Below are 49,742 nucleotides of genomic sequence, written 5' to 3'. Positions count from 1 at the left end.
GCCGCTCCATCGCGCTCTTATCGACGCCGGTCACGTCCTGCACGGCGCGCGGCGTCGCGAACTCAAAGTTGGTGATGTCGTTCTTGATCGCCCGCACACTGCCAGCCGAGTCGTCCACGCTCAGCGTGGACCAGCCGAGACCCGATTCCTTCGCCATGGCCTACTGCCCTCCCTCTTCAGCTTTCTTGATCTGCACTTGGACCCCACCGAGCGCCGTCACGACCGACAGCAGGTCCCGGTCTGAACTGGCGAACTTCTCGGTGTAGATCACCGGAATGTGATCGGCCTGGATGTCGATCACCACGCGTTTGGTGTCCTCGTCGTACAGTCCCGCCGCTCTGAGAGCGTCGAGCAGGCTCGTGCTGAACCCAACACTGCGGGCCACGCCCATCACCCCTTCTCGATCGCCCGGTTCAGCCGGTCCTGGTGTTCTGCGAAGTCCTCGACCCAGTCACCGCCGCGCCGGTGCTGGCGCGGCGGCGTGCCGAGGGGGTTGCCGCGGAAGTCGCCGCCCTTCACGAAGTAGAGCGGCGGCCGCTCCAACGGCACCTCGTGCTGGCCAAAGCACTTCTGGCCGGGCTCGAACACGAACGCGGTCAGCCCCTCCACGTGCTTGTCCTCGCGGAACCGGCGGCCGGACAGCTTGCGGATGTAGTGCGCCTGCTGCTGGCCGCGCTCGGTCGTCTCGTCGATCAGCGTCTTCCAGCCGCGCTCATACGCGCCACACGCGGCCTCCTCGCAGGTGGCGGGCCGCCAGTGCGTCGAGCGGGGCGAGACGACCTGGTACGTCTTGTAGGCCTGCGCAGGCACGACCGGGATGATCCGGTTGAGACGCCTCATGGCCGCTCCCTCTCTCGCGGTCGCCCGCCCTCCACCTGGGCAGGGCGAGGGCCAACCCGGTCCGGCTGCCGAACACGCCGATCAGGTCGCGGCACCTCCACCCACGCCGCCTCCAGCCGCACGAACCCCGGCAGCGAATCCGCGCGCACGAGCACCGCCTCGCCTGCCACGTACGGGGCGCCGGTCTCGTCCCACGCCTCCACAGCGAGGGCCAGGCGCTGCTCGTCGTCGAGCACCTTGTAGAGCGCGATGGCGCCCGTGGTGCAGGGGATGAAGGCCACTAGAACAGCACCTCCGTGTCGTTCCTGCTCGCCGCGACGACGAACGTCAGCGACGAGAACCCGCCCGTGGTGGTGGTGACGACGCGCAGGTAGCGCTCTACGGTCTGGTTGCGTGCGGTCTGGATCCGCTCCGACGTCGGCCCAGCGGTGACCTGAGTGAAGGCGCCGCCGACCACATCGGCCCACGCGTCGCCCGCGCCGTTGTCGCTGGACTGCTGCAGCTTGATCGTGGCGTCCGTCCCGGTGAACGCGGTCACGTGAAGGAATGCCTGGAGCCCGAACAAGGTGGAGCCGGTGCCGAAATCGACGCTGGACCCGTTGGTCGCGCCCGTGTCGGTCCGCTCGCCCGCGGTGAGCTGGCGGCCCCAGTCGATGCCATAGCCGTTGGCGAGCGTCTGCACGGCGAGAGTCAACGACCCGTCGTTGCCGCGCGTCGGGTTGTAGTCGATCTGCTTACCGACCAGCGACGCGGCCGGCGAGCCGAGTGCGGCGCCCCGGCCGTACGTGAGGATCTGATCCGTCGTCGGCAGCAGGGACAGCCGATCGTGCGCCCGGTCAAGGGCCGTGTTCCAGAACGCCACGTACTCGAACGAGCCGTCCCGCGCGAGGCCGACCCGCTCGAACGCCGACTTGTCGATGCCGGTCACATCCTGCGTGCCGGCCAGGCCGCCACCGATCCGGCCAAGAGAGCCGATGTCACCGGAGAGGTTGTAGCCCGAGACCCACAGCCGGTCGCCGAGCCCGCTTTGCTTTGCCATCAGGGCACCTGCTCCCAAACGTCGTTAACGATCACTGGCAGGACGACGTCCATCACGCGGAAGGCGAAGCCGTCTTGCTGCAGGTATCCGGCCCGTGCCGACAGCGCGGCCCCGCTCTGGCCGAGCAGGTCGACATTGCGGACGGCACCGCCGAGGGTGAAGTCGCCCGAGTAGGCGGTCATCAGCTGGTCGACGGCGGCCATGATGTTCGGGTCGATCATGTCCCTGGGCTGCGCGTCAGCGTTCCCGCGGATCCTGAGCGTCCACACGATCCGCGCGCTGGTGGCGGCAAGGCCCGACATCGCGGGGAGCGGCGCGATCGAGTCCGCCCACACCTCGGCGTGCAGGCCGTGGCCGGGCGCGTTGGCCGCCTCGTGGGCGTTGACGGACTCGAAGACGCCCAGGCTCATGGCGTGGGAGACGATGCCGTCGAGGATCGCAGTCGCGTTCAGGCTCACTGCATCCTCCTGATGTAGCGCCGGAGGGTCCGCTCAGCGATGGCGGGTGCCTTGCGCTTGAGGCCCTGCGTCACACGCCGGAACGTCCAGTAGCCCTCGAACCGGGTCTTGGGTGCGTTGCGGGAGCCGGTGCCCTCCAGCCAGTGGCCGTAGATGATGCGGTTGTCGTAGAGGACCCGGCCGCCAGCGAACGCCCTGTTGCGGATGTTGCTCTGGTAGTGGCCGGTGGGGTGCTTCAGGACGCGGACGAGGGTGAAGTGGATGTCGCGGAATCCCTGATCGGCCACGTCGTCCACGACCGCGTCAGCGAAGTCATGGGCGGCCTCGACGGCGCGGCCGTCGAACAGCGGCCCGTGGACGTCGACCCGCGCATGCACCTCCAGCATCAGACCCCCCTCGTCCGGGCCTTGCGGCCGTACGCGGCGTAGGCGTCGGCCAGGACGTCGCCCACCCCGCGCCCGACCTCCTGAGTGCGCTGCCTGCTCGCGCTGACCGACCCCGACGGGGCGCTCCTGGTCTCGGGCCGCGCGTACCCGGACTGCTCGCCGAGCAGCTGCGCGATAGCCAGCGCGATGGCGGTGTCTCGGATGAGGCCGGGCACCAGATGCCGCACGATGGCCGCGCCGTTGGAGTGCGTGGCGGCCGTGGTGCCGAGCGCGCCCCGCTGCACAGTGAGCGTGCGCGGTGCGTAGATGTCGGCGCCGGCGGTGTGCGCGGCCAGCGTGCTGCCGTCCCACGCGCGCTTGACCGTGAGGTTGTTGCCGGCGATGTCCACCACGAGCATCCGCTCGGAGTCGATGAGGATGACCTCGTCGGCCGCATACGCCGACCCGGTGGTGACGGCCACGGTGACGGACGACGCCTGCGCCGTGAGGTTGCCGCCGAGGTTTTGGCCGGTGTCGAGCATGCCCTTGCCGGTGACGATCATCAACTCGTCGCCGGCCTTGATGATGTCGCCCACCCCGATCGCCGCTGAGTCGGAGACGTTGACGCTGGTGGCGCTCGTTGTGGCGATGGCGGCGGCCAGTGTGCCCGCCGGCGCCTCTTCGGCGGAGTGGCCATACACGGCGGTGAGCTCGATGGACTGCTGGTGTGTGGCGCCCGAGCCGAAGGCGGCCGAGCTGCCGAGGTTGATCTCGATGCGGGTGTACGGGGGCCCATCCGTGGGGTACAGCACGTAGCCGCTCGGCGAGATCGTGACGCCGCCGGAGACGAGGTCGATGACGGAAACGACCTCGTTGGCGTCGAGCCATAGCCGCCACGGCCGGGCGCGCTGCGAGTTCGGCCAGTCGAAAGAGCGGGTGTCCACCTGCGGATAGAACTTGCGGTGCAAGCGGCCCTCGATCGTCCGCGACGCGGACTCGATCGCCCGGTCTACCTGCCGGTTCGAGCGCGCGGTCTCAGCGACGTCCAGCGCCCGCTTGACGTCCTCACGCGTGCAGTACCAAACCGCCACCATGCCGCGCCCTCCTCTCAGGCGTAGACGAACCTGACCTCGACGAACCCGGCCCCGCCGGTGCCGCCCGCCCCGCTGTTGTTGCCGTTGAGGGAGGCGCCCCCGCCGCCTCCGCCACCGCCGTACGCTGCGCCCGTCGCGCCCGCCTGCGCCGCCCCGGTGACGGATGCAGCGCCGCCGCCACCACCCGCACCGGGCAGGCCTGCGCCGAGCGCGGCCGGCGTGGTCGGACTCGCGCCGCCGACCACGCCGCCCGTGCCGCCTCCCGATGAGCTCCACGAGGACGTCGCCCCGCCAGCCCCGCCGGCGCCCGCGGCGTCGGCTGCGGTGATGCCGCCGCCGGATCCGCCGCCGGCCGCCCCCGCGCTGAAGTTGAACCCGCCGAGCGCGCCGGCGCCGCCTGTCGCTGACGCTGTGCCGCCGTCCGCGCCTGCTGGTGCGCCGCCGCTTCCGCCTGCGCCGCCTGCGCCCTGCTGGCCGCCGCCCGCCGCGGTGCCCGAGGTGGGCCCGATCGTCAGTGACCCGGTGGCCACCGACGAGGAGCCGCCCGCCGAGCCGGATGCGCCGTTGGTGTCGTTGGCCGAGACCGCCGCACCGCCGGCCCCGCCCGCGCCCACGGTGACGCTGTACGTCGCGCCCCAGCTCGCTGCTGGAACCCACACGTCTCGCAGCGACGGGCCCGACCCGCCTCCGCCACCGCCGACCCTGGCCGTACCAGCCGCGCCCCGCCTGCCTGACCCGCCGCCCCCGCCGCCGTTGATGACGGTCACGAACGCGCCCGCGATCCCCGCCGGCGTGCTCACCCCTGCCTGCGACGAGGTGTAGGCGCGCACCTCCTGCCGCGCCGGAACCAGCTCGATCCCGGCCATCAGCGCCACGCCACCTGGAGCACATGCAGCACGGTGCTGCCCGAAGCCGTGACCGCGTACAGGCCGCTGTCGGCCGCCAGGTCCACGCTCAGCGCGTCGCCAGGCGCAAGCTCGAACCCCGCGCCCGCGGCAACGTCCGAGGCGCCGACGTCGGCGGCCACCTGGCCGCGGTTACGCACCAGCAGCGACACACGCTGAGCAGCGGCCGGAACCTGGATGTCCAGCCGGTCGGCGCTGGTGTTGACCGTGACGCGGTAGCCGCCGGGGATCGCGGAGCGTGGCAGGGTGCTCATGGTCAGGCGTCCTCAGAGCCTGTGGCCGGTCCAGATCCATCCGTCGAATCGGCAGTGGAGCTCGCCGTTTGGCCCCGCTTGGAGCGGCTCCCCGTCTTGGGGGCACGCTTCGGGAGGGGCGGATTGCTCGGCTCGTCGCTGCTCGGCGGCTTCTCTGGCGATGTCGAGGAGTTGCTGCCAGCTGATACGTCCTCGCCTCCCTCAACCTCGTCGAGGTCGGGCCATGCGTCGGTGTCGGTGCCATCGGACCAGACGCCGCCGACGATCTGAGCGCCCGCGATGCTCGGCCCACCGTGTCGGGTGATCTTCGGCATTGCGCCGTCCTCCTCGTATTCCGTCGATCGGCAGTGCGGGCATGCCGGGAGGCCGACCGCGTAGGCCGTGGTGCACTCCCGGCATCGCCACAACGCCATGGCTACGCCGCCGCCACGGACGCGCCGCCGTCCAGCGGGATGTAGGTGAGCTCCCACTTCACGCTGCCGGTGTTGGAGGCCGCGCAGTCGAGCAGGATCGAGCCCGGCTTGAGTACCAGCGGCTGAGCCAGGACCTTGTTGCTCGGCAGGAAGTTCAGCGCGTCCTGCATCGCGGTGCCCGGCGTGCCAGTGATCGAGTACATGGTTCCGACCGCGTCGGCGGTGATGTCGAGCACCGCGCACAGGTCCTGCGTCGCGCCAGCATCGACCGGGTCGAACGTGAGCTTGGTGTTGTCGGCCTGCGTCTGGATGACGGTGGTCACCTCACCGACGAGGCTGGTGACCAGCACCTTGCCGCCGGTGATGGTGAACAGCGCGCCCGCCGCGGTCTGCGGGAGTGCGGCTGTCGCTCGCGCGACACGGATGCCGCGCAGCAGCGCACGAAGCTGATCGCCCTGGATGAGAGTGGACATTCAGGACCCTCCTCAGACCACGTTGCGCGGCAGGTTGGCGGGCTTACGCTGCTGCGTCAGATCGTGGACAACGGCGATGAGAATGCCGCCGTCGACGGTGACCTCGACGCAGTTGAAGCCGTCGGACAGCTGCGAGGCGTCGACGGTGAAGCACATCGCGTCGTTGGTGGTGTCGCCTCCCAGCGCCAGCGTGTCGTCCTGCTCGGCCATGGCCGTCCAGGTGCCGCCGACGCCCGGCGCCTTGTGCGGGTAGACGTCGCAGTCGAGTGCCTGCTCCGAGGCGCCGTCGATCGACTCCTTGATGGTGGCGATCGTCGTACCGTCGTCCTCGAACGTCACGAACGACACAGCGGCGGCGTTGGTGAGCGGAATGTGCACGCCCGACGCGGCCGGAATGACGTTGAAGACCCTCCCGAGTCCTCTCATGGTGCGCCCTCCTTGAGGGGGTTGACTGCCTCTACGGATGTGGCCCCGGCCAGGGCGTTACTGCTGGCCGGGGCTGGCGGATCAGGCCCGGTTCGCGATCTTCACGAACGGGGACAGGGTGTTGGAGCCGCTCTTCGGGGTGATCGCCGACTTGATCCACGGCGTGCCGTCCACGCGCTCGATCACGCGCATCGCCGTCTTGTCGTTACCGAACTTGAAGTGCGCCGACGTCTCCGCCTGCATCACCTGGCGGTCACCGATCAGGTAGTAGCCGAAGTCGACCAGGTTGATGTCGCCGGCGTCACCGACGGTGGGCACCTTCTCGGTGAAGATGACCGGCCGGCCCAAGATGCGCATCGGGGGTGCGGCCTCGCCGCCGCCGTCGCCGATCCACACCGCCGAGCCGCCGGTACCGACGGACAGGGCCATGGTGGCGAGCTCGGGGAAGGTGTCGTTGTTGGCCACCCACACCGCGCGGCTCATCGAGCTCGGCAGCATGCGGGCGTACATCTTGACCAGGTTCTCCCACAGGATCGTGTCGGCGGTCTGGCCGCTCTCCTTGGCGACGCTTACGGCGGCCGGGGCGTTGAGGTAGCCCAGCGGCTGGCCGACGCCGTTCCCGCTCGTGAAGGCGACGTCCTCGAACCAGGCGAGCGCCTCAGGGTAGGACTCGCTCATGAACTGGACGAGCGAGATGATGCTGTCCTGGAACAGCTCGTTGGGGACCTCGCTGTACAGGGTGAGCTTCTTGGCCACCAGCTCGATCCGGCCGAACGTCGGCGAGCTGTCGGTGAGGGTGCCGCCCTCCTCGGTCCAGTAGCCGGTGATGCCGCCGTAGACCGAGCTCGCGTTACTCGTCGAGTCGATCATCGGGTAGGGGACGGTGAGCGACTCCATCGGCACCACGCGCGCCCGCGACCGGACCACGGCCATCTCCAGCGCCACCCGCAGCAGCTCGCTTCGCAGGAACTCCGGGATCAGGAAGCCGCCGTCCGACGGGACGCTCGACCCGAACGAGTTCTGGATGCGGGCGATCGTGTCCTGCGCGGCCATCGCGGTCGCGCCCTTGGCCCCGTCCCACGTGGCGGTGAGGTAGTTCCCCCAGTCGGAGAACTCCTTGTCGAGCTTCGCGCCGGGCGCCTTCGGGTTGTAGTGGCGGGAGCGGGCGACCGGCGGGCCGTCCGGGGACAGGTTGAGCCGGTTGATGCCGTCGATCTGGTCACCGCGCAGGATGTCGGCGAACGCACGCTGCGTCTCGGCACGGACCTGCTCGGCGATGCCCGGGTCGGCTGCCTGCTGGGCCTTGGCGTACGCCTTGATGAACTCCTGCAGCGACTCAGTCGAAGCGAGGATGCCGCGGTATCGCCCCGGATCGCCGAACATCTCGGCCAGTTCATCGCTGTTGCGCGGCACGGGGATGTCCTTCGGCAGGACAGGTGTGGTCACAGCAGTGCCTCCCTCAGGCTCTCCCACTCGTCCTCGGTGGACGGCGGTGTGATCAGGTGGGCGGTTGTGTCCGCCCAGTCATCCGTCACCGGCTCGTCCACCGGGTCGGGGGGTTCGTTGTCGCCAGGCGAGACGGGGGTCTCGTCGACCTCGGCCACGGGCGAGGGCGTGGGGGCGGGGGTGGGGCTGGCAGGCACTGGCTCCTGCTGCTCTGCAATGGGGGGCAGAGCGGCCGCCACGGGGAGGGACGGCGCAGTAGGGGCCGGTGCCTGGTCAGGGGCAGGAGCAGCGACGGTGGCGACCGCCGTCGGCTCCTGGTCGCGGGAGGGGTGCGGCACCAGCTCGTCGGCGAGCCCCGCCTCGACCGCGGCCTCGGCGGTGTACCACGTCTCATCCCGCATGTAGGTCCGCCACGTGTCGATGTCGCCGCCAGCGCGGGCGGCGTAGATGCTGGCGAGCGTGGTGGACACCTGATCGAGGAGGGCGGCCATGGCCTTCATGTCGGCGGCATTGCCCCAGCACAGGCCGGACGCGTCGTGGATCATCGCCTGCGATCCGCGGTTCATGACCACGCGGTCGCCGGCCATGGCGATGAACGAAGCTGCGGAGGCTGCGAGGCCGTCGACTGTGACGGTGACCTGGCCGGGGTAGTCGATCAGCATGTTGTAGATCGCGAGCCCGTCGAACACGTCCCCACCGGGGCTGTTGATGCGGACATGCAGGTCTCCGCTGATGCTGGCGAGGGCGGCGGCGACGTCGGTGGCGCACACGCCCCAGTAGGAGATCTCGTCGTAGATCATCAGCTCTGCGCCGCCGCCCTCAGTGGCGGTGACCTTCGCCTGCGGCCGTACGAACCCGTTCGGCAGCGCCCTCGCGTCACGCTGGGCAAGGAACGCCTGGACCCTGGTGACGAGCGCCGGGTCGAGGGGGCGCAGGGTCTTGTTCATGATTCACCCCAATGCGGTTCGATCGTGCCGCGGCAGCGGATGGTCCCGAGGCACCCGAAATAGCCGCCATGCGGATAGCTCTCCCTCGCATCGCGGAGGGTGTCGAACCGTTCGCCGTTGACGTCGGCACACTGGACGCAGACGTTGCGGTCGCGCTCCTCGACGGCCTCGTACCAGGTCGGACCCTTGCCGTCGGTCTCGGATTGCTCGAGCGTCGCGTACCGGCCTTCGGCCTCGGCTGCCCAGATCGCGCCGCCGAGCTCGGCGCGCAGGCTCGCGTCGGACAGGCTCTCCATGTGCTCGCGCACCCGGGCGGCAACCTCGCGCCCGGTCATGCCGGGCGCCCACACGCGCAGTGCCTCACGGCCGGCGGCGAGCGCCAGGCCCGCGGCGAGCATGGCAGCGGTCGCAGCGGCCGAGGCCGCCAGCGCAGCAGCCAGCGCGCCGGCAACCGCCGCGGCGGCGATGGTGACGCCCTGCTCCTGCGCAGTCTCCACCATGCGCTCGCCGGCGGCTTCGGCCTGGGCTTGCATGACGGCCTCCAGCAGCGTCACCCCAACGTCGCTGGAGGCCGTCAGCGCGGACAGCCCCGCCCGGTCGTCCGCATCCACGAGAGCCTGTATCTGGGTGATGAGCTCGGTGATCTGGTCGTCGGTGACGCTGGCCCAGTCGGCGAGCAGCTCGTCGAGGCGTTCCTGCCAGTCCTCGCGCGTCTCCTCGGTCTCGGCCTGGGCGCGCAACCGGTGCAGCAGCGCGTCAGCGGACGGCGCCGGCCCAGGCGCGGGGAGCGCGGCCGGTGCGGGCTGAGCGGGAGGCTCGCGCCAGACGAGCGATTCCGGCAGCTCCAGCGCCTCGACCACGGATTCGCCGGTGAACCCGGCATCGACGTACAGCTTGGCCGCCTCGGCCTTGCTGGTGCGCTCGCGGTCGCGGACCTCGGCATCCGGCGGCACAGGGTCGGTGTAATCGAACTCCAAGTCCTTCGCCGTGTCGCCGAACAGCGGGAGGAAGTCGTTGTTCAACGCCGCCTTGAACCGCTCCAGCCTCGGCACGATGAGCATCTCCGCGAACCACGCCTTCGACGCCTCGGCAGTCGCCCGGTTGACGTCGTCGACATCGCCGACCGCGAACTTCGGCATGCCGAACGCCTCGCGGATCACGTCCCGGGCGACGCCGCGCAGCTCGGCGAACTGCATGTCCCGCATCGTGAACTTGCGGTCCACCCACCGGCCGTGCTCCAGGATCGCGACGCGGTGGGCGTTGGCGACACCGCGGTGCTGCTCGTTCCACCGCTCCCGAAGCTCGTCGAACTCGTTGTCGCCGAGCCTCTCGGGCACCTCGATGATGCCGCCGGGCTCGGCGGAGTTGAGGAAAAAGTTCCTGTTCCACTCGGCCGAGTACTTCGTCGAGTCGAGGTCGGTCAGGATGCTCTGGACTGGGCCCATGCCGCGGTACGGGTCGAGCGGGTTGGGCATGCGGAGCTGGATGACCTCGTCACGCTCCAGCGGTACTTGCTCGCCGTCCGGGCCGAGGTAGACGTATCCGCTGATGAACTCGGTCGGGTGCGGTACTGGGTAGATCCGGTCGGGGCGGACGGGCCACAGCTCCAGCGGGATTGAGCGGGCGCGCGGGTTACGGGCGATGACCCACCAGCCTTCGCCGGTCAGGTCGACGTGCTGCTGCTCGGTCTCGACGAACTCCTGGCGGGGCATGAACGGGTTCGGCCGGTTCCAGATGTCGAGGGCCAGGTGGCTGGTGACGGCGACGCGGTCTTCGTCGCGGCCCGTCTTGGCCTTGCGCCACAGCCCCCATTCGACCTGGCTGGTGGCGTTGCTGGTGCGGTGGACGATCGAGAACAGCGTGCCCACGCTGCCCATCGCCTGCATCTGCGCCGTGGAGTCGTTACGGCTCATGAACGGCATGGCCCAGCTCGCCGAGCGGCCGACGTACGGCACAGGTGCCTGGTTGCGCAGGCTGCGGACGAGGGCGCCGAGCGGGGATCTCATCTCCGGTCGCCGCCGCTCAGGGCCTCCAGGATCAGCAGGGAGACGCCTGCGACGGCCAGGCCGGCGGCGAGGTGCAGCGTCCATGCGGCGGCGGTCAGCAGGCCGAGGCCGGCGACGGACAGGACCAGCGTGCGAATGGCGGCCCAGCGGGGGAGGAGGCGTGCGGCGGCGCGGGCGGCGCGCACGGTGAGGGGGACTCGGGGACGGCGAGGTTTCGCTGCGGCTGTTGCGCGCTCAGCGGTGAACGCGTCCATGAACGTCGTCACGGGTGCGTCCGAAATGTCGCCATACAGCGGATGGTACAGCTATCAGGAGAATTTCCGGCAGATGTGACTTTTGGCAGGAAATATTTCTGCTATATCCATCTGATGCGCGGCCGCGCGCCGAGATCCTTCTGCGCGACCATGTACCGGAGAGCGTCCATCGCGTGATCGTTCTCCTTCACCGGGACCTCCTTCGGCGGCTTGCCCTCGGTCTGATCCCACACGTAGCCGCCGACCTCCTCCAGCGTGCACGTCGGCTTCTTCGCCTCCACCAGCCCGCGGTCCCGCTCCACCAGGCCGTCGCGCATCACGAACAGCCGCGGCCGGCCGTCACCCGCAGTGCGTAGCCTCGCCTGGACGGCTTGGATCCCGTCCGAGACGCCCTTGCGCGCCGCGATGGTGGACATGCCGAGATGCCGCTCCAGCGTGGCCCGGTCCTCGGCGTCGTGGTCGCAGATGACCGCACGCGGGCGCGGCCCATCCCACTTCCCCTCGGGGGCGACCAGGCGCAGGATCTGCTTGGCGTGGTCCTCCACGAGCGTCTTGGTCTTGTAGATCTCCCGCACCAGGTACAGGCGGCCGTCGGGGTCCTCGGCCCAGTCCTGCCACACGAACGGGTTGGTGAATCCGAAGTCGATCGTCCACCATCGCGTCCACGAGTCGGGGATCGGGCGCCGGTCGATGAGGTGGACCGACTCGTCCCACTGCTCGTAGATCATGCCTTCGGACGCCACCCACTTGCCCCACCGCATCCGCTCGTACCGGACTCCGACCAGGGAGTCGAGGCGGGCCAGGTACTCGCTGCCGTACTGGGTCCACTCCCCGTTCTGGTGCATGCGGGGGTTGTCCTCGTGCCGGCTGTAGAGCATCACGCAGCGGCCGGAGTCGGCGCGCTGCTTGAGGTGGTGCGTGGGGGCGCCGGGGTTCGTCGCCATGATCAGCTGCTGGCGGGACAGCTTCCCGTGCCGTAGCCGAGTGACGATCGTGTCGAGGTCCTCCGCGGTGACCTCCACAGCTTCGTCGACGAACGCCAGGTCGAACTCCGTCGAGAGCAGACGGCTTGCCCGGTCGAGGCCGCCCACGACGATCGTGGACCCGTTGGCGTACCGGAAGCTGGCCGGCTCCTGCGGGGAGCCGCCGAAGAACTTCACCGCGCCGGCGGCGAGCGCTTCGGCGGCGACCATCTGCCGGAACGTGACGAGCGTGGACGCGGTCAGGGAGGCGTGCGTCTTACGGACGATCAACGCGCGCACGCCCGGCGTGGCCAGACACGACAGGTGGAGCTTCATGAGCGCGGCCACGCTCTTGCCGGTGCCAGCCGCGCCCGACAAGCAGATCTCGCGGTCGGTGCGTTGGAAAAGCTCCAGCGCGGCGCCGCGGGGCTCGAACCGTACGACAGTGGGGGCGGACACGGTGGTCAGGTGAGGTCGTTGGGGTCGATGCCGACGACCTCGTAGCGGACGCCGCCGTTGACGTCGATCTGCTGCTTGACGGGGGTGTCCAGGCCGTCCAGCTTGCGGAGCGACTCCTGGATCTTCAGGAGTCTGTCGACGGCCGCGAGGATGGGCCCGTGGTCGACGAGCGGCATGCCGTCCCATACGACGACGCCGCGATTGTCGACGACGTAGTGGGTGGCGTCGGCGACCGCGCGGGCCCGCCGCGCGAGTTCGTCGAGCTGCATCCGCATGAGCTGGCGGACCTCGTCGGCCGGCTCTTGGACGGTGGCTTTGAGGGCACGTTGTACGGCGTCGTGGGCGCTGCTCTTGGAGGCGTAGCCGAGCCGGTCCGCGATGTCCTGGTAGCTGAGGTTCTGGGCGCGGAGGCGGCACGCCTCGGCGTCACGTGCGGCGGTGTCGGGGCTGCGGGTGAACTGGCCGTCGCCGCCTCGGGGTTTGGTCACGGGGCCTCCCTTCCTGATCTCAGGGTACGGAGGCCGCGCGCGATCCCGATGGTTCGAGTAGGTGTTCGAGTGGGTAGGGTTCGCGGGTGGCCGATCCTCCTCGCGTCTGGCACGACGGTCTCCGTCGCGAGCTGCTCGCGTGGGAGCGCCGCGCGGATGGGTGGTGGGCGCATCTGTGTCACGTCGCGATGCGCCCGCGACCCCTGCGGATGGAGGACGTCTTCGAGACCGTGGAGGACTGGCAGCCCGCCGCCGCTGTGCAGCAGATCGACGGCGAGGACTACAGCCAGGTCCCGCGCAAGCTCGCCGCTGATTGAGCGCCCGGGAGGCTGGTCACACGGCCGAATTCCAGACCTCAACCTGGACAGTCGCGGAGCTGTACCAGCTTCGCCCAGGGACACTCACATGCAGGCCCGGTCTTGCCTCCGCTTCGGACAGCCACTGCACGGTGCTGCCGCTGACGTGGTACGGGTGGTTGACGATGACCGCTGGGACGCCGTCCTTCGCCCAGCCGCTCATGTGATCGAGATAGAACGCCGTGTGGCCCCTTGGCGCGTCGCAGCCGTTGCACCGGCCTTTCTCCAGCCACGTCAGGCAGAGCGGAGCCGTCGACCGGGCCGGCCTGAGCCCGTGGCGTTTCGCCCAAGCCACCATGGCGACTCGGGACCGGAGATCGATGTTGGGCCCGTATGGCCAGGTGTCGCGCTTCATGCCGACGAGCTGTGCGTCCTCGGCCGAGTACGTCGCCTCGGGCAGCCACCACCACCGCGACCATTTCGTGCCGGGGGCAAGGGTTGCGGCGTCAACACCGAGGCGTGCCCCGGCCTGCCGGAGATCGGCATCGGCATGTCCTGCCTTGCTGCCCTCCTTCAGCAGGGACTCCTCCGTAGCCATGCCGTCCCTGCCTGCCAGGTATCCCCGTAGCCACTGCTCGGCGGCGTCCAGTTTGTCCACGCTGCTCTCCTCGGTGCTCATCGGTGGTCCGTGCGTTGGCGATGGTGGTGGCCGTGACCGTTGATCGGTAGCGGTTTGGTGAACCTGCCTGGTGCCAGGTCGGGGGCGCCAGGTCACGGGCGGCTCGCGCCTCGCCCGCGGAAGTCACGCAGCTGCATCCGGTCGAGCACCTCCCGGGCTCGCTCCACCCCGACGGCGGTCATCCGGTAGTAGTGCCGGGGTGGCCTGCCGTGGGCGTGGGCGCCGGCGTCTTCCCAGCGGGAGGTGAGCCAGCCGTGCGCTTCGAGCCGCTTGAGGATCACGTAGAGGGTGCCAGGCACGAGGCCGGTGGCGTCCATGAGTGCGCGGCCGTACGTCTCCTGCTCGGGGTTGGCGAGGAGCTCGCGCAGGACGAGCTTGGTCGGGGTGGTGAGGCGGACGACAGCATCAGCCACGGGGTTCCTCCTGGCGGTAGTCGAGCACGGCGTCGATGGCCGCGATGGCGGACTGCCATCCCCGGATGTAGGCGCGTCCGAGCTCGTCGGGGTTGGGCTCGAAGGGTTCGCGAGGGACGGCTCGGACGCGGGCGAGAGCGGCCACCGCGTCACGGAGCTCGGCGCGCAGGCGCAGGATCTCGGCGCGCTCCGCGTCGCGGGCGAGGGCCTGGACGAGACGCTTCCAGAAGTCAGCCATCGCTGTTCCTCACGGCCGAGGCAGCTTCGCCGTGCTGCGGGCATTCCGGGTGCGGGTAGGCCACAGGGTCGCCGACAGTGGGGACGCCTACATCGGACGCGTGGAGGCAGAGCCCATCGCATCTGGCGTCAGGGGTGCCGGCAGGGGTCGTCTGGGTGTGGTCTCTGATCTCAGCCACGGCTGGCCTCCGCTCTGAGGAAGTCGTTCAGGCCGTCCTCGTAGTAGGCGTTGAACACGCTGGTGAGGCTGTCGTAGACGGCGCGTGTGACTTCGTGGTCGAGGCCCTGCTCGCTTGCGCTGGTGGGCGAGAGACGCCCGAACGCTTTGGTGATCATCGCAGCCTCTCGGATGGTCAATTTGGCGGTGACCAGCCTGGGCATCTCGTTGTCGTCGAAGTGGATCGACTGGATCTTCACGGGTTGGGCCTCCTCAGGCGTCGTTGGAACGGGATGACCTCGCGCGTGCCGTCGGGCCGCTGGACGAGGACGTTGCGGGGTCCGCCGCCGGGCCCCCACCCGACGAGGACGGTCACTGGCTCGGGTGGGGTGCGGTGGCCTGACAGGCGGTCGCCTGGGTCGAGGTAGGTGCGGCCGATCATCGAGTTGGCCACGGGTCAGCCCTGCTCTGACACGGGGATGGTGCGGAGCGATGACCACCACGACGGCCCCGAGGTGAACCCGTTGGCGTCGTGGTAGATCAGGTACTCCCACGAGCCGTCGTGCATAGGGCCCTCGACAGCGGCGACGTTGCCCGTCCCGTTGGCTCGGGCGCTCTGGTACTGCTGGCCGTGGTGACGAACACGGGCACCAACGGGCAGGCGCTCCTCGGTAAGGCCGGCGGTTTTCAGGTCCTCGGCGCACGCGGCCGCCCGCTCGTGCGGCATGCGCTGGGTGAGCACCTCGACGGCGCGGGCCCGGGTGATGGCGGGTAGGCCGGCGGCGGCGAGCTGGGTGGCGCAGCGTTCGGCGGCGGGCCAGGACATGCGGCACTGGAGGATGGCGGCGGCTTGCTCTTCGGCGCTCATCGGTTGGGTTCTCCTCGGGGGTTGGGGCGGCCTGTCACGTGAGCAGCGCGTAGCCGATCCCAATGAGGATCAGGGCGACGAGCAGGTAGAGCAGGGCGATCAGGGCCATGTTGAAGGGGGTGGGACGCCGCACGACGTCACCTCCGTCCAGGGGTTGGGGTGGCCCGGCGGAGAGCCGGGCCAGGGGGCTCAGTCAGCGTTCGCGTGAGAGAGGTCGTCGGCCAGGCGAGCGATCACGTTCAGAACGTCCGTCCCGGCCATGCCTGCGTGGGCGAACGGGCCGAGCGAGAACGCGACGTTCAGCAGGACGTCCACGGCTGACGGGCTCGGGCCGAGCTCGCGCTCGAACGGTTCGCGCACCATCGCGGCGGCCTCGTCCAGTGCCTTGGAAGCGTCCTCGTGGGCGTAGCGGCGGCGGGACTCGCGGATGCTGTCGAGGATGCGCTGTCGGTCGTAGCCGTCGATGGCGACCAGGCCGCGCTGGGTGTAGTAGGCGGCGATCTCGTCAGGGGTCATCACGATCTCCTCAGGGGTTGGGGGTGGCCCGGCGGGCGCCGAGCCAGAGGGTCAGGCGGTCGCGGCGCGCGTGAGCTGGTCCCACTCGGCGCGGTCGGCGAGGATCAGGGTTTCCATCTCGCCGTCCTCCAGCCAGGGCAGCAGCGGGAAGGCGATGGAGCGGCGGGAGAGGTCCCGCATGAGCACGCTGGCGGCCCACTCCTCGCCGCGCTCGCGGAGGATCCTCTTGGAGTGGGCGACCGCGCAGGGGTCAACGAAGCGGTTCATCGCCGCCTCAGCGCTGCCCTGGACGGCGAGGGCGACGAGCTGCTCGGGTGAGAGGGCGGTGCGCATATCGGTTCTCCGTTCGGGGTCAGGGGGTGGGCCAGCCGGGAGCCGGGCCAGAGGTCAGGCGGGCTAGCGGAAGCAGCTGCAGAGCAGGTGCTCGTGGACGTCGCCCCACGGACTGATCAGCCGGTTGCAGCGGGTGTGCACGTACGCCTTGCCGGGGTCGGTGTAGTGCTCGCCGTAGCAGCACACGAGGAAGGACTCCTCGACGACTTCCCCGGCGAGGACGGCGGGGTGCTGGTCGTTCACGAGGCGGATCCGTCGATGCTGTTGATGATCTCGGCTGCGTCGGCGAGGTCCTCGGGGTGGGCGTCGGAGTAGGGCACGTACACGCTGGTGTCGCGGCCCGGCTCTGCGACGCGGTAGTAGACCGCCCACGGGTAGTCGCTGCCGTCCTCGTCGACACCGGGCATGACCAGGTGGAACAGCCAGCCGGGGGCGGAGCCCAGGTAGCCGCGCAGGTAGTCCGAGTTGGCACCTGCCGGGATGACCGGGGTCTTGGTAGTCGTGAGCGTCATCACTTCTCCTACGTGGGCGGGGCTGGGTCAGGGAGTGGAGCGGGGCCCGGGTTGCCCCGGGCCGGGGACTGTTAGGCGTCGTCGCGGGTGCAGTCGGCGAGGATCGCCTCGATGCGGGCCATCTCCGCGTCGTAGTCGTCCTCCAGGGCGCGGGCGGTGTCGTGGTCGTCCTCGGCGCGGGCGGCCGTGAGAGCGGCGAGGATGTCGGTGATGTTCACGTCGTCTCCCTGGTCGGGGCTTGGGGTGGCCCCGCCCGGGTGGGCGGGGCGCTGGAGCGTCAGGCGACGCGGCGGGCCGGGGTGGCGGTCATGAGGGCGACCGCCGCGCGGTGGTAGCAGGCGTACCGGCCGCGCTGCCCGGCGGGGCACGTGCAGCCCGAGGTGTGGACGAGGTAGGTGGTCGAGCCGTCCGAGCTGACGGCGGTGTAGAGGCCGGGGCGGCTGGTGGGGAGGATGCCGCCCTGCTCGATCAGGTCGCGGGCCTTCTCGATGGCCTGGGGCTTGTAGCCGTCGAGGTCGGCGGTGAGGGTGATGACCCACCGGCCGGCGACCTTGGTGGCGGGGAGCTTGCCGGTCTGGGCCCAGCGCTGGGCGGTGCGGATGGAGATGCCGTGTGCGGCGGCTGCCTCGCGGGTGTTCACCTGAATCTCCATGACCGCTCCTTTGTTGCGCTGTCCTATTGCGCAACACGTTAGCGCATCACCTCTGGATAGCGCAACACATAAGCGCTATCGTCTTGCGCATGACCGAAGCGAAAGACCCACTCGCCACCCTCGACGCCAGCACGCAGCGCTACCGCACGACCGAAGCCGCCCACGAACAGTCCCGCCAGGACGTCATCGCCGACGTACTCGCGGCCCTCCGCGCCGGCGCCCGCCCAACCGACGTCGTCGACCGCTCACCGTTCACCGCCGCCTACGTGCGCAAGCTCGCGCGGGACAACAACATCGAGGCCGCGAAGAAGGGCAAGGCCAGCCAGTAGAAGCGCCACGGGCCGTCATGCCAGCGCCGCCAGCTCGAGACCCGGCAGCGGCACCAGCTCGTAGCGCACCGGCCTGGCCGGGTTGCGCTCGGGCGCGTGCGCGATGTCAGCGCGCGGGTGGCCGCAATCGCAGCTGCACGCCCACCGGCACCGGCGGCCAGCGAGCCACACCATCGCCAGGTGGCTGCGGTGCCAGCCGGTCGCCGACGCGGTGGGGTACCGGTACGGCCGGCGGAAGCTGGCGACGCCTTGGCCACCGCGCACGGCGATGATCGTCTCGTACTCGTACATCGGCGTGCCCATGTGGCAGCGCGAGTGCCGGCCGGGGTCACGGGAGTTGAGGCACGGGCCGTTCCACTGGCAGGCGCAGGCCAGGTAGAAGCCGGGCACCTCGGCGTGGACTTTGCGCATGGACTGGGTCCAGGCGTACTCGCGGACCCAGGCCGCCTCATCGGGCGTCATGACGCCGCCCGGGTGCACGGCCCGCAGAAGTCCTCGCCGCCGTGGTGGCTCCAGCCGTACTCCTCGCTGGCCCGCCGTACGGCTGTCTGGACGTCGCCCGCGTGGATCCGGCAGTAGGCGCCGCATCCCTCGGTGTCGCACGTGAGGGCGATCTGAGCGCTCATGGTCGGCTCACCTCCTGCGTGCGCACTACGTCGACTGGTATGCCGCCGAGCAGCTGTCCCTCGGGTGTGACGGCCAGCTGGTAGCCGCGAGCGGTGACGGCGTACCAGGCGTGGGCAGGGGCGCCGGTCCCGGATGTCTGGTCAGCCCGCCGGATCGTGACAGAGCCGTCCCCATGTAGGAGTTGATCGCTAGCTGTGTAGCCACCGCAGGCGCATCCCGGCTTCCCGCACGCGTCGCCGCGCGGCCCCTCGGTGACGGAAGGACCGGCGCGGTAGTGATGCATCCGGCCGGCGACCATCGGGCACGCCTGGCGGACGTAGGCGGCGCACTCGGGGTGCAGGGGCGGCTCGTCGAAGTAGCCGCCGTCGGCGATCTGGTTAGTGCCCCCGAGGAACACCATGAGTGGGCTGTGGGGCTGCCCGCAGGTCTGGCAGCGCCGCTCGGTCCAGGCCTGCCGCCACCGGGTGCCGTGGATACCGCGGAAGTCGAGCGTGCCGTCGGCAAGGGTGATGTTGACCCAGGGTTGGACGAGGCCGCCGACGGTGGACCGGTGAGCGAGCCGTACAGGGATGGGCGGGCGGACGTCAGTCACGGCCGGCCTCCCCGCTGATCTTGTGGAGGTCGTCGACGAAGCGCTGCACCGCGGCGAGGAACGCGGCCTGATCGCGGAGGTTCTGTCCGCCGCCGCGGTGGTAGGCGGTGGCTTCGAGGATGGGGCCGAGGGCCTGGAAGTGTTCGCAGATGGTTCGCATCTGGTCGAGGTCGAGGCTGTCGGCGAGGGTCCTGAACGCGCGAGCGGCGCCTGCGAGTAGGTCGAGGGCGTCGGTGTAGGTCGTCTCGTCTACCGCGATCTTGTCTGTGGTCGGCTCAACCAAGGCGCACCTCCCCAAGAGCGGCCACCCGCTCGAGCAACTCCAGCCGCGCGGCCTCGGCAGCCGGCACGCTGCCGTTGCTGAGGGCCTGGCCAATCCGTCCAGTGGGAGACAGCTCGCCAGCGATGGCGGCCAGGACCTCGTGCGCTTGGTCGAGGCGGGCGGCGGTGTCGAGGGCCCGTTGCTCGCCACGCGGCCGGGGGCGGAGTTCGGCCGCGCCTTCGACGAGCAGGTAGCCGACGCTGCGCACGGCGCACAGGCGGGAGCCGTCGTCGCCCATCGCCTTGCGTAGGCGCACGATGTTCATGTTGAGCGCGCCCAGCCATGCGCCGGCGGGTTCGGCCTGCCACGCCAAGCGGTACAGGTCTGCGTGGGCGACGATGCGGCCGGGTTGGGCGGCGAGCGCGGCGAGGATACGGAACCCGGCCAGGGGCAGCGCCAGGCGCTGCCCGTCGCGGGTGGCGGTATAGGCGGCCAGGTCCAAGATGATCGGCTCAGTCACGGCCAGCCTCCTCGATGGTGGACGGAGGGGGCTCGGCGTGGCAGACGTGGCTGGGGGCGCCCTCCCACTCGGCCCAGGCGCAGCAGTAAGGGCGGGTCTGGTCAGCCACGGCCGCCGCCCTTGAGCTCGGGGCGGCGGGACAGGATGTCCTCGACCTCTGAGTAGATGTTCTCGGAGTACCAGGTCTCCTGGCCGGGCGGCGCGGCCCCTTCGAGCAGTTCCCAGGCGCCGATGACGCACTCTTCCAGTACGCGGATGCGGGCGCGCAGTTCGGTCATCTCGTCAGCCACGGCCGCCTCCGTTGATCTCACGAGCGAGTGAGAGGGCCGGGCACTCGCTGTCATCCCAGCCGCAGTCGTAGGTGCTGTGGTCGCTGGCGTGGTCGTCCAGCCAGGCGGCGAGCGGCTCTGCTAGGCCTGGGTGGGCGAGGGTGATCCAGTCCGCGTCTGGCTCGTAGAGGCGGTCGGCGATGCAGGGCGCGCCGTAGAGCTGCACGTCGGCGGAGATGACTGCCACGCCGACATCGCATCTCGCCCAGGGGCCGCCGTGGGCCTCGGCTGCGGTGTGGCGCAGCTTGGCTGCGGCGGTGCCCAGCTCCTCGACTGGGTTGATCTTGGTGTCAGCCACGGTCGGCCTCCGTCGCGGTGCGGCGGTCGATGGCCTCGATCCAGCAGACGGCGGTTGCCGCCACCTGAACGAGCTCGGCACGCAGCTTGGCCGCATCGTCCTCGGCGAGCGCTTCGTAGACCTCTTCAAGGAGGACGTGTCGCCACGTCAGCTTCCCCTTCGCGGCAGCGGCCTCGACGATGTACTTCCAGTCCCGTGCCAAGCAGCCATACATGATCTGTTTGGTGCCGTCGGGGTGGTTCTGCTCGCCCCACTTGGCGTCCTGGCGGGCGCGCTCGGCCAGCACATCGGCGAGCGGACCGGCCACCAGGTGCTCGCCGACGATCTGCATGGCGCGGCCGGCGCGCAGCCAGCAGTAGGAGCACGGCTCGCGCCGTTCGATGTACTCGTGCATGTGGAGCGACTCGTTGCCGTGGTGGTACTCGGCGAGCTTCCGCACGAGCTGCTCACGGCCGGGGCCGGCCATCCGCTCGGCGATGGCGCTGTAGTAGGAGGTCATCATGCTCCTCGGGGTCGGCGGCCAGTCAGGTCGTAGGCCGCTCGGGTGTCTGGGTTGGACAGGACGTCGTACGCCTCGGTGACGGCCTTGAACCGCTCGCGGGCGTCGTCGGCGGGGTTGAGGTCGGGGTGCAACTGGCGGGCCAGCCGCCGGTACGCCGTCCGGATCTCCTCAGGAGTGGCCGTAGGGCTCACGTCGAGCGCCGCGTACAAGGCCCCTGCGCGGGGCTGTGCGAGCCGTGGCGACCTTGGCGGGTGCGGAGGCGGCTCCTGGGACGCACGAGTCCTCTGAGGCCTGCACGTGGCCGCGTGGGGCATCATCAGCCGCTCGTACGGCAACAGCGGTAGCTCGGCCGTCACCCTGCGGGATCGGAGCGTGCCGCCGGCGTCGCGCATCACCGCGGTGTTGCCCTCGGGGTGTGGGTCGGGGTCGACGGCGAAGGCCTTGCCCGCCTTGGTCATGGTCCAGCGGATGGGCTGTCCGCAGCCGCCGCGGCCGCCGCGTTGGTGGCAGGTGCCGAGGTCGGCCTTGCTGAACATGTCAGCCCTGCTCCCTGGCCATCCGCTCGAGTTCGGTGCGGATCGCGTCGAGGCGGTGCTGCCCAAGTCCGGGGAGCGCCCGCAGATCGTCGTCCGTCTGCTGGGCCAGGTGTCCGATGGTCGTGATGCCGCCGTCGGCGAGCGGGTTGCGCACGTGCCAGGTCAGCCCGGGTAGCGCGCTGGCGATGGGTGTGTAGTCGGGTAGGCGGGTCTGGGCGGCGAGGTCGCGGATGCTTGTCATGGGGTGTCCGTTCGGCTGGTCAGGGGTTCGGCTGGCGGGGGGTGTCTCGCGGTGGCAGATGTGCTGTTGCCGGCGGGCTTTGTTGATCGCTCGGCGGGGCAGGGTGATGGGCCAGGTGAGTGCCGAGCCGAAGATCATGAGTGCGCCCATGAAGGTGCGGATGCCGAGGTCGTCCCAGAACTCGACGAGGGTGCGGTGGTGTCGCATCCGGTCTCGGCAGGTGTCGCACATCTGGAGGGGGTCTTTGGCCTCTTGGGCTTCGATCTCCTTGATCAGGGTGGGGATGGTGGCGGCGGCTCCGAGGAGGTAGAAGATCCAGGCGATGTCGGCCGGGTTCATGGCTGCTCCTGGCGGGTGAGGGCTTGGCGGGCGAGTTCGGCGCCGCGGTGGGCGACGTCGGGGGTGGGGGCTCGGCGTGGTGTGAGGGGGTCGCGGGTGTCGGGCACGAGTTCGCGGGGGTGGGCGTGGCCGTCGACCATGAGGCGGGCGAGTCCGACGAGGGCCTGTTCCCAGGTGGTGCCGGTGATGGCGGCGGAGGCGAGGGTGGCGCGGACGTCGTTCTCGTTCCAGTCGGGGCGTACGGCGATGGCGAGGGCGACGAGGACGTCGGTGGCGCGTTGGATGGGGGCGCCGGGGGTGGTGGAGCGGCGGCGGTTGGCCGCGCGGCAGTCGGGGCACATCCGCGGGTCGGCCAGGCCGTGAGCGCAGGGGGTCATGCGGGCCTCCTCCGGGCGAGGTTGGCGGCGTGGATGACGAGCTGGGCGCGCGGGGTCGTGGCGCCGAGTTGGGCGCGGGCTTGGTCGAGGAGTTCGTGGCCGAGATCGGGGAGCGTGGCGAGGAGGTCTCGGGCCGCGTCGTACTCGTTCGGGGTGGGGGTGTCGGGGACGGCGACGAGGAGGGGCGGCTGCCGGTATTCGGGGGGCGATGACTTCTCGGCCGAAGGCTCTGCGGGCGGCTTGGACTTCCCTTCCTCCTCAGGTTGGAGATCTACGGAGGAGTCGTCTTTGGTAGGTGGTTGGTAGGTCTTGGTAGGTGGGCGGGTGCTGCACCCGGTGTTCTGGGGGGCAGCACCCGGTGTTCCGGGGGGCAGCACCCGGTGATTACTCGCGAGTAGCTCGTTATCGGCGGGTGCAGCACCCGGTGTTCTCGGGTTATCCACCGGGTTATCCACAGGTGGATCAGCGGGTGCAGCACCCGGTGTTCCAGTCGCGGGAGAGTCCGTCTTCGGGGCGCGGGTGCGCTTCGGAGGAGGCGGCTGAACACCCTCCGGGACGATCAGCGTCCGCTCGTCCGGGTCGAGCATCGCCACCAGGAAGGCGAGATTCTCGGGGATGGCGAGCTTGTACTCGTCCGCCTTCGCGGCGCGGCCGGCGGAGCTGCCCTCGAACACGCGGATCAGGAGGCCGATGTCGCGTAGCCGGGCCAGGCACAGCCGTACGGTCTTCTCGTCCTTGCGGCAGACCCGGGCGAGGCGTTCGACGCTGGGGCGGATGCGGGTCCCGTCCGGGTTGCCGTAGGTGACGGCGACCATCGCGACGTGCTGCACGGTGTCGGACCCGACGCGCTTCTTACCCGCGCCGAAGCCCAGCTCAGCGCGCCGCACCACCCGGACCCACGTCCAGAAGATCGGTTCTCCGCCCGTCATGCTCCCTCGTTCCCTTGCGCGATCACTCCTTCCTGGGCGGGGCCTGTCTTCGTAGCCACTCCTCCGCTCGGTCGCGGATGTCGTCGCCTGCGCCCCCGTGACGCAGGCGGCGGATGGCGTCCTCGCCGACGTCCATCTGTACGGCGAGGCGCCACAGCGTCAGGCCGAGCTCGCGGCGGCGGGTCTCGATGGCGGCCGCCAGCTCCTGGGGCGTCATCGGATCCTCCGCAGCCCGCGGAACGGCCGCACGGTCACGGTGCCGTCGGCCCGCCGTACGGCCACGTTCCTCGGCGCTCCAGGCGGCGGGGTGACCCAGGTCAGCCAGGCCGGGCACGGCGGCACCGGGCGAGCGCGCGACGGCAGGACGAACGCGGCCACGACCGTCACCAGCTCACCGCCGAGCAGGTAAGAGCGGCCGGTCATCGCATGACCGCCGGGTCTGGCACCCACCGCATCGAGCCGGGCAGGCGCGTGTCGCCGGGCTCGTGGTCGCGGCAGGCCGGCCACCAGGAGCGCACGTCGCTGGCCTCCCCGTGGGAGACGCGCGGCGGCCCGAGGGTCTCGTACTGCTCGGCGCTGGAGCCGCCAGGGAACACGCACTTGGGGTAGCTGCGGGTGCGGTACTGCAGGACCTGGCGCCAACGGCAGTTGCCGCAGCGGCGGCCGAGCGCGTCGCGGTCGTCGTGCGCGGCGGCCTGCTCGTGCAGGGCCTGCCCGGTGAGCGGGTGCCGGCCGCGAGAGAGCATGTCCGCCTGGCGCTTGGTACGGCGCACGCCAGGTGACTCTCGCTCGGTGGGAGCGGCGGGCGGCGGGGCTTCGACGTCGAAGAGGGCGAGGTCCATCACCAGCGCTCCCGCCCGATCTGTGCCTTGGTCAGCCGGTCGAGCTCGGTGGCCAGGACGTGGTTCGTGGCGCGCTCGCGCAGCAGCTGCTCCCGGGTTCCGGTTGCGTGGTGGTCGGTGAGGCCGTGCTCTTCCCACCGCGCCAGGACGCCCTTGATGCCGTCGTCGAACTCGAGCTGGAGACGCATCGAGTCGTTCTCGCTGCGCAGCCGCGCGCACCGGCGCTCCAGCTCAGCGACGCGGGCGCGGGCCGCCTTCAGCTCCTGCCGGTGGAGGGCGGAGAGTTCGGCGTCGGTCGGGCCGACGGGTTCAACGATGGGGGCGATGGAGGGTGAAGGCTGGCGGGCGAGCGCGGCCAGCATCTGACCCCAGAAGCTGTCAGCCTTCATACCTGCCCCCTGTGGTCGCGTGAGGACGTCTGGGACTTCACGCGGTGCGTGGGACGGCGGCCGCGGCCGATGCCCTTGAGGGCGGTCCGGCGGGTCTTGCGCCAGACGCGCTGCTCGGGCCGCATCACGCCTGCCCTGCCAGTTCGTCGAGGACGTCGGCGTGACCCTCAGCGATCCGCGCGACGTGGCGCAGGGAGCGCAGCGCGGCGGCGAGCTCGTGGCTGGCGTCGGTGTGGTCCTGGAAGGAAAGCTCGCCGTCTTCGCCGCCGACGGACAGGCTGGAGAGCAGGCTCGTTGCTTCCACGAGCGCGGCTTTCGCGATGGTGATCTGCTCGCACACCGCGTCGGCGATGCGCGCGTCGGTGGCCAAGCGCCGGTCAGCCAGGTCGATGGCCTCGGCATCCCGGGGTGACAGTTCGAGGGTCATGGGTGGCTCCTTAGACGGCGGTACGGTTGGCCCGTAGAGCGCGGCGCTGGGCCGGGGTGGTACCGGCCCAGATGCCGTCGTCTACGGCGTTTTCGAGGGCCCATGCGAGGCACGCCTCGTAGCAGGGGCAGGGACGGCAGACATTGCGGGCCTGCTTGAGCTGCCGCTTGCCTGCGGGCCCGTCGTAGGAGACGGGGAAGAACAGCTCGGGGTCGACGTCGCGGCACGCCGCCCGCTTCACGACTCCTCCCGGGTGGCCTGCGCGGCCAGGCGCTCGTCGGCGCGGATGACGTACTCCCAGCACTGGCCGCACGCGATATCCCCGAGGCGGCGGCGGCCGGTGTGCTCGCGGGTGTCGCACACCTTGGCGGCCTTCTTCGCGAGCGGGTGGGTGTGGGTGAGGTAGTCGGGCTCCCACGTCCAGTCGGTACGGCCGCCGCCTGCCTGCTTGCGGGCCTTGGCGCGGTGCCGCTTGACGAGGTCGAGGGCGTCGCCGACGGCGAGCTCGCCGCGCCGTACCCGGTCGCGGGTCTTGACGTCGAGGTCGAGCAGCGCGAGAGAGCGGCTGACGGTTGCCTGGGACAGGCCGGTGTTCTTGGCGATCCGCGTCGCTGTGTAGCCGTGCTCTTTCTGTAGCCGACCGAAGGCTTCAGCTTTCTCGATCGGCCCGAGATCGGCGCGCTGCACGTTCTCCACGATCATCAGCTCGATCGCGGTGGCCTCGTCGACGTCGCGGCGGATCACCGCGGGCACGGTCGCGAGCCCGGCCTCCACGGCGGCGGCGCGGCGGCGATGTCCGGCGAGCAGCTGGTAGTGGTCGGGCTTGTCGGGGTGGGGCTGGACGGTGAGCGGCTGCATGAGGCCGTGCTCGCGGATGCTGGCGGCCAGCTCCGAGATGTCGCCGACCGTGTCGCGGATGTTGCCGGGATGGTCGTGAATCTGGTCGAGCGGGATCTCGACGACCTGAGTGGGCCCAGGAGCGGGGCGGGAGGCGGGCTTGGCGTCGGGGGTGGGCTCGGTGAACACCGTCGCCGGCACCACCGGCGCGGGCTTGGCCGGGCGCGCGGGCTTGGCCGGCTCGGCGGACGCCGGGTTGCCCTGCTTGCGCGCCCAGTCGAGGAGCTCCTCGTTGATGCTTTCGGGGATGCGGACCTGGTTGCCGGGCTGGCCGGGGTCGTAGACGCACGCCGTCTTGGGGTGGACGAGCCAGCCGGTTTGCCCGTTGATCAGCGCGCGGATCGAGCCGATCGGCCACGACACGCGCTCGGCGGCGGCTTGCATGCTGTGGCCGACGGCGAGCAGGGCGAGGGCCTTGGCGACGTCTGGGTGCATGGCGGTCATGGGGTACTCCTCGGGGTAGTCGGGGCGGCGGCGCGGATGTCCAGGCGCCAGCCGTACGCGGTCAGCCATCGGGCCAGGCCCGGCAGGGACGGGGTCATGCGCCCGGCCTCCCAGTGCGAGATCTGGCGAGGGTGGACGCCCGCGCGTTCGCCAGCCTCGGTGTAGTTCCAGCCGTTGGTCAGGCGCTGATCGCGTAGCAGGGCGATCAGGTCAGTGATGCTGTGAACCGGGGCCGTCCACTCCCAGCCTTTCCGGACGATCACCTGCTGGCCGAGCACGTTGGCCCACACCAGCAGCCGCGATGGGGTGGGCAAGCCGTGGCCGCGCTCCAGCGTGCACATGGCGGCCTGGCCGATACCGAGGCGTCGGCTGATGTACTTCTGTGCCCTGCCCTGCTGGATACGTTCGGCGCGGAGGATCACGGCGAGGTCGCGCGGGTCAGCCACGACGGCCGCCCGTGCGGGCCGCGCGCCGACGGGTACGCCGTGTGGCGAGGGCGTGCAGCCTGCCACAGCGGCACTCGACCTGCTCGGCAAAGGGCTCGTGTTCGAGCAACTCCGCGGGAGTGCTGTAGCCGGTCAGTTCCGGGCGCGGGCATTCCACCATGGCCAGGTACTCCTCTCGCGGCCACAGCTCGTCGACGAGGTTGCCGAGGTGGACGTCGTAGGCGTCGATCCCGTCGGACCACGTCTCCAGGTGCCCGGGCGGGAGGACGACGATGTGTTCGAGGGAGTCGAGAGCTGCGAGACGGCCGGACGGATGCGCGAGGCGGGCGGCCAGTTCGGCGTTGGACGGGCCGCGCTGTGCCAGCAGCCGTTTGGTGATCGCGTTCAGGGCGCCGGCGATGAGGACGACAAGGATCGCGGCGGCGAGGGCCATGCCGGCGATCTGGGGGTCGGTCATGGGGTCAGCTCCAGGAGTCGAGGCGGCGGGGGATGTCAGCCCAGCGGCGGGTGTGCGCGTCCCACAGGTCGCGGAGGCGGCGGGCGGGGGAGCGGTGGCGGCCACGTGTGCGGCGGCGGACCGGCCACCACCGGCCCGTCACGGCTCGTCCAGCGGGTCGGGGCCCTCCTGGGCCTTCTGCGCGGCGTGCGCCGTGATGAGGCGGTCGAGGGACGCGTCGGGGTCCTTGCTGAGTTCGGGTGCCTGCCACATGCCGGTCTGCGGGATGCTGTTCTGCGCCCCTGACCAGACCTGCTCATGCGTGGCGCGAGCGCGTTCGTCGAGGGCGCCGAGGCGGTTGCGGTAGCGGGTGATGGTGGCGTCGAGTTCGGCGCCGAGGGTGTCCTGTGCGTCGATCTCTGCCATCAGGCGGGTGCGCTCGCGCTCCCAGTCGCCGGCGGCGATGGCGAGCTGCCGGTCGAAGTCCTCGCGCTGCTCTCCGACCTCGCGGCGCTGCTGCTCGGCCAGGGCGAGAAGCGAGCGCATGCGCTCGGCTGCGGTCTCGGTGAGGGGCGCGGCGTCGGTGGCCGGGTAGGGGTGCTGGTGCGTGGCGGTGTTCACGCGCTCTCCCTCGTGGTCTGGTCGGCGAGCTGGGTGGCGAGGTGTTCGGGGGTGTCGGCGTCGAGGGTCATCGCGAGGCCGCGTTTGGCCTGGTCGGCGGTGAGGTGGCCGAGGCGGGTGGCGTAGCAGTGGGGCGGGAATGCCTTGCTGCCGTCGCTGACCCAGATGGACCATCCGGGGTGCTCGTCTTGGAGGGCGGCGAGCGGTTCGGAGAGGGGCTCTCGGCCGGTAGAGTGGATCATGATTGCTCCTGTTTGTGCTGTTCGGGAGTGGTGCTGCCGCCCGCCGGTGCGGGCGGGCGGCAGCGGGGGCTAGAACGGCGGGTCGAGAGAGAACGGGCACCACGGCGACGCCGACACGGTGCGGACCCAGCCCGTACGCGACCGGTCAGCGATAGCCGCGTCGATCTGCTCGCCGGTCGCAAGCTCTGCATCAGGCCCCGGCGTGGAGCCATCGGTGATCGTGTACTCGTGGCGCTCGGTGGCGCGCAGCTGCTCGATCTCCACCCGCGCGGCATGCAGCTCGGCGACGAGCTCGGGCAGGTAGGTCACCAGAGCGCGAGTCCCCAGGCCGATGCGGTCGAGCATCCTGGGCGCCCACTCGTCGTAGGCGGCCTGGATCTCCTCCAGGTCGAGCGGCGGCTCCGGCTCGGGCTCCCCTGAGGGTTCGGGCTCGTTCAGAGCGGTCAGGTCGATGTCGTTGCCGAACTCGTCCTCGACGATCATGTGTTGCTCCTCGGGGTGGCAGTGGAGCGCGCGGCCAGGCCGGGGAAGCCGGACCACAGGCCCACAGCGGCGATGTGCGGACAGAGCTCGCTCCGCCAGCACGGGCAGGACCAGCGGCCGACGAGCGGCTCTGTGGCGTCGTAGACGACCTGGTAGCGGCCGTTGTGGCCGTGGACCGTCGCCACCACCAGCGCGGGAGCGGAGGCGTCCGGGACGGTGGCGACGGTGTGGGCGCGTACCTGGCCCTCGCGCAGGTACGCGAGGGCACTGGAACGGAGGTCAGCCATCGGCCTTGACCAGCCGATGCGGAGCGATCGGGTCCTCAGCCACGCTCCCGGCGGCGAGTTCAGGCAAGAGGCCGCCGATCAGCTCCCACAGCTCACCCGACTGCCAGGCAGAGGCGACCAGCTCAGCAGCGTCAGCGGACAGAGTGACGGCCACGGTCGGCTCGCCCGCCGAGACGGTCACGCCGGGGATCTCCTCGCCGTCGGCGGTGACCGCGACACCGGCCTTCTTTGCGACGGTCAGGATCGCGTTGAGGTAAGCGGGCCGAACGCGGGTGACAGTCGTGGTGACCGTCTCCCACTCCTCCGGCCGGTTGGCGACTACCCACGCCTCGAACGCGGTCTGATCGGTGACCGTCGCCTGCGTCGTGCCCTTCCGCAGTTGGACGTGTCCGACAGCCCGCTTGCCGAGGGCGCCGGCGAGCCGGTCGCCAGTCACCCATCCCTCGCGTACGGCGGCGCGGTCGCTGTCGTCGCTGTCCTTCAGGACGTCCTTCAGGACGCGGGTGATCACCAGGCGGAGCGCCTGCTCTTCGCGGGTCATGCCGCCTCACCAGCGCTCAGCTCGGCGTTCAGAGCCTTGATGCGGCGAGCGATGTGGTCGGCCTCGGCCTGCGAGATCTGACCCGCCTTGAGCGATGCCCCGGTCGCCTTCCAGCATTTCGTCAGGTCCTCGATCGTGGACGCCTCTTCGGCCAGGGTGAGCAGTTCGATAGCGATCTCGGAGAGATCGTCGAGATCGGGAGACTCCGACCCGGCCTGCGCAGGGGTCATCTGCCGCGCCTCGGACTGGCCAACTCCGCAACCCAGGGCCTCGAAGACGAGCTTCTCCAGCGTGAAGTCAGGCATGGGCTGTGGCTTGTCGACGCCCGGCCTGATCCCGGCGTGAACCGACCGGGCCCCGATCACCATGGGCGGGCGCTCGCGAGACAGCTGGATCCAGACGGAGGCGTCGAAGCTGAGCGTCTTGTGGCCCTCGACCTTGTACTCCTTGGACCCCTCGACCGGGCGGCCGTTGGCGTCCATAGCGGCGACGTCCTTGCCCCTGGCGGTCGTGACGACGATGCCGGGGAACGTCATCAGCAGCGTCATCAGGCGGCGATGCCGGGCGGTTGCGTCGTTCCACAGGTTGAACGGGGCCTTGATCTCGGCGTGCGGGTCCTCCTGCAGCCGCTTCTTGTTGGCCGCCGAGCCCTTGGCGCGGTTGGCGACCCAGTCCTTGAGCAGCTCCCACTCAGCCGTCATCGAGTCGATGACCAGCACGACGGGCGGCTCGCCCGCCTGACTTGCGCGGATGGCTTCGGCGCGGACGGCGGAGATCTGGGTCATGATGCTGGCCCAGGTGCCGTCGTGTTCCAGCACGAGGTAGCGGGCACCGGGGATGGCGCCATACTCGTCGGCCGCTCCTTCGCCCAGGTCGAGCCAGTAGGTCTGGCCGACCTTCTCGGAGGCTGACAGCTGTGCGGCGGCCCAGCTCTTGCCGGACTTCTCCGGGCCCTCGATCAGGATGAGCGGCCAGGAGGGGCGTCCGGTCGGGGGGCGGGTACGGATGGCGGTCATGCTGCTCCTCTGTGGGTGCTGGTCGGGGTGATGGAGTTGATCCGGTGGGGCACGGCCTTGATCACAGGTCGCCGCTCACGAACTCGGCGACCTCGGCCCAGCGCTGGGAGACGGCGGTCAGCAGTTCCCGCTCGCGCTCCATGAGCTGGGTGTCGCGGTCCCACTGATCGGCGTCCCGCCAGGCCCAGATCTCCTCCTCGATGAGGCGGGCCAGCGTGGTGGGGTCGAGCGCGTCCAGCTCCCACGAGGAGCGGCCGTGCTCGCGGATGTAGCCGGTGGCGCGGGAGTCGGTGAGCTTGGCCGGGTTGGGCGGCGGGTTGTACTGCTCGACTTGGTCCATGTTCAGCGCGATGCGGACAACCTCGGTGCTCGCGCCGAACAGCAACAGCCGGTCGGTGATGTCGCGGGTCATGTCCACGCCGGACGGGTCGTGGTCGCCGAGGTGGATGATGACCGTCTTCTGGCCGGCGTCTTCGTAGCCGCGCAGTCGGCGGGCCGCGCTCCACAGCTCGGACTGGGAGGTGTAGCCCCGGCAGGAGAAGTAGTCGACGTCGTACTGCTGGCAGATGCCGGTGATGACGCCGACGAGGGCGTCCTTCTCGATCCACACCTCGACGCGGTTGGGCTGGTTGGCCCAGCGCTCGGTGCGGTAGGAGTAGGCGGTGCCTCGGATGATCTGGTCGGGGCTGTCCCAGTGGGACAGGCCGCGAAGGTTCCGGGTGCGGTCGACGATGTAGTTCCAGTCGATCAGTCCGGCGAGGCGGGCGTCGTTGATGATCGAGCCGAGCCGCTTGTACTCGGTCTGCTTGTTGGCGATCAGGCCACGCGCGACGAACTGGTAGTAGAGCTGGCGGAGGGTGAGGTCGAAGCCCTGGCGGGCGTACTCCGCGCAGATCGAGTTGGCCCGCTCGATGATGTCGACGTGCGAGGGGCGGAAGTCCTTGGGGACGTAGCAGATGCGCGGCATCACAGGTCTTTCTGTTCGAGGAGGTAGTCGGCTTCTGCGCCCGCGCCGATCGAGGGGCCGCCGCGGTTCGGGATCGCCCGCGCGGCCTGCCGCATCTCCTCGACGACCTCAGCACGCGGGCGGCGGTTCCCCCAGCGCGTCAGCTGATCCGCGTGGTTGCCGTCGGGGGAGTAGCAGAGGTGGCGGGCCAGGTGCCGCATGGTGTCCTCGGCCAGCTCGCGCGCCTCGGCGCTGTCGGCGACGATGACGGCAGCAGCCAGGCCGATGCTGCGCACGACGCGCATGTGGGTGTGCGTTTCGATGACGTCGGCCGTGTCGCGGAGGACGCGGGCGATGAGCGTCACGCCGTCACCTCCTGCGCGGAGGCGGGCAGGTCGACCGCGGGCGGCGTGGACAGCTCGTCGACGTCGATTTCGGCGATGTCGAGGATGTTCCAGATCTCGACCTGGAGGCCGCGGTAGATCCCGGTGACCGAGACAAACGTCCTGCCTACCGGGTGAGGCCGGACGGTCCACACCGGGGCGTCAAAGACCACGGCCCACACGTGGAGAGCTAGCCGGGTCTCGTCCAGAGTTGGGCATCTGTAGAGCAGCCCACTGAGTGGGTTGTCTCCGCCGCGGATGTCCCACGTGAAGACTTCGGGCATGGGGAGGGTGAGCAGGTTCGCGGCGAGCGCGAAAGCGCGCTGCTGGGTGTGGCGGCGGGTCTCGTTCATGCCGTCACCTGCTCGCCGTACTCGGCGGCCATGGCGGCGTCGCGTGCCTGCTTGAGCAGGGCCGCCCGCTCGTCACCGGCTGCCTTCACACGCGGGTCGAAAGCGTCGTGGATCGCCAGGTCCACCGCCGAGGCGGTGGACAGCTCCGGATTGCGAGCGGCGATGATCCCAGCCAGCAGCTGCGTCTCGCGGTTGCCCGAGAACTCGGTGACACACAGGGCGACGGCGGCGAGGACACGCTCGACGCTGTCATCGGCGGCCGGGGAAGCCAGCGCGGCCTGAGCGGTCTGCGCGAGCTGCTGCAACGCAGAGAGGAGCATGCCGCGTGCGATGCGGTCGGCGGGCACCGCGTACAGCACCAGCGAGGCCGAGAAAGCGGCGTGCGTGACCGGGTTGGTCTGCTCCGCGAAGTGCGGGCCGCTGAGCTTGGCGATCTCGCCGATCAGGCCGCTCAGCAGGACGTGGTTGGAGTGCAGCAGGCCAGGGCTCGCGTCCGGCGAGAGGACGGCGATGGCGGCGGCCCGCCGGGTGAGGCGGTCGCGAAGCTCTTCAAGCGTGAGCGGCTTCTCGCTTACGATGGTCACTGAGGGTCCTTTCGTTGGGATCGGTCAGCGGGCTCATCCGGGTGCATCCGGGTGGGCCCGTCTTCGTCAGCGGGTGATGAGGCCGGCCGTGCGGAGCTGCCTGGCCTGGCGTGCGGCGCGCTTGAGCGCGGCCTTGTTCTCGCGGGTGAGCGTCGCGGTGTGCGACTGGTGGCCGGTCTTGTGCTTCACGCGGCGCAGCTGGCGCGGGGTGAGCTCGTCGCGGCCGGTCTGGCCGAGGTAGCGGTCGGTCCGCTGCAGGATGTCGAGCACGTAGGTCTCCTCGTGGGTTGGTCGGGGTGATGGGAGGTGCGCCTCAGTCCGCGCTCGCGGACTCCGCGATGTCGGACTCGAACCGCTGGCGGTACCACTTCTGGGCGTCGGACTTGCGGATGCGCAGGATGTGGCCGCGCTTGTGGAAGGGGGGTCCGTCCCCGATCACGCGCAGGTGGCGCAGGGTGCCGGGCGGGATGTTGCAGAGCTGGGCGACCTGGTCGAAGCCGAGGATGGGGTCCTCGTCAACGTCGGTGACCGTAAGCACGTCTTCCTCCGTTTCGTTGTACGAATCTTCGGACAACATGTCCGAAGTGAAAAGGTGCTCGACGGGTGCGTTCAACTCCTGTGCGATGGCTGCGGCGATGGTGGGATCGCAGCGGCGGCGGCCGTTCAGGATGAGGGATACGAAGGCCCGGCTGACGCCGGCGGCGTCGGCGAGTCGGGCGCCGTCGAGATCTGCGGCTCGTATGGCGGTGCGGAGCCGGTGGGGGCTGCGTGCCTTCAGAGTCTTGCGGGTCATGCGTCGCGCCTCGGCTTTCGTTGTACGAATAACCGAACAGTATCGAGGAGTGTCGAGCGTTGTCTAGCGTTGCCGAGGACTTTTTCGCTCTAGCCATACTCTGCTAACTCGCCGGTTCTGGTTTACTCGCACCAACTAGTTGACCTAATTGCCGAGCGGTACAACCCAGGAGGCGATGATGTTCGATTCATCGCCCACCTGGGCGAGGAGAGGACGCTATGCCGTCGAGTGGTGGGACTCCCGGCACAACCGACCAGCTAAGCCGCTACATCCGCGACTACCTGGCCGAGCACGACGAAAGCGAGCGGGCTCTGGCCCGCCGCGCCATCGATCCGGAAACCGGCTTCACCCTGCAGCACGGCTGGATCAACCAACTCGCACAGAACCGCGTCGCAAGAGCTCCCGAGCTGTGGCGCCTGCGTGCACTGGCCGCCGCGGTGCAGAAGCCGGCGCGCATGCTCGCCGAGTTGGCAGCGGCGCAGTGGCTCGGGGTCGAGGTGGCCGAGGTCCCGCAGGCCGGGGGGGATGACTGGGTGGCTGTCACGGTTCCGCCGGATATGACCCCCGAGGAGAGGGAGCGTTTTGTCCTCTTTGCTCAGGACATAGTGCGCCGTAGTACGAAATAACGGACAGTGAGGATTTAACTACTCCCATAACAAATAGATGACTGTCCGCTTCACCGCACAACAAAAAGACGGGCATCGGGGTCTACTCGGCAGACTAGGTAACACTCTGCGCAGAGAGACTCAGATGACCCCTCACCTACACATCGGACTCGTCAACCCCTCGGTACTGGTGATCAGCAGAGTCAACAGCCGAATGACGCAAGGCCGCGTCGAGCTGCTGCTCGACCGCACGGGCGTAGATCCCTACGTCCTGGAGCCGCTCCAGATCATCGGCGCCCGCACCCTCAGCGAGCTCGTTCCGATGCTCCGCCCCGGCCGCCCGCCCACCGTTCGCTACTTCATGGAACGCGACATTCCCGGCCTCGTCTACATGGACGTCACGCCGTACCAGGCCGACATCTACCTCGAGCGAGGCCTCATCCCTCAGGACCTGGCCGACGAGCTGGCCGGCCACTCCACCAATCTCCTCAGGCACTTCACCTTGTAGAAGGGAAGCACCATGGCAGGTCACGTCACCAAGCGGTGCAACTGCCGCGACGAGAACGGTAAGAAGATGGGCAAGTCCTGCCCCCTCCTGAAGAAGCGGGGGCACGGCGAGTTCTGGGTGCGCTACGAGCTGCCCGCCGGGCCGGGCGGCAAACGCCGGCGCCCGTGGGCGGGGCCGTTCCCGAACGAGACCATCGCGAACAAGGAGTTGACGCGGCTGTTGGCCGAGGCCGGATCGGGAGCGCCGGTCCCAGACCGGCAGCTCACCTTCCGCCGCTTCCTGCGCGATCAGTGGCTACCCGGCAAAGTCCGCCTCAAGGCCTCCACGCGGCAGTCGTACCAGGAGGTCGTCGATCTGTACGGCGACCCGGGCCTCGGTCATCTGAAGCTCGGTGACGTGCGCGAGCACCACCTCCACGAGCTGTACGAGGCGATGGGGCAGATCAACAATTTGCCGGAGGGGGCTGAGCCGTCGGAGATGCTGCGCCGCCTCCTGGCGGCTCGGGCGACGGCCGAGTGGCGCGAGAACGGCGGGTTGCACTCCTCCCGGCCGCTGTCGGCGTCGCGTATCCACTTGGCCCACCGGGTGCTGTCGTCGGCGCTGTCGTACGCCTTCAAGACGCGGAAGATCGGGCATGATCCGTCCAAGCACGTAGAGCCGCCGCGGGTGACGCGACCCAAGCCGCTGGTATGGACGGCGGCGCGGGTGGAGCGTTGGCGGCGCACCGGCCATGTGCCCGGCCCGGTCATGGTGTGGACCCCACAGATAGCAGGCGAGTTCCTCGACCACTGCGAAGAGAAGAAGGAGCGGCTGTATCCGCTGTTCCACCTGACCATCACCCGCGGCCTGCGCCGGGGCGATGCGCGCCGGATGGAGTGGCCGGATCTCGACCTGGAAGTCGGCACGCTCAGCGTGTTGGATCAGGGCGAGTCTGGCCCGAAGACGGAGGCGGGTGTGCGGACCATCGACCTCGACGACGAGAACGTGCGGCTGCTCAAGGCCTGGCGGGTGCAGCAGGGGCGGGAGCGGCTGCGGGCGGGGGAGTCGTGGGTGGCCTCCGAGGTGGTGTTCACCCGCCGCAACGGGGAGCCTCTGCGGGAGGAGTTCGCCTCGCAGCGGTTCGAGGTGCTCGTGCGCCGGGCCGGTTTGCCGCCGATCCGCTTCCACGACCTGAGGCACTGTGCGGCGACGTTCGGGTTGGCGGCAGGCAACGACATGAAGGTGATCTCGGCGACGCTGGGGCACTCGAAGCACTCGTTCACGGCCGATACGTACACGAGTGTCGTTCCGCAGCTCGCGAAGGCGGCGGCGGAGGCGACGGTGGCGATCATCCCGCGCCGGTCACGGAAAGCGGGCGGCTGACTCGATGGTCTGGCAATGGTCTACCAGGCCACTTGTGGATCATTGCCATACCTAGCGCGCCCTGCAGGATTCGAACCTGCGACCGTCGGATTAGAAGTCCGATGCTCTATCCAGCTGAGCTAAGGGCGCTCCCGCACAATTGTGCATGATCCTGGGAGTGCGCACGTACTCGATTTCCCGTGTCACGCGTACTCGTCCTCCCGGGCCGCCCCTACAGGCAGTTCCGGTAGTCGGTCCTGCTGCTGTTGTACGAGCAGGAGTCGATCAGCTTCCCGTCCGGGTCGCGGAGATAGGCGATGTCCTTGTCGTTGTTCCAGACGTAGGCGCGTCGTTCCCAGTATGACGTGGACGGGGTGTCGCTGCCCTGGCCGGTGCGGAGGGTGAGCTTCTTGCCGGGGCCCAGCACGGCGTCCAGTCCGAACGTGTACGTGTAGCCGGTCTTGTCCTTGATGGTCCATTGTTCCAGGTCGACCGGCCGGCGGGTGGTGTTGAGGATCGTGACGTACTCGCCGTTCAGGGAGGTGTTGCTGCGCCGGTCGACGCCGGGGGAGTCGTAGTAGACCTTGGTGATCTGTACGGCGGGGGCGGCCGAGGAGGGGGCGAACGCGGTGGAGGCGGTGAGGGTGGCGATCAGGGCCAGGGGGAGCGGCATGGGTGGTTCCTCTGCGATGTGTGGGATGTGTGGGTGTGTGCAGAGTGAGACGACCGGCCTCGCGGACGGGTTCACGCGGTGTGGTCGTTGACTCACGTTGTGAACATCACCTGACATGGCGATTGTCCGAAAACCCCAGGCGGGGGCCGTACAAATAGGGCTAAGGTGTCGTGGCATGGTCGCGACGGTCCTGCACGAGATTCCGCTGCAGGGCGGGGACGTGACGGACGGAGTGGTGCGAATCGGCGACACTGTGCGCAGACCCACCTGCCGATCCAGCCCCGCCGTGCATGCTCTGCTCCGCCATCTGGAGGCGGTGGGGTTCGAGGGCGCCCCGCGTCTGGTGGGCGTGGACGCCGCCGGTCGCGAGATCATCACCTTCGTCCCCGGTACGGCGGGCCTGACCGCCGACTCCGTCACCGACCAGGCGCTGGAACGGCTCGCTGGGCTGCTGCGCGGCTTCCATGACGCGACGGCGGGGTTCCCGCTGGCGGGCCACCGCTGGGAGGGCGGGTCGAACGACGACGCGGCTCCCGAAGTGATCGGGCACTGCGACCTGACCCCGGACAACGCGATCTTCAGGGGTGACCGGCCGGTGGCGCTCATCGACTTCGATCTCGCGCGGCCGACGACGAGGCTGTTCGACGTGGTCACGACGCTGCGCCACTGGGCGCCGATCGCCGACCCCGTCGACAGGCACCCGTTGTTGCGCGACGTCGACGCGGGCGCGCGGGTACGCCTCTTCTGCGACGCGTACGGCCTGCCGTCCCGCGAGCGCCGTCGCCTGATCCCGCTGGCGAGGCTGAGGTTCGGGCGGTCGTACGAGATGATGAGGGCTCGCGCGGCGGAGGGCGGCGGCTGGGCCAGGATGTGGGCGGACGGCGCGGGCGAGCGCATCCGGCGGGCCGCGGCATGGCTCGACACCCACGAAGATGAGGTTCATGCACATCTCGTCTAGATCTGCGGGGCTCGCGCTGGGGGTTCTCGTGGACGCCGTCGTGGGGGATCCGCGGCGTGGTCACCCTGTCGCGCTGTTCGGGCGGGCCGCCGCGGCGCTGGAGAAGCGCCTGTACGGCGACGCCAGGCCGCACGGGGTGGCGCATGTCGCGATCTGCGTGGGGGCGTCGGCAGGACTGGGACTCATCACGCGACGGGCGAGCGGCGCGCTCGCGTCAAGCCGGGCGGGAGCCGGGGCCGCCCTGGGCGCGGAAGGCCGCCGGGCGGGACTAGGTGCGGAAGGTCGCTGGGCGGGGCTGGGTGCGGGCCGGGCGGGACTGGGTGCGGGAGGTCGCTGGGCGGGGCTGGGTGCGGGCCGGGCGGGGCTGGGCGCGGAAGGCCGTCGGGCGGGACTGGGTGCGGGAGGTCGCTGGGCGGGGCTGGGTGCGGGCCGGGCGGGGCTGGGTGCGGAAGGCCGCCGTGCGGGGCTGGGGTGGGCGTTGGAGGCGGGGTTGACGGCGGCGGCGACCTGGGCCGTTCTCGGCGGCACCACGCTGGCTCGCGAAGGCGCCCACATGGCCGAAGCCCTGGAGGCCGACGACCTCGCGGCCGCCAGAAGACGCCTCCCGCACCTCTGCGGCAGGGACCCCAGCGCGCTCGAAGCCCCCGAACTGGCCAGGGCCACCGTCGAGTCGCTGGCGGAGAACACCTCGGACGCCGTCGTCGCCCCCCTCTTCTGGGGCGCCGTCGCGGGCGTCCCCGGCCTGCTCGCCTACCGGGCCGTCAACACCCTCGACGCGATGGTCGGCCACCACTCGCCGAGGTACGAGAACTTCGGCTGGGCCGCCGCCAGGCTCGACGACGTGGCCAACTACGTTCCGGCCAGGATCACCGGCCTGCTGGCCGTACTCGCCGCTCCTGACAGGGGTCGCGCGCTGCGGGTGCTGCGCAGGGACGGTCACCGGCATCCCAGCCCCAACGCGGGCAGGTGCGAGGCCGCGTTCGCCGGCGCGCTGGATGTGACGCTGGGCGGCACCAACGTGTACGGCTCCCGGGTCGAGCACCGGCCCGAGATGGGGGACGGGCCCAAGCCGGAGGTGCGCGACATCCGCCGCGCGGTGAGGCTCACCAGGACGGTGAGCCTCGCCGCCGCCGCTATTGCCGTGCTTGTTCCAGCACTCTGGCCGCGTCGCGCTCGAAGAAGCCACGCGCCAGGAGCGTGATCACGCCGCCGATGACCATGGGCGGGATGAGGGCGTACATGCCGGCCGTCAGCGACCCGCTGCTGTCGGAGACGCGGCCGACGATCAGCGATCCGAACGCGCCGCCGAACGTCGTCAGCAGTTGCAGGACGGCGAATCCGAGTCCGCGGGCGTGGGCGCCGACGACGTCGGCCAGCGAGGCCGTCATGTTCGGGATCGCGATCGACATGAGCGTGCTGGCCAGCAGCGTCAGCACGCTCAGCCACAGCAGGGACTCCATGGCCAGGGCGGCGGCCAGGACCACGGAGCCCGCGGTGATGCCGCCGCCTCCGGCCAGCAGGCGGCCGCCCTTGACGGTGCCGTGCCACTTCGAGCCGAGCCGCGAGCCGATCAGCGTGCCGAGGACGGGTCCCGTGACCGTGATGAGGCCGCTGATCGATCCGGCGACGCCGGTGCCGACGCCGAAGCTGCGGACCATGAGCGACGGCATCCAGTAGAAGATGCCGGCCAGGCCGAGCGTGAGCAGCGCGAGCCCGGCGCAGACGATCACCAGGGTGGGGATGCGCAGCACCTCCGTGAACCGTCCAGGCCGCCTGTCGGCGACCGTGCCCGCTCCGCCGGCGACGACCTGGTCCAGGTGTCCGCGAGCGGGTTCGCGCAGCCGCCAGCACAGGTAGGCGGCGATCAGCCCGGGGACGACCATGACGAGGAAGGCGGTCCGCCAGCCGTACGCCTGGGCGAGCACGCCGCCGATCAGCGTGCCGATGCCGCCGAGGTAGGTGGTGACCCTGGTCAGGCCGTACGCCTTGGCCCTGGTGACGGGCGGGTAGTAGTCGGCGGTCAGGGATCCGGCCGCAGGGTTGTCGATGTTCTCGGCGGCGGCGAGGAAGACGCGCATCGCGTAGAACATGGCGAAGCCCGCCGCCAGGCCCGAGCCGAGCGTGGCCACCGCCCAGAGCATGACGACGACCGCGAGGATCTTCGTCCTGTTCACGCGGTCGGCGAGGTAGCCGGCGGGGATGGCGACGATGGCGGCGGCCAGCGCCGACGCGGTCGGGATCGAGCCGGCCGCGGTGTCGCTGAAGCCCCACTCGGCCTGCACGTGGGGAAGCACGCCTGACAGGAGGTTGTTCTCGACGCGATCGACCAGGCCGACGACGAACAGGACGACAAGGGGAGTCCAGCCGTACGGCGCACGGGTTTCGGCGGTGATCCCTGTGGGAGGAAGCGTGCCGACCATGCTCACGCCCTTTCCAGAATCTGATTCTAGGAGTTTGTTCCAGACAGAGTGGCAGAAGTCACAGCATGTGCCAAGAGCGCGGGCCGCTACGGTTGCCGGGTGAAGGGTGCGTTGCTGGTCGCGGGGACCACGTCGGATGCGGGCAAGAGCGTGGTGACGGCGGGGATCTGCCGCTGGCTGGCCAGGCAGGGGGTGCGCGTCGCGCCGTACAAGGCGCAGAACATGTCGCTCAACTCCTTCGTCACCGCCGACGGCGCGGAGATCGGCCGGGCGCAGGCCATGCAGGCGCAGGCGGCGGGCCTGGAGCCGGTCGCGGACATGAACCCGATCCTGCTGAAGCCGGGCAGCGACCGCCGCAGCCAGGTCGTGCTCATGGGCAGGCCGCTGACCGACGTCGACGCGATGGAGTACGGCGCGCTCAAGGACTTCCTGCGAGAGCGGGCGCTGGAGTCGTTCGACCGGCTGCGCGAGGCCTACGACGTGGTGATCTGCGAAGGCGCGGGCAGCCCCGCCGAGATCAACCTCAGACGCGGCGACATCGCCAACATGGGCCTGGCCAGGGCGGCGAACCTGCCGGTCGTCGTGGTGGGCGACATCGACAGGGGCGGCGTGTTCGCCGCCTTCTACGGCACCGTCGCGCTGCTGTCTCCCGAGGACCAGGCCCTCGTCTCGGGATTCGTGGTCAACAAGTTCAGGGGTGCGGTCGAACTGCTGCAGCCGGGGCTCGACACGCTGCGCGGGCTGACCGGCCGCGAGGTGTACGGCGTGCTGCCCTGGCTCGACGGGCTGTGGCTCGACGTCGAGGACTCTCTCGCGCTCGACAGCCGCCAGACGGTCACCGGCACGCCCCACGGTCGGCAGACCCTCCGCGTGGCGGTCGTGAAACTGCCGCGGGTTTCGAACTTCACCGATCTCGACGCGCTGGCCGGCGAGCCGGGCGTGCTGGTCAGGTTCGTCACCGCCCCCGGCGAGCTCGACGACGCCGACCTCGTCGTCCTGCCCGGCTCGAAGGCGACGGTCTCCGACCTGGCGTGGCTGCGCTCGACCGGGCTGGCCGACGCGCTGACGGCCAGGCGGCTGCCGATCCTGGGCATCTGCGGCGGCTACCAGATGCTCGCCCGCGAGATCGTGGACGAGGTGGAGTCGAAGGCGGGGCACGTCGAAGGGCTCGGGCTGCTGCCCGTACGGGTGCGGTTCGCCGAGGAGAAGCGGCTGGCCAGGCCTACGGGGCAGGCGTACGGCCACGCGGTGTCGGCCTACGAGATCCACCACGGCGTCGCGACGGTCGAGGGCGGCGAGCCGTTCCTCGACGGGTGCACCGTGGGCGCGGTGTGGGGGACGACGTGGCACGGCGCGCTGGAGAACGACGACTTCAGGCGCGCCTTCCTGTCGGAGGTGGCGGCGCGGGCGGGCCGCGACTTCGTGCCCGCGCCGGGGGTGTCGTTCGCTCGGCTGAGGGAGGAGCGGCTCGACGCGCTGGGCGACCTGGTCGAGCGGCACCTCGACACCGACGCGCTGCTCAGGCTGATCGAGAAGGGCGCCCCCGCGGTGCCGTTCCTCCCGCCGGGCGCGTGACGATCCGCGGGGCAGGGTGATGATCTGCGGGTCGGGTGACGAACCGGCGAGCCGCCGGAAGGCTCAGTGGGTGGAGATCACGGTCTTGAGCGTGACGAGGACCAGGCCGAGGACGAGGTTGGCGATCCCGGAGACGACGACCACCCGCGTGGAGGCGTGGATCCTGACCGCGGCCGCGACGGCCCAGACGACCTGGCCGGCCACCGCGACGCACAACGCCGCCCATGCCGCGACCGTGTTGGACAGGCCCAGCCCGGCGGCCAGCGCGGCGGCTATGGCCGGAGGGAACGACGCCTGCGCCAGCGGCCACTCGTGCCTGGCGACCGCCCGCAGGCTCTCCCAGGTCAGGGGCTTGATCGGGTATCCGTGACTCACGATCTGGGCGTAGACGTGGGTGATCCAGAACACCACGCCCGTGCAGATCAGGAGCACCATGAGCTCTCCGGCGGCGGGTGGCCCGCCCTCGGCGGTGGAGCCGACGACCACGGAGGCCGCCAGCAGCGAGCCGTACACGGCGCCCGCGAATTCCACCCGCTCAGGTGCCGCACCTGTATCACGCGCGTTCATGACAGCAGTGTCCTTCACGCCCGCCCGGTCGACCCGTCAGGCGTGCCGTCAGGGGGAGGGCTGAGCGGAAAGGCCCGCGCGGTCGGGGACGACGCGGGGGAGTTCGCGCAGCCACGCCTCGACGTCCTGCGGCCACCACCGCCCCGCCTGCAGACGGCCGAGCAACTCGGCGACCGCGCGCGCGGACGGCGGCGCGGGTACCACCCGCACCGGCGCGGCGCCCGCCAGCACTCCCAGCCACCAGTGCCGCACGGTGGCCGGCAGTTCGTCGGGTTCGAGCACGACGTAGTAGTCGGGCAGCACCCGCCGCTCGGCCCGCAGCGCCGCGAGCGTCTCCTCGACCGCGACCTCGAGGCCGCCGACGGGTTCGGTGCCGTCGAAGAAGCCCGCCCACGCGCGCCCCACCTCGGCGAGCGGGTCGGCGTCGTGGACCACGTAGGTGGACCGTGCCCTGGTCACCGCCTCGGTCAGCTGGTCGGGCCCGCGCTCGCCGGCCGTGAGAGCTCGCACGTTGCGCATGCCGTCCAGTCCCGCGACCACCTCGGCGGCGTGTTCCCCCGCCACCACGATCACCGTGCTGCTCACCCGCCGCATCCCTGGAGTCTACGGAAGCCGTGTGCTTCAATCGCGTGACGGGTATGTGGGGCGCCCTGACCACCGTTGTCGAGCACCATGGCAGGCCCCCATGAACGACGTCGATCCCATCGCCGGTCTCGTCAGGCGCGCGGCCAGGGCGAGCAAGCGTATCGAGTGGCACAACAGGCTCGTCCGCGATCTGGAGCTCACCAGGGAGCGGCTGCGGCGCGCCACGCGCCTCATCGAGTACCTCACGGAGGCCGAGCCGCCGCCTCTGGAGTACGTGACAGCCGTCCGCTCGCCGCGACGGGGCCGCTTCCAGCAGGTGGCGGTGACGATCGACGGCTCACGCTGCGTCATCGGGCTGCGCGGGACACGCTCGTGGCGGGGCCACGAGGCCGACGACTGGCGCAGGACGGTCGACGTCGTCAGGCGCGTGCGGGCAGGCGGTCCCGGCGGTACCGGCGGTCCCGGTGGTCCCGGCGGTCCCGGCAGGACCGGTGCCGACGGCACCGCGGCGGACCACCGGCTGGGCGAGGGCGAGCTGCCGTGATCGCCCGCACCGTCTACCGGGCGCTGCCGCGCGACCAGGGCTGGTTGCTGACCTGGGTCGACGGCGAGCCGATCGTCGTGGTCAACTCCACGCTCGACGAGGACGAGCAGCGGGCCGCTCGCCGGGACGCCCAGCGTGCGGCCCGCGCGAGCCGTCCTCCTTCGTGAGGCGGGGTGGTCACGCGCCCTGGAGCCGCACCATGCTTGGGGTGTCGGCGAAGAAGCGGACGCTCGTGACGGTCTCGCGACGGCCGAGCGGGCGCGTCACGGTGATGGGCTCGGCCAGCTCGACGACCACGTTGGTCTGGGAGCCGACGGCGACGCTGAGCCGACCGTCGGTGACCTGGATCATGCCGGTCTCGTTGTAGTTGCGCGCCACCCGCACCGAGGAGATCAGCTCGCGGGGGATGCGCAGGTCGAAATAGGCGCCGAAGCGGACGCGCAGCTCGTCGCCGGTCACGACGTGCGGCCTGGTGACGCAGGCGGCGGCGAAGGCCAGCCCGAACCCGATGCCGTAGAGGTCGAGCACCAGCACGGTGACGCGCACCGGGGCGGGCACGTCCAGGGCCACCAGCAGCAGGTCGATGCCGACCGTCTCCACGACCATCACGAACAGCATGATCAGAATGGTCGTCGACTGCTCTCTCGAGTACGGCACGGCCGTGGCCCCCTGCGGCACGCCGTGGCGTCGCCTGGCCACCCACAGGACCAGGCTGGCCATGCCCTTCAGCTCGAACTCCATCACCTTGCGCACCGTCACCGGCAGCAGCCGGTCGACGGTCGAGAGCAGCGCCGACCGCCGGTCGGACCCCTGCCCGCGCGCCGCCCGGTAGAGCCGGACGGCGGTCGCCGCCTCCAGCGCGAGCACGCCCAGCACGACCGCCTCGGCCAGCAGCAGCACCGGCGCCGGCAGTGAGACACCCGAGACGAGCAGGACCGCGAGCAGCAGCTCGGCGGGGATGACCGTGTACAGCGCGGCTCGTGCCAGCCTGAGCATCACACCCGTCCCTTCAACGTGATCATGAGCAGCCTGAACACCTCGACCTGCGCGGGTGTCATCTCGTCGTTCAGCGCCTCCAGCCATCCGCTGCCCTGGGAGCCGGCGTTCTCGATCATCGGCCTGACCAGGTCGTCGGGCAGATGGGCGGCCAGGTCGCCGGCCAGCTCGGCGAGCCTCCCGTCGTCGAGGCTCGCCTCGGCCAGCTCGTCGAGCCTCCGGTAGAGCTCGTGCCCTCTGGCCAGCGCGGAGGGCTCGGTGAGGGGCCGCATCAGGTCGACGAGGTGGGCGCGGTCGGCGGGGTCGGCCACGTTGCCCACCAGGGTGAGCAGCTCGCGGTCGAGCGCGGCGAAGGTGGATGCCCCCGCCGACAGGTCGTGCAGCACCGCCGCCATGTCGGGCGGCACGATGGAGTCGGGGCGCAGGTCCGTCCCGGCGAGCAGGACGGCCAGCCTGGCACGCCTGACCGCGATGGCCTCCTGCTGCCTCGCCAGGTCGGCGTCCAGCTCCTGGAGCACCTCGCGCAGGTCCTTGCCCTGGTCGTCGGCCAGCACGTCGCGCAGCTCGTCCAGCGACATGCCGAGCCCGGCCAGTTGCCTGATGCGGGACAGCAGGACGGCGTCCCTCAGCCGGTACTCCCTGTAGCCGTTGGCGAGCCGTTCGGGTTCGGGCAGCAGGCCCAGGTGGTGGTAGTGGCGCACGGTCCTGGTCGACACCCCGACCAGGGCTGCGAGCTCTCCGATCCGCATGCGGCCATTACACACGTTGACGTTACGTCAAGGTCAAACTTGGGCCTTGCCGGTGGTCAGGAGCAGGTTTACGATCCGGTCAACTCTTAGGAAACTTTCTTAATAGAAAGATCCGTCGCATGCGCAGATCACCTGTTGTGCTGCTCGCCGTGCTCGTCGCCGTGGCCCTGAGCGCCGTTCCCGCCGACGCCGCGGCGCGCCTGACCGCCACCTTCGGCCTGTCGGGAACCACCGGGAAGTTCGTGGTCGCCAACCCCGGCACCACGGCCGTCACCGGCTGGTCGATCGTCTTCGAACTACCCCCTGGCGTCACCGCCGGCAATCCGCAGAACGCCACGATCACCCAGAACGGCGCCAAGGTGACGCTGACCCCTGCCTTCTACATCAACACCATCCAGGCGGGCAGGAACACCGAGCCCTACAGCCCCGCCGTCACGCTGAGCTCGGCGGTCCAGCCGGTCTCCTGCAAGGTCAACGGCGCGAACTGCGACGGCAGCGGCCCCGAACCGCCCGCGCCCCCGCCCGTGGGCGCGACCTACTCGGTGAGCGGCACCTCGGCCAAGATCGTCGTGGCCAACAACTCCACCACCGCGCTGAACGGCTGGACGGTCGTGTTCGACCTGCCCTCGGGCGTGACCGCGAGCAACGCCCAGCACGCCACCCTCGCCCAGAACGGGCGCACGGTCACGCTGACCCCCGCCCACTACAACACCACGGTGGCCGCGGGAGCGACGACCGAGCCCTACAGCCCGTCCTTCACGGTCAGCACGGCAGGCGCCGAGCCGACCTCGTGCCGCGTCAACGACGTGAACTGCGACGGCACCCCCGACGCGCCGCCAGGAGCTCCGGGCAACCCGCGCGTGACCGTCAAGACCACCAGGACGGTCTCGCTCGCGTGGGACGCCGCCCAGCAGGGCAGCCTCCCCATCGTCGGCTACGTGCTCTCCAACGGGACCGAGGTCTCCGGCACGAGCGCCACCGTGTCAGGCCTGACGCCCAACACCTCCTACACCTTCACGGTGAAGGCCAAGGACCGCAAGGGCACGCTGTCGGCAGCCAGCGCCCCGGTGACGGTGACGACGAACAACCCGGCCGACGACACGCAGCCGCCGACGACACCCGGCAACCCGCGCAGCACCGGCAGGACCTCCTCCAGCGTCACGCTCGCCTGGACGGCCTCCACCGACAACAAGGGCGTGGCCAACTACGACGTCTACACCGGCGCGACCCTCGCCACGACCGTCACGGGCACGACCGCGACGGTCGGCGGCCTGTCACCGTCGACCGAATACACCTTCACCGTCAAGGCCCGCGACCTGTACGACAACCTGTCGCCCGCCGGCGCCCCCGTCACCGTGACCACCTCCGACATCGTCGAGACCGGCTACGCCAGGGTCGGCTACTTCGTCCAGTGGGGCATCTATGGCAGGCAGTACTTCGTCCGCAACCTCGACACGAGCGGGGCGGCGGCGAAGCTGACGCACATCAACTACGCCTTCGGCAACATCGACCCGGTCAACCTGACCTGCCTGCAGGGCGTCACCAAGGGGACGACACAGAACCCGCAGGACCCCAGCCAGGGCGACGGCGCGGGGGACGCCGAGGCCGACTACGGCAGGCCGTTCAGCGCGGCGCAGTCGGTCGACGGCGTGGCCGACACCGGCTGGGAGAAGCTGCGCGGCAACTTCAACCAGCTCAAGAAGCTCAAGGCCAAGCACCCGCACCTCAAGGTGCTGATCTCGCTCGGCGGCTGGACCTACTCCAAGTACTTCTCCGACGTCGCCGCCACCGACGCCGCGCGCAAGAAGTTCGTCAGCTCGTGCATCGACATCTACATCAAGGGCAACCTGCCGGTGGCCGGAGGAGCGGGCGGACCCGGCACGGCGGCGGGCGTCTTCGACGGCATCGACCTCGACTGGGAGTGGCCGGGCGCCGAGGGGCACGCGGGCAACCACGTCAGCCCGAACGACAAGGCCAACAACACCCTCCTGATCGCCGAGTTCCGGCGCCAGCTCGACGAGCTGACCAGGCAGACGGGGCAGCGCTACCAGCTCACCGCCTTCACTCCCGCCGATCCCGCCAAGATCGCCGCGGGCTGGGACCTCCCGCAGATCGCGAAGAACCTGGACATCTTCAACGTGCAGGGCTACGACTTCCACGGCGCGGGCAGCGACAACTCGTGGGAGCCGAACCGCACGGGCCACCAGGGCAACCTCCACCTCGACACCGACAGCCCCTACGACCCCGACTTCAGCGTCGAGAAGGCGATCGACGTCTACCTGCAGGCGGGTGTGCACCCGCGCAAGCTCACCATCGGCCTCGCCTACTACGGGCGCGGCTGGCAGGGCGTCGCCGACGGCGGCAAGGCCGGCGAGTGGCAGTCGGCCACGGGCGCCGCGCCAGGACAGTTCGCCGAGGAGGCGGGGACCCGCGGGTACGGCAACCTGGTCGCGGGCGTGCCGAACTGCACGGTACGGCACGACGAGCAGGCCGTGGCCACCTCGTGCTTCACCGGCAACGGAGGCCAGTGGTGGTCCTTCGACGACGCCTGGTCGATCGGCAAGAAGACCGCGTGGCTCAGGAGCAAGAACCTGCTGGGCGCGATGATCTGGGAGATGTCGGGTGACACCGGCGTCCTGACCGCCGCGCTCGACGCAGGGCTGAGGTAGCGGCGCGCGATACGGCTTGCGTCTCATGCGGGGGGCGCAAGCCGTATCAGCATGCGGACATGGGCCTTACCTACAATTTCGGTAGGTTATGGTGGTTTTCACCCAACCCCGCATTCGAAGGGCGATCTCCCCATGGCTACACGCGTCACAGCGGCAGTGTTTCTCGCCGTCACGGGACTTCTCGCAGGCTGTGGCGCGACCACCGAGCCCACGGCGAAGGCCGCGGCGGCGGGCGAGCCGATCGTCGGCGGCACGCTGACCTACCTCGAGCACCAGCCGCCGACCTGCCTCTATCTGCCGGCGGCGGGCTTCTATCCCAACGGTGGACTGCTCAACCAGCTCACCGACAAGCTGACCTGGCAGAACCCCGAGACGCTGGAGATCGAGCCGTGGATCGCCACCAAGTGGGAGATCAACAAGGACGCGACCGAGTACACCTTCCACCTGCGCGACGGCGTGACGTTCAGTGACGGCAGCCCGCTCGACGCGAGCGCCGTGGCCGCCAACTTCGACGTGTACGGCAAGGGCGACACCGAGCTCAAGCTGCCGCCCGCCGAGTTCGTCAACAACTACGAGCGCAGCGAGGTCGTCGATCCCAGGACGGTGAAGTTCCACTTCGGCAAGCCCTCGCCCGGCTTCCTGCAGGGCACCTCGGTGATCGGCGCAGGGCTGGTGTCGAAGAAGACGATCGGCCTGCCGTACGAGCAGCAGTGCCAGCTCAAGAACGTCGTCGGCTCGGGACCCTTCACCGTGGCCGACCAGATCGTGGACAAGGAGATCGACCTCAAGGCGCGCAAGGACTACAACTGGGCGCCGCCGTCGTCCAAGCACCAGGGGCGCGCCTACCTCGACGAGATCAAGATCATCGTCACGCCCGAGGACAACGTCCGCGTGGGCGCGCTCACCAGCGGGCAGGCCGACTTCGTCCGCTACGTGCAGGCCTACGACGAGCAGACGGTGAAGGGCGCGGGCTTCACGCTCTACGCCGAGCCGACGAGGGGCGTCAACAACGGCCTCTACCTGCGGCCCTCCAACAGCATCCTGAGCGACATCAGGGTACGGAAGGCGCTGCAGAAGGGCACCGACGTCAAGGAGGTCGTGGACACGCTGTTCACGCCCAGCTATCCCCAGGCCACCTCGGTGCTCAGTCACCTCGCTCAGGGCTACGTCGACCTGTCGAAGGAGCTCGCCTTCGACCCCGCGGGCGCCGGCGCGCTGCTCGACGAGGCCGGATGGAAGCGCGGCGCCGACGGGATCCGCGAGAAGGACGGCGCCAAGCTCCAGCTCGGCGTCTTCGTCTCGCTGCCGCAGCCGCTGTCGAAGCAGACGCTCGAACTCGTCGCCCAGCAGTGGGCTGAGCTCGGGGTGAAGCTGGAGGTGCGCCCCGGTGACGCGGGCACGCTCGCGGTCGACATCAAGAACGCGGAGAAGACCGCCGTCAGCCACAGCATGGTCGGCCGCGCCGACCAGGACGTCATCAAGAGCCAGTTCCACAGCAAGAACCGCGACGTCATCCTCTCCCAGGACGACAAGCTCGACCGGCTGCTCGAGGAGGAGTCGGCGCTGGCCGTCCCCGCCGAGCGCAACGCGAAGGTCGCCGAGATCCAGCGCTACCTCGTGGAGCAGGGCTACGCGATCCCGCTGTTCGAGGAGCCCCAGGTGTACGGTGGCGCGCCCAACGTCCACGGCGTCGCCTTCGAGGCGGTCGGCAGGCCGAGCTTCTACTCGGTGTGGAAGTCATGAGAAAGGCAGGGCAGGCGGCCCTCGTCCTGTGGGCCGCCTTCACCGCCTCCTACGTCCTGCTGCAACTCCTGCCCGGCGACGCGATCCTGATCAAGTTCCAGAACCCCGAGCTCGGCCTGTCACCCGAGCAGATCGCCCAGATCAGGGAGTACTACGGCACCGACGGCCCGGCCGCCTACCTGCACACGCTGCTCGGATTCCTGCGCGGCGACTTCGGCTACTCGATCGACACCGGCACGCCCGTCGTCGAACGGCTGGCCGAGGCGCTGCCGGAGACGGCCAAGCTGGCCGGGCTCGGCTTCGCGC

General features: G+C 70.2%; 83 protein-coding genes and 1 tRNA gene (2 of these 84 only partly in view). 13 read left to right on the top strand and 71 right to left on the bottom strand.

Translation table 11 applies throughout. The features are described from left to right. From AC3EO4_RS24115 to AC3EO4_RS24025, 19 genes are all read right to left on the bottom strand, one after another. Positions 1-157 carry the 5' end (the start) of a hypothetical protein gene (locus tag AC3EO4_RS24115; protein ID WP_431897929.1) on the bottom strand. 251 nt of this gene lie to the left of the window's left edge, so the window shows 157 of its 408 coding nt (coding positions 1-157); the start codon lies at positions 155-157; its stop codon lies beyond the left edge, outside the window. Between the two features lie 3 nt (positions 158-160). Next, positions 161-391, bottom strand: coding sequence for a hypothetical protein (locus AC3EO4_RS24110; protein ID WP_431897928.1), 231 nt, complete (start codon positions 389-391; stop codon positions 161-163). Further along, a complete protein-coding gene (locus tag AC3EO4_RS24105) occupies positions 391-840 on the bottom strand; it encodes a hypothetical protein (protein ID WP_431897926.1) in 450 nt (149 codons plus the stop codon). The genes AC3EO4_RS24110 and AC3EO4_RS24105 overlap by 1 nt, the downstream gene beginning before the upstream one ends. Further along, positions 837-1,121 carry a hypothetical protein gene (locus AC3EO4_RS24100; protein WP_431897925.1) on the bottom strand — a complete coding sequence of 95 codons (285 nt, stop codon included), beginning with the start codon at positions 1,119-1,121 and terminating at the stop codon, positions 837-839. The genes AC3EO4_RS24105 and AC3EO4_RS24100 overlap by 4 nt, the downstream gene beginning before the upstream one ends. Further along, on the bottom strand, positions 1,121-1,879 hold the full coding sequence (locus AC3EO4_RS24095; protein ID WP_431897923.1) for a hypothetical protein: 759 nt from the start codon (positions 1,877-1,879) through the stop codon (positions 1,121-1,123). Before AC3EO4_RS24095 ends, AC3EO4_RS24100 begins: the two co-directional genes overlap by 1 nt. After that, on the bottom strand, positions 1,879-2,337 hold the full coding sequence (locus tag AC3EO4_RS24090) for a hypothetical protein (RefSeq protein ID WP_431897921.1): 459 nt from the start codon (positions 2,335-2,337) through the stop codon (positions 1,879-1,881). The genes AC3EO4_RS24095 and AC3EO4_RS24090 overlap by 1 nt, the downstream gene beginning before the upstream one ends. Continuing rightward, positions 2,334-2,723 (bottom strand): hypothetical protein, encoded by a 390-nt coding sequence (locus AC3EO4_RS24085; RefSeq protein WP_431897920.1) that lies wholly within the window; start codon positions 2,721-2,723, stop codon positions 2,334-2,336. The genes AC3EO4_RS24090 and AC3EO4_RS24085 overlap by 4 nt, the downstream gene beginning before the upstream one ends. After that, complete coding sequence (locus AC3EO4_RS24080; RefSeq protein WP_431897919.1) at positions 2,723-3,796, bottom strand: hypothetical protein; 1,074 nt, start codon at positions 3,794-3,796, stop codon at positions 2,723-2,725. The genes AC3EO4_RS24085 and AC3EO4_RS24080 overlap by 1 nt, the downstream gene beginning before the upstream one ends. A gap of 14 nt (positions 3,797-3,810) precedes the next feature. Then, positions 3,811-4,671: a hypothetical protein gene (locus tag AC3EO4_RS24075; protein WP_488186353.1), complete on the bottom strand. Its 861-nt coding sequence runs from the start codon at positions 4,669-4,671 to the stop codon at positions 3,811-3,813. Then, complete coding sequence (locus AC3EO4_RS24070; protein ID WP_431897917.1) at positions 4,662-4,955, bottom strand: hypothetical protein; 294 nt, start codon at positions 4,953-4,955, stop codon at positions 4,662-4,664. Before AC3EO4_RS24070 ends, AC3EO4_RS24075 begins: the two co-directional genes overlap by 10 nt. Positions 4,956-4,957: 2 nt before the next feature. Next, positions 4,958-5,269, bottom strand: coding sequence for a hypothetical protein (locus tag AC3EO4_RS24065; RefSeq protein WP_431897916.1), 312 nt, complete (start codon positions 5,267-5,269; stop codon positions 4,958-4,960). A gap of 101 nt (positions 5,270-5,370) precedes the next feature. Beyond that, positions 5,371-5,841, bottom strand: coding sequence for a hypothetical protein (locus AC3EO4_RS24060; RefSeq protein WP_431897915.1), 471 nt, complete (start codon positions 5,839-5,841; stop codon positions 5,371-5,373). A 12-nt stretch (positions 5,842-5,853) separates the two neighbouring features. Further along, on the bottom strand, positions 5,854-6,267 hold the full coding sequence (locus AC3EO4_RS24055) for a hypothetical protein (RefSeq protein ID WP_431897914.1): 414 nt from the start codon (positions 6,265-6,267) through the stop codon (positions 5,854-5,856). 81 nt (positions 6,268-6,348) lie between these two features. After that, a complete protein-coding gene (locus tag AC3EO4_RS24050; protein ID WP_431897913.1) occupies positions 6,349-7,713 on the bottom strand; it encodes a phage major capsid protein in 1,365 nt (454 codons plus the stop codon). After that, the gene (locus AC3EO4_RS24045) at positions 7,710-8,660 is read right to left on the bottom strand and encodes a head maturation protease, ClpP-related (RefSeq protein ID WP_431897912.1); all 951 of its coding nucleotides are present in this window, start codon (positions 8,658-8,660) and stop codon (positions 7,710-7,712) included. Before AC3EO4_RS24045 ends, AC3EO4_RS24050 begins: the two co-directional genes overlap by 4 nt. After that, entirely contained in the window at positions 8,657-10,666 is a 2,010-nt protein-coding gene (locus AC3EO4_RS24040; RefSeq protein ID WP_431897910.1) for a phage portal protein, read from the bottom strand. The genes AC3EO4_RS24045 and AC3EO4_RS24040 overlap by 4 nt, the downstream gene beginning before the upstream one ends. Next, on the bottom strand, positions 10,663-10,932 hold the full coding sequence (locus AC3EO4_RS24035; protein WP_431897908.1) for a hypothetical protein: 270 nt from the start codon (positions 10,930-10,932) through the stop codon (positions 10,663-10,665). Before AC3EO4_RS24035 ends, AC3EO4_RS24040 begins: the two co-directional genes overlap by 4 nt. A gap of 89 nt (positions 10,933-11,021) precedes the next feature. Next, on the bottom strand, positions 11,022-12,341 hold the full coding sequence (locus AC3EO4_RS24030; RefSeq protein ID WP_431897906.1) for a phage terminase large subunit: 1,320 nt from the start codon (positions 12,339-12,341) through the stop codon (positions 11,022-11,024). A gap of 5 nt (positions 12,342-12,346) precedes the next feature. Further along, entirely contained in the window at positions 12,347-12,829 is a 483-nt protein-coding gene (locus tag AC3EO4_RS24025; protein ID WP_431897904.1) for a hypothetical protein, read from the bottom strand. Between the two features lie 86 nt (positions 12,830-12,915). Here AC3EO4_RS24025 and AC3EO4_RS24020 point away from each other — a divergent pair, with 86 nt between their 5' ends. Beyond that, entirely contained in the window at positions 12,916-13,146 is a 231-nt protein-coding gene (locus AC3EO4_RS24020) for a hypothetical protein (protein ID WP_431897902.1), read from the top strand. Between the two features lie 16 nt (positions 13,147-13,162). On the opposite strand, the gene AC3EO4_RS24015 is transcribed toward AC3EO4_RS24020, so the two are convergent. The 12 genes from AC3EO4_RS24015 to AC3EO4_RS23960 form a co-directional block, all read right to left on the bottom strand. After that, complete coding sequence (locus AC3EO4_RS24015) at positions 13,163-13,783, bottom strand: hypothetical protein (RefSeq protein WP_488186352.1); 621 nt, start codon at positions 13,781-13,783, stop codon at positions 13,163-13,165. Between the two features lie 113 nt (positions 13,784-13,896). Next, positions 13,897-14,217 (bottom strand): PadR family transcriptional regulator, encoded by a 321-nt coding sequence (locus AC3EO4_RS24010; RefSeq protein ID WP_431897898.1) that lies wholly within the window; start codon positions 14,215-14,217, stop codon positions 13,897-13,899. Continuing rightward, positions 14,210-14,455, bottom strand: a complete 246-nt coding sequence (locus tag AC3EO4_RS24005) for a hypothetical protein (protein WP_431897896.1) — start codon at positions 14,453-14,455, stop codon at positions 14,210-14,212. The genes AC3EO4_RS24010 and AC3EO4_RS24005 overlap by 8 nt, the downstream gene beginning before the upstream one ends. Positions 14,456-14,625: 170 nt before the next feature. Then, the gene (locus AC3EO4_RS24000; RefSeq protein WP_431897894.1) at positions 14,626-14,871 is read right to left on the bottom strand and encodes a hypothetical protein; all 246 of its coding nucleotides are present in this window, start codon (positions 14,869-14,871) and stop codon (positions 14,626-14,628) included. Continuing rightward, on the bottom strand, positions 14,868-15,065 hold the full coding sequence (locus AC3EO4_RS23995) for a hypothetical protein (protein WP_431897892.1): 198 nt from the start codon (positions 15,063-15,065) through the stop codon (positions 14,868-14,870). Before AC3EO4_RS23995 ends, AC3EO4_RS24000 begins: the two co-directional genes overlap by 4 nt. A 3-nt stretch (positions 15,066-15,068) precedes the next feature. After that, positions 15,069-15,479, bottom strand: coding sequence for a hypothetical protein (locus AC3EO4_RS23990; protein ID WP_431897890.1), 411 nt, complete (start codon positions 15,477-15,479; stop codon positions 15,069-15,071). Between the two features lie 189 nt (positions 15,480-15,668). After that, positions 15,669-15,995, bottom strand: coding sequence for a hypothetical protein (locus AC3EO4_RS23985; RefSeq protein ID WP_431897888.1), 327 nt, complete (start codon positions 15,993-15,995; stop codon positions 15,669-15,671). 51 nt (positions 15,996-16,046) lie between these two features. Next, complete coding sequence (locus AC3EO4_RS23980; RefSeq protein WP_431897886.1) at positions 16,047-16,328, bottom strand: hypothetical protein; 282 nt, start codon at positions 16,326-16,328, stop codon at positions 16,047-16,049. Between the two features lie 63 nt (positions 16,329-16,391). Then, positions 16,392-16,571, bottom strand: a complete 180-nt coding sequence (locus AC3EO4_RS23975; protein WP_431897884.1) for a hypothetical protein — start codon at positions 16,569-16,571, stop codon at positions 16,392-16,394. Continuing rightward, positions 16,568-16,840, bottom strand: coding sequence for a hypothetical protein (locus AC3EO4_RS23970; RefSeq protein WP_431897882.1), 273 nt, complete (start codon positions 16,838-16,840; stop codon positions 16,568-16,570). The genes AC3EO4_RS23975 and AC3EO4_RS23970 overlap by 4 nt, the downstream gene beginning before the upstream one ends. Positions 16,841-16,911: 71 nt before the next feature. Continuing rightward, on the bottom strand, positions 16,912-17,058 hold the full coding sequence (locus AC3EO4_RS23965; protein ID WP_431897880.1) for a hypothetical protein: 147 nt from the start codon (positions 17,056-17,058) through the stop codon (positions 16,912-16,914). A gap of 59 nt (positions 17,059-17,117) precedes the next feature. Beyond that, positions 17,118-17,492 (bottom strand): SWIM zinc finger family protein, encoded by a 375-nt coding sequence (locus tag AC3EO4_RS23960; RefSeq protein ID WP_431897878.1) that lies wholly within the window; start codon positions 17,490-17,492, stop codon positions 17,118-17,120. Between the two features lie 89 nt (positions 17,493-17,581). Here AC3EO4_RS23960 and AC3EO4_RS23955 point away from each other — a divergent pair, with 89 nt between their 5' ends. Then, a complete protein-coding gene (locus tag AC3EO4_RS23955) occupies positions 17,582-17,821 on the top strand; it encodes a hypothetical protein (RefSeq protein ID WP_431897876.1) in 240 nt (79 codons plus the stop codon). A gap of 15 nt (positions 17,822-17,836) precedes the next feature. Here AC3EO4_RS23955 and AC3EO4_RS23950 read toward each other — a convergent pair whose 3' ends face one another. The 33 genes from AC3EO4_RS23950 to AC3EO4_RS23790 form a co-directional block, all read right to left on the bottom strand. Continuing rightward, on the bottom strand, positions 17,837-18,283 hold the full coding sequence (locus tag AC3EO4_RS23950; RefSeq protein WP_431897874.1) for a DUF6248 family natural product biosynthesis protein: 447 nt from the start codon (positions 18,281-18,283) through the stop codon (positions 17,837-17,839). Further along, positions 18,280-18,447 carry a hypothetical protein gene (locus AC3EO4_RS23945; RefSeq protein WP_431897872.1) on the bottom strand — a complete coding sequence of 56 codons (168 nt, stop codon included), beginning with the start codon at positions 18,445-18,447 and terminating at the stop codon, positions 18,280-18,282. The genes AC3EO4_RS23950 and AC3EO4_RS23945 overlap by 4 nt, the downstream gene beginning before the upstream one ends. Beyond that, complete coding sequence (locus tag AC3EO4_RS23940) at positions 18,444-19,040, bottom strand: hypothetical protein (RefSeq protein ID WP_431897870.1); 597 nt, start codon at positions 19,038-19,040, stop codon at positions 18,444-18,446. Before AC3EO4_RS23940 ends, AC3EO4_RS23945 begins: the two co-directional genes overlap by 4 nt. Beyond that, the gene (locus AC3EO4_RS23935; protein WP_431897868.1) at positions 19,033-19,323 is read right to left on the bottom strand and encodes a hypothetical protein; all 291 of its coding nucleotides are present in this window, start codon (positions 19,321-19,323) and stop codon (positions 19,033-19,035) included. The genes AC3EO4_RS23940 and AC3EO4_RS23935 overlap by 8 nt, the downstream gene beginning before the upstream one ends. Next, entirely contained in the window at positions 19,316-19,822 is a 507-nt protein-coding gene (locus tag AC3EO4_RS23930; protein ID WP_431897866.1) for a winged helix-turn-helix domain-containing protein, read from the bottom strand. The genes AC3EO4_RS23935 and AC3EO4_RS23930 overlap by 8 nt, the downstream gene beginning before the upstream one ends. Before the next feature lie 101 nt (positions 19,823-19,923). Continuing rightward, positions 19,924-20,112: a hypothetical protein gene (locus AC3EO4_RS23925; protein WP_431897864.1), complete on the bottom strand. Its 189-nt coding sequence runs from the start codon at positions 20,110-20,112 to the stop codon at positions 19,924-19,926. Then, complete coding sequence (locus tag AC3EO4_RS23920) at positions 20,105-20,449, bottom strand: hypothetical protein (RefSeq protein WP_431897863.1); 345 nt, start codon at positions 20,447-20,449, stop codon at positions 20,105-20,107. Before AC3EO4_RS23920 ends, AC3EO4_RS23925 begins: the two co-directional genes overlap by 8 nt. Then, positions 20,442-20,948, bottom strand: coding sequence for a hypothetical protein (locus AC3EO4_RS23915; protein ID WP_431897861.1), 507 nt, complete (start codon positions 20,946-20,948; stop codon positions 20,442-20,444). The genes AC3EO4_RS23920 and AC3EO4_RS23915 overlap by 8 nt, the downstream gene beginning before the upstream one ends. Beyond that, the gene (locus tag AC3EO4_RS23910) at positions 20,948-21,487 is read right to left on the bottom strand and encodes a J domain-containing protein (RefSeq protein ID WP_431897859.1); all 540 of its coding nucleotides are present in this window, start codon (positions 21,485-21,487) and stop codon (positions 20,948-20,950) included. Before AC3EO4_RS23910 ends, AC3EO4_RS23915 begins: the two co-directional genes overlap by 1 nt. A 1-nt stretch (position 21,488) precedes the next feature. Then, positions 21,489-22,067, bottom strand: a complete 579-nt coding sequence (locus AC3EO4_RS23905) for a hypothetical protein (RefSeq protein WP_431897858.1) — start codon at positions 22,065-22,067, stop codon at positions 21,489-21,491. Then, entirely contained in the window at positions 22,064-22,444 is a 381-nt protein-coding gene (locus AC3EO4_RS23900) for a hypothetical protein (RefSeq protein ID WP_431897856.1), read from the bottom strand. The genes AC3EO4_RS23905 and AC3EO4_RS23900 overlap by 4 nt, the downstream gene beginning before the upstream one ends. After that, a complete protein-coding gene (locus AC3EO4_RS23895) occupies positions 22,441-23,373 on the bottom strand; it encodes a hypothetical protein (RefSeq protein WP_431897855.1) in 933 nt (310 codons plus the stop codon). Before AC3EO4_RS23895 ends, AC3EO4_RS23900 begins: the two co-directional genes overlap by 4 nt. 22 nt (positions 23,374-23,395) lie before the next feature. After that, positions 23,396-23,590: a hypothetical protein gene (locus tag AC3EO4_RS23890; protein WP_431897853.1), complete on the bottom strand. Its 195-nt coding sequence runs from the start codon at positions 23,588-23,590 to the stop codon at positions 23,396-23,398. Further along, positions 23,587-23,796 carry a hypothetical protein gene (locus AC3EO4_RS23885; RefSeq protein ID WP_431897852.1) on the bottom strand — a complete coding sequence of 70 codons (210 nt, stop codon included), beginning with the start codon at positions 23,794-23,796 and terminating at the stop codon, positions 23,587-23,589. Before AC3EO4_RS23885 ends, AC3EO4_RS23890 begins: the two co-directional genes overlap by 4 nt. Beyond that, on the bottom strand, positions 23,793-24,215 hold the full coding sequence (locus AC3EO4_RS23880; RefSeq protein ID WP_431897850.1) for a hypothetical protein: 423 nt from the start codon (positions 24,213-24,215) through the stop codon (positions 23,793-23,795). The genes AC3EO4_RS23885 and AC3EO4_RS23880 overlap by 4 nt, the downstream gene beginning before the upstream one ends. Next, positions 24,215-24,604, bottom strand: coding sequence for a hypothetical protein (locus AC3EO4_RS23875; protein WP_431897849.1), 390 nt, complete (start codon positions 24,602-24,604; stop codon positions 24,215-24,217). Before AC3EO4_RS23875 ends, AC3EO4_RS23880 begins: the two co-directional genes overlap by 1 nt. Before the next feature lie 124 nt (positions 24,605-24,728). Next, a complete protein-coding gene (locus tag AC3EO4_RS23870) occupies positions 24,729-25,031 on the bottom strand; it encodes a hypothetical protein (RefSeq protein ID WP_431897847.1) in 303 nt (100 codons plus the stop codon). 10 nt (positions 25,032-25,041) lie between these two features. Further along, the gene (locus tag AC3EO4_RS23865; protein WP_431897845.1) at positions 25,042-25,272 is read right to left on the bottom strand and encodes a WhiB family transcriptional regulator; all 231 of its coding nucleotides are present in this window, start codon (positions 25,270-25,272) and stop codon (positions 25,042-25,044) included. Then, a complete protein-coding gene (locus AC3EO4_RS23860) occupies positions 25,269-26,372 on the bottom strand; it encodes a ParB/RepB/Spo0J family partition protein (protein ID WP_431897844.1) in 1,104 nt (367 codons plus the stop codon). Before AC3EO4_RS23860 ends, AC3EO4_RS23865 begins: the two co-directional genes overlap by 4 nt. Further along, positions 26,369-26,818, bottom strand: a complete 450-nt coding sequence (locus AC3EO4_RS23855; RefSeq protein ID WP_431897842.1) for a helix-turn-helix transcriptional regulator — start codon at positions 26,816-26,818, stop codon at positions 26,369-26,371. The genes AC3EO4_RS23860 and AC3EO4_RS23855 overlap by 4 nt, the downstream gene beginning before the upstream one ends. After that, on the bottom strand, positions 26,811-27,275 hold the full coding sequence (locus AC3EO4_RS23850) for a nucleoside/nucleotide kinase family protein (RefSeq protein WP_431897840.1): 465 nt from the start codon (positions 27,273-27,275) through the stop codon (positions 26,811-26,813). The genes AC3EO4_RS23855 and AC3EO4_RS23850 overlap by 8 nt, the downstream gene beginning before the upstream one ends. 138 nt (positions 27,276-27,413) lie before the next feature. After that, positions 27,414-27,875, bottom strand: a complete 462-nt coding sequence (locus AC3EO4_RS23845) for a hypothetical protein (RefSeq protein WP_431897839.1) — start codon at positions 27,873-27,875, stop codon at positions 27,414-27,416. Next, positions 27,872-28,117 (bottom strand): hypothetical protein, encoded by a 246-nt coding sequence (locus AC3EO4_RS23840; protein ID WP_431897837.1) that lies wholly within the window; start codon positions 28,115-28,117, stop codon positions 27,872-27,874. Before AC3EO4_RS23840 ends, AC3EO4_RS23845 begins: the two co-directional genes overlap by 4 nt. Positions 28,118-28,186: 69 nt before the next feature. Then, on the bottom strand, positions 28,187-28,600 hold the full coding sequence (locus AC3EO4_RS23835) for a hypothetical protein (protein WP_431897835.1): 414 nt from the start codon (positions 28,598-28,600) through the stop codon (positions 28,187-28,189). Then, complete coding sequence (locus AC3EO4_RS23830) at positions 28,597-28,887, bottom strand: hypothetical protein (RefSeq protein WP_431897834.1); 291 nt, start codon at positions 28,885-28,887, stop codon at positions 28,597-28,599. The genes AC3EO4_RS23835 and AC3EO4_RS23830 overlap by 4 nt, the downstream gene beginning before the upstream one ends. Then, a complete protein-coding gene (locus AC3EO4_RS23825) occupies positions 28,880-29,428 on the bottom strand; it encodes a hypothetical protein (protein ID WP_431897833.1) in 549 nt (182 codons plus the stop codon). Before AC3EO4_RS23825 ends, AC3EO4_RS23830 begins: the two co-directional genes overlap by 8 nt. Then, on the bottom strand, positions 29,425-30,444 hold the full coding sequence (locus tag AC3EO4_RS23820) for an AAA family ATPase (protein WP_431897831.1): 1,020 nt from the start codon (positions 30,442-30,444) through the stop codon (positions 29,425-29,427). Before AC3EO4_RS23820 ends, AC3EO4_RS23825 begins: the two co-directional genes overlap by 4 nt. A gap of 61 nt (positions 30,445-30,505) precedes the next feature. Then, complete coding sequence (locus AC3EO4_RS23815; RefSeq protein ID WP_431897830.1) at positions 30,506-31,411, bottom strand: hypothetical protein; 906 nt, start codon at positions 31,409-31,411, stop codon at positions 30,506-30,508. After that, entirely contained in the window at positions 31,411-31,755 is a 345-nt protein-coding gene (locus AC3EO4_RS23810) for a hypothetical protein (RefSeq protein ID WP_431897829.1), read from the bottom strand. Before AC3EO4_RS23810 ends, AC3EO4_RS23815 begins: the two co-directional genes overlap by 1 nt. Next, the gene (locus AC3EO4_RS23805) at positions 31,752-32,126 is read right to left on the bottom strand and encodes a hypothetical protein (RefSeq protein WP_431897828.1); all 375 of its coding nucleotides are present in this window, start codon (positions 32,124-32,126) and stop codon (positions 31,752-31,754) included. The genes AC3EO4_RS23810 and AC3EO4_RS23805 overlap by 4 nt, the downstream gene beginning before the upstream one ends. Next, positions 32,123-32,710: a hypothetical protein gene (locus tag AC3EO4_RS23800; RefSeq protein ID WP_431897826.1), complete on the bottom strand. Its 588-nt coding sequence runs from the start codon at positions 32,708-32,710 to the stop codon at positions 32,123-32,125. The genes AC3EO4_RS23805 and AC3EO4_RS23800 overlap by 4 nt, the downstream gene beginning before the upstream one ends. Before the next feature lie 66 nt (positions 32,711-32,776). Beyond that, on the bottom strand, positions 32,777-32,980 hold the full coding sequence (locus AC3EO4_RS23795; protein WP_431897825.1) for a hypothetical protein: 204 nt from the start codon (positions 32,978-32,980) through the stop codon (positions 32,777-32,779). A 43-nt stretch (positions 32,981-33,023) separates the two neighbouring features. Further along, positions 33,024-33,503, bottom strand: coding sequence for a helix-turn-helix domain-containing protein (locus AC3EO4_RS23790; protein WP_431897823.1), 480 nt, complete (start codon positions 33,501-33,503; stop codon positions 33,024-33,026). Between the two features lie 218 nt (positions 33,504-33,721). On the opposite strand from AC3EO4_RS23790, the gene AC3EO4_RS23785 reads away from it, so the two are divergent. From AC3EO4_RS23785 to AC3EO4_RS23775, 3 genes are all read left to right on the top strand, one after another. Further along, entirely contained in the window at positions 33,722-34,129 is a 408-nt protein-coding gene (locus AC3EO4_RS23785; protein WP_431897821.1) for a hypothetical protein, read from the top strand. Between the two features lie 124 nt (positions 34,130-34,253). Beyond that, entirely contained in the window at positions 34,254-34,616 is a 363-nt protein-coding gene (locus AC3EO4_RS23780; protein WP_431897820.1) for a hypothetical protein, read from the top strand. A gap of 117 nt (positions 34,617-34,733) precedes the next feature. Then, positions 34,734-35,978 carry a tyrosine-type recombinase/integrase gene (locus AC3EO4_RS23775; protein ID WP_431897818.1) on the top strand — a complete coding sequence of 415 codons (1,245 nt, stop codon included), beginning with the start codon at positions 34,734-34,736 and terminating at the stop codon, positions 35,976-35,978. Between the two features lie 55 nt (positions 35,979-36,033). Here the strand turns inward: AC3EO4_RS23775 and AC3EO4_RS23770 are convergent. Together AC3EO4_RS23770 and AC3EO4_RS23765 are read right to left on the bottom strand one after the other, a co-directional pair. After that, positions 36,034-36,107, bottom strand: a tRNA-Arg gene (locus AC3EO4_RS23770). 82 nt (positions 36,108-36,189) lie between these two features. Then, the gene (locus AC3EO4_RS23765; protein WP_431897816.1) at positions 36,190-36,630 is read right to left on the bottom strand and encodes a lamin tail domain-containing protein; all 441 of its coding nucleotides are present in this window, start codon (positions 36,628-36,630) and stop codon (positions 36,190-36,192) included. 175 nt (positions 36,631-36,805) lie between these two features. Here AC3EO4_RS23765 and AC3EO4_RS23760 point away from each other — a divergent pair, with 175 nt between their 5' ends. Both AC3EO4_RS23760 and cbiB read left to right on the top strand, forming a co-directional pair. Then, positions 36,806-37,588 (top strand): phosphotransferase enzyme family protein, encoded by a 783-nt coding sequence (locus tag AC3EO4_RS23760; protein ID WP_379582932.1) that lies wholly within the window; start codon positions 36,806-36,808, stop codon positions 37,586-37,588. Then, positions 37,572-38,789, top strand: coding sequence for an adenosylcobinamide-phosphate synthase CbiB (gene cbiB / locus AC3EO4_RS23755; protein WP_431897814.1), 1,218 nt, complete (start codon positions 37,572-37,574; stop codon positions 38,787-38,789). Before AC3EO4_RS23760 ends, cbiB begins: the two co-directional genes overlap by 17 nt. On the opposite strand, the gene AC3EO4_RS23750 is transcribed toward cbiB, so the two are convergent. Beyond that, entirely contained in the window at positions 38,722-40,008 is a 1,287-nt protein-coding gene (locus AC3EO4_RS23750; RefSeq protein ID WP_379583009.1) for an MFS transporter, read from the bottom strand. The genes cbiB and AC3EO4_RS23750 overlap by 68 nt on opposite strands. A 99-nt stretch (positions 40,009-40,107) precedes the next feature. On the opposite strand from AC3EO4_RS23750, the gene AC3EO4_RS23745 reads away from it, so the two are divergent. Further along, on the top strand, positions 40,108-41,583 hold the full coding sequence (locus AC3EO4_RS23745; RefSeq protein ID WP_431897812.1) for a cobyric acid synthase: 1,476 nt from the start codon (positions 40,108-40,110) through the stop codon (positions 41,581-41,583). A gap of 63 nt (positions 41,584-41,646) precedes the next feature. Here AC3EO4_RS23745 and AC3EO4_RS23740 read toward each other — a convergent pair whose 3' ends face one another. Next, positions 41,647-42,150 carry a hypothetical protein gene (locus AC3EO4_RS23740; RefSeq protein ID WP_379582938.1) on the bottom strand — a complete coding sequence of 168 codons (504 nt, stop codon included), beginning with the start codon at positions 42,148-42,150 and terminating at the stop codon, positions 41,647-41,649. 48 nt (positions 42,151-42,198) lie between these two features. Next, positions 42,199-42,744, bottom strand: a complete 546-nt coding sequence (locus AC3EO4_RS23735) for a hypothetical protein (protein WP_431897810.1) — start codon at positions 42,742-42,744, stop codon at positions 42,199-42,201. Between the two features lie 91 nt (positions 42,745-42,835). Here AC3EO4_RS23735 and AC3EO4_RS23730 point away from each other — a divergent pair, with 91 nt between their 5' ends. Continuing rightward, on the top strand, positions 42,836-43,279 hold the full coding sequence (locus AC3EO4_RS23730) for a hypothetical protein (protein ID WP_431897809.1): 444 nt from the start codon (positions 42,836-42,838) through the stop codon (positions 43,277-43,279). Next, entirely contained in the window at positions 43,276-43,446 is a 171-nt protein-coding gene (locus tag AC3EO4_RS23725) for a hypothetical protein (protein ID WP_379582944.1), read from the top strand. Before AC3EO4_RS23730 ends, AC3EO4_RS23725 begins: the two co-directional genes overlap by 4 nt. Positions 43,447-43,456: 10 nt before the next feature. Here the strand turns inward: AC3EO4_RS23725 and AC3EO4_RS23720 are convergent, their stop codons facing one another. Both AC3EO4_RS23720 and AC3EO4_RS23715 read right to left on the bottom strand, forming a co-directional pair. Then, complete coding sequence (locus tag AC3EO4_RS23720; protein WP_431897807.1) at positions 43,457-44,275, bottom strand: hypothetical protein; 819 nt, start codon at positions 44,273-44,275, stop codon at positions 43,457-43,459. Next, positions 44,275-45,024: a MerR family transcriptional regulator gene (locus tag AC3EO4_RS23715; RefSeq protein ID WP_379582948.1), complete on the bottom strand. Its 750-nt coding sequence runs from the start codon at positions 45,022-45,024 to the stop codon at positions 44,275-44,277. Before AC3EO4_RS23715 ends, AC3EO4_RS23720 begins: the two co-directional genes overlap by 1 nt. 119 nt (positions 45,025-45,143) lie before the next feature. On the opposite strand from AC3EO4_RS23715, the gene AC3EO4_RS23710 reads away from it, so the two are divergent. The 3 genes from AC3EO4_RS23710 to AC3EO4_RS23700 all read left to right on the top strand — a co-directional run. After that, on the top strand, positions 45,144-47,693 hold the full coding sequence (locus AC3EO4_RS23710) for a glycosyl hydrolase family 18 protein (protein ID WP_431897804.1): 2,550 nt from the start codon (positions 45,144-45,146) through the stop codon (positions 47,691-47,693). Between the two features lie 132 nt (positions 47,694-47,825). Then, positions 47,826-49,436, top strand: coding sequence for a TIGR04028 family ABC transporter substrate-binding protein (locus tag AC3EO4_RS23705; RefSeq protein ID WP_379582952.1), 1,611 nt, complete (start codon positions 47,826-47,828; stop codon positions 49,434-49,436). Next, a protein-coding gene (locus tag AC3EO4_RS23700; protein WP_379582953.1) for an ABC transporter permease crosses the window boundary here: on the top strand, positions 49,433-49,742 show its 5' portion. The gene runs 581 nt beyond the window's last position; the window shows 310 of its 891 coding nt (coding positions 1-310); the start codon lies at positions 49,433-49,435; the stop codon falls past the right edge of the window. Before AC3EO4_RS23705 ends, AC3EO4_RS23700 begins: the two co-directional genes overlap by 4 nt.

The sequence above is a fragment of the Nonomuraea sp. bgisy101 genome, assembly GCF_057708945.1.
The sequence above is the reverse complement of the archived record's forward strand: the minus strand, read 5'-3'. Positions and strand labels throughout refer to the sequence as shown.

Excerpts from the sequence above, each read along its gene's own strand:
- AC3EO4_RS24110 (WP_431897928.1), bottom strand. The coding sequence starts at position 391 with ATGGGCGTGGCCCGCAGTGTTGGGTTCAGCACGAGCCTGCTCGACGCT.
- AC3EO4_RS24105 (WP_431897926.1), bottom strand. The coding sequence starts at position 840 with ATGAGGCGTCTCAACCGGATCATCCCGGTCGTGCCTGCGCAGGCCTAC.
- AC3EO4_RS24095 (WP_431897923.1), bottom strand. The coding sequence starts at position 1,879 with ATGGCAAAGCAAAGCGGGCTCGGCGACCGGCTGTGGGTCTCGGGCTAC.
- AC3EO4_RS24085 (WP_431897920.1), bottom strand. The coding sequence starts at position 2,723 with ATGCTGGAGGTGCATGCGCGGGTCGACGTCCACGGGCCGCTGTTCGAC.
- AC3EO4_RS24080 (WP_431897919.1), bottom strand. The coding sequence starts at position 3,796 with ATGGTGGCGGTTTGGTACTGCACGCGTGAGGACGTCAAGCGGGCGCTG.
- AC3EO4_RS24070 (WP_431897917.1), bottom strand. The coding sequence starts at position 4,955 with ATGAGCACCCTGCCACGCTCCGCGATCCCCGGCGGCTACCGCGTCACG.
- AC3EO4_RS24065 (WP_431897916.1), bottom strand. The coding sequence starts at position 5,269 with ATGCCGAAGATCACCCGACACGGTGGGCCGAGCATCGCGGGCGCTCAG.
- AC3EO4_RS24060 (WP_431897915.1), bottom strand. The coding sequence starts at position 5,841 with ATGTCCACTCTCATCCAGGGCGATCAGCTTCGTGCGCTGCTGCGCGGC.
- AC3EO4_RS24055 (WP_431897914.1), bottom strand. The coding sequence starts at position 6,267 with ATGAGAGGACTCGGGAGGGTCTTCAACGTCATTCCGGCCGCGTCGGGC.
- AC3EO4_RS24045 (WP_431897912.1), bottom strand. The coding sequence starts at position 8,660 with ATGAACAAGACCCTGCGCCCCCTCGACCCGGCGCTCGTCACCAGGGTC.
- AC3EO4_RS24040 (WP_431897910.1), bottom strand. The coding sequence starts at position 10,666 with ATGAGATCCCCGCTCGGCGCCCTCGTCCGCAGCCTGCGCAACCAGGCA.
- AC3EO4_RS24005 (WP_431897896.1), bottom strand. The coding sequence starts at position 14,455 with ATGGCTGACTTCTGGAAGCGTCTCGTCCAGGCCCTCGCCCGCGACGCG.
- AC3EO4_RS23990 (WP_431897890.1), bottom strand. The coding sequence starts at position 15,479 with ATGAGCGCCGAAGAGCAAGCCGCCGCCATCCTCCAGTGCCGCATGTCC.
- AC3EO4_RS23985 (WP_431897888.1), bottom strand. The coding sequence starts at position 15,995 with ATGACCCCTGACGAGATCGCCGCCTACTACACCCAGCGCGGCCTGGTC.
- AC3EO4_RS23980 (WP_431897886.1), bottom strand. The coding sequence starts at position 16,328 with ATGCGCACCGCCCTCTCACCCGAGCAGCTCGTCGCCCTCGCCGTCCAG.
- AC3EO4_RS23970 (WP_431897882.1), bottom strand. The coding sequence starts at position 16,840 with ATGACGCTCACGACTACCAAGACCCCGGTCATCCCGGCAGGTGCCAAC.
- AC3EO4_RS23960 (WP_431897878.1), bottom strand. The coding sequence starts at position 17,492 with ATGGAGATTCAGGTGAACACCCGCGAGGCAGCCGCCGCACACGGCATC.
- AC3EO4_RS23955 (WP_431897876.1), top strand. The coding sequence starts at position 17,582 with ATGACCGAAGCGAAAGACCCACTCGCCACCCTCGACGCCAGCACGCAG.
- AC3EO4_RS23950 (WP_431897874.1), bottom strand. The coding sequence starts at position 18,283 with ATGACGCCCGATGAGGCGGCCTGGGTCCGCGAGTACGCCTGGACCCAG.
- AC3EO4_RS23945 (WP_431897872.1), bottom strand. The coding sequence starts at position 18,447 with ATGAGCGCTCAGATCGCCCTCACGTGCGACACCGAGGGATGCGGCGCC.
- AC3EO4_RS23915 (WP_431897861.1), bottom strand. The coding sequence starts at position 20,948 with ATGACCTCCTACTACAGCGCCATCGCCGAGCGGATGGCCGGCCCCGGC.
- AC3EO4_RS23910 (WP_431897859.1), bottom strand. The coding sequence starts at position 21,487 with ATGTTCAGCAAGGCCGACCTCGGCACCTGCCACCAACGCGGCGGCCGC.
- AC3EO4_RS23905 (WP_431897858.1), bottom strand. The coding sequence starts at position 22,067 with ATGAACCCGGCCGACATCGCCTGGATCTTCTACCTCCTCGGAGCCGCC.
- AC3EO4_RS23900 (WP_431897856.1), bottom strand. The coding sequence starts at position 22,444 with ATGACCCCCTGCGCTCACGGCCTGGCCGACCCGCGGATGTGCCCCGAC.
- AC3EO4_RS23895 (WP_431897855.1), bottom strand. The coding sequence starts at position 23,373 with ATGACGGGCGGAGAACCGATCTTCTGGACGTGGGTCCGGGTGGTGCGG.
- AC3EO4_RS23890 (WP_431897853.1), bottom strand. The coding sequence starts at position 23,590 with ATGACGCCCCAGGAGCTGGCGGCCGCCATCGAGACCCGCCGCCGCGAG.
- AC3EO4_RS23885 (WP_431897852.1), bottom strand. The coding sequence starts at position 23,796 with ATGACCGGCCGCTCTTACCTGCTCGGCGGTGAGCTGGTGACGGTCGTG.
- AC3EO4_RS23880 (WP_431897850.1), bottom strand. The coding sequence starts at position 24,215 with ATGGACCTCGCCCTCTTCGACGTCGAAGCCCCGCCGCCCGCCGCTCCC.
- AC3EO4_RS23875 (WP_431897849.1), bottom strand. The coding sequence starts at position 24,604 with ATGAAGGCTGACAGCTTCTGGGGTCAGATGCTGGCCGCGCTCGCCCGC.
- AC3EO4_RS23870 (WP_431897847.1), bottom strand. The coding sequence starts at position 25,031 with ATGACCCTCGAACTGTCACCCCGGGATGCCGAGGCCATCGACCTGGCT.
- AC3EO4_RS23860 (WP_431897844.1), bottom strand. The coding sequence starts at position 26,372 with ATGACCGCCATGCACCCAGACGTCGCCAAGGCCCTCGCCCTGCTCGCC.
- AC3EO4_RS23850 (WP_431897840.1), bottom strand. The coding sequence starts at position 27,275 with ATGACCGACCCCCAGATCGCCGGCATGGCCCTCGCCGCCGCGATCCTT.
- AC3EO4_RS23840 (WP_431897837.1), bottom strand. The coding sequence starts at position 28,117 with ATGATCCACTCTACCGGCCGAGAGCCCCTCTCCGAACCGCTCGCCGCC.
- AC3EO4_RS23835 (WP_431897835.1), bottom strand. The coding sequence starts at position 28,600 with ATGATCGTCGAGGACGAGTTCGGCAACGACATCGACCTGACCGCTCTG.
- AC3EO4_RS23830 (WP_431897834.1), bottom strand. The coding sequence starts at position 28,887 with ATGGCTGACCTCCGTTCCAGTGCCCTCGCGTACCTGCGCGAGGGCCAG.
- AC3EO4_RS23825 (WP_431897833.1), bottom strand. The coding sequence starts at position 29,428 with ATGACCCGCGAAGAGCAGGCGCTCCGCCTGGTGATCACCCGCGTCCTG.
- AC3EO4_RS23820 (WP_431897831.1), bottom strand. The coding sequence starts at position 30,444 with ATGACCGCCATCCGTACCCGCCCCCCGACCGGACGCCCCTCCTGGCCG.
- AC3EO4_RS23815 (WP_431897830.1), bottom strand. The coding sequence starts at position 31,411 with ATGCCGCGCATCTGCTACGTCCCCAAGGACTTCCGCCCCTCGCACGTC.
- AC3EO4_RS23805 (WP_431897828.1), bottom strand. The coding sequence starts at position 32,126 with ATGAACGAGACCCGCCGCCACACCCAGCAGCGCGCTTTCGCGCTCGCC.
- AC3EO4_RS23790 (WP_431897823.1), bottom strand. The coding sequence starts at position 33,503 with ATGACCCGCAAGACTCTGAAGGCACGCAGCCCCCACCGGCTCCGCACC.
- AC3EO4_RS23785 (WP_431897821.1), top strand. The coding sequence starts at position 33,722 with ATGCCGTCGAGTGGTGGGACTCCCGGCACAACCGACCAGCTAAGCCGC.
- AC3EO4_RS23780 (WP_431897820.1), top strand. The coding sequence starts at position 34,254 with ATGACCCCTCACCTACACATCGGACTCGTCAACCCCTCGGTACTGGTG.
- AC3EO4_RS23765 (WP_431897816.1), bottom strand. The coding sequence starts at position 36,630 with ATGCCGCTCCCCCTGGCCCTGATCGCCACCCTCACCGCCTCCACCGCG.
- AC3EO4_RS23760 (WP_379582932.1), top strand. The coding sequence starts at position 36,806 with ATGGTCGCGACGGTCCTGCACGAGATTCCGCTGCAGGGCGGGGACGTG.
- cbiB (WP_431897814.1), top strand. The coding sequence starts at position 37,572 with ATGCACATCTCGTCTAGATCTGCGGGGCTCGCGCTGGGGGTTCTCGTG.
- AC3EO4_RS23750 (WP_379583009.1), bottom strand. The coding sequence starts at position 40,008 with ATGGTCGGCACGCTTCCTCCCACAGGGATCACCGCCGAAACCCGTGCG.
- AC3EO4_RS23740 (WP_379582938.1), bottom strand. The coding sequence starts at position 42,150 with ATGAACGCGCGTGATACAGGTGCGGCACCTGAGCGGGTGGAATTCGCG.
- AC3EO4_RS23735 (WP_431897810.1), bottom strand. The coding sequence starts at position 42,744 with ATGCGGCGGGTGAGCAGCACGGTGATCGTGGTGGCGGGGGAACACGCC.
- AC3EO4_RS23730 (WP_431897809.1), top strand. The coding sequence starts at position 42,836 with ATGAACGACGTCGATCCCATCGCCGGTCTCGTCAGGCGCGCGGCCAGG.
- AC3EO4_RS23720 (WP_431897807.1), bottom strand. The coding sequence starts at position 44,275 with ATGCTCAGGCTGGCACGAGCCGCGCTGTACACGGTCATCCCCGCCGAG.
- AC3EO4_RS23715 (WP_379582948.1), bottom strand. The coding sequence starts at position 45,024 with ATGCGGATCGGAGAGCTCGCAGCCCTGGTCGGGGTGTCGACCAGGACC.
- AC3EO4_RS23710 (WP_431897804.1), top strand. The coding sequence starts at position 45,144 with ATGCGCAGATCACCTGTTGTGCTGCTCGCCGTGCTCGTCGCCGTGGCC.
- AC3EO4_RS23705 (WP_379582952.1), top strand. The coding sequence starts at position 47,826 with ATGGCTACACGCGTCACAGCGGCAGTGTTTCTCGCCGTCACGGGACTT.